At 70.4% G+C, this 56,585-nt stretch carries 52 protein-coding genes and 1 riboswitch (2 of these 53 running past the window's edge); of the genes, 34 read left to right on the top strand and 18 right to left on the bottom strand.

What is annotated here, in order from left to right:
• Nucleotides 1-898: the 5' portion of a WD40/YVTN/BNR-like repeat-containing protein gene (locus tag OHA77_RS01630; RefSeq protein WP_406315575.1), read on the bottom strand. 182 nt of this gene lie to the left of the window's left edge; only the first 898 of its 1,080 coding nucleotides appear in the window; the start codon lies at nt 896-898; its stop codon lies beyond the left edge, outside the window.
• 129 nt (nt 899-1,027) lie between these two features.
• Nucleotides 1,028-2,011 carry an FAD-binding oxidoreductase gene (locus OHA77_RS01625; protein WP_406315573.1) on the bottom strand — a complete coding sequence of 328 codons (984 nt, stop codon included), beginning with the start codon at nt 2,009-2,011 and terminating at the stop codon, nt 1,028-1,030.
• A 631-nt stretch (nt 2,012-2,642) separates the two neighbouring features.
• Here OHA77_RS01625 and OHA77_RS01620 point away from each other — a divergent pair.
• The 3 genes from OHA77_RS01620 to OHA77_RS01610 are packed head-to-tail and all read left to right on the top strand — an operon-like array spanning nt 2,643 to nt 4,386.
• Nucleotides 2,643-3,332 carry a gamma-glutamyl-gamma-aminobutyrate hydrolase family protein gene (locus OHA77_RS01620; RefSeq protein WP_406315571.1) on the top strand — a complete coding sequence of 230 codons (690 nt, stop codon included), beginning with the start codon at nt 2,643-2,645 and terminating at the stop codon, nt 3,330-3,332.
• Nucleotides 3,333-3,361: 29 nt separating this feature from the next.
• Nucleotides 3,362-3,607, top strand: a complete 246-nt coding sequence (locus tag OHA77_RS01615; protein ID WP_406315569.1) for a hypothetical protein — start codon at nt 3,362-3,364, stop codon at nt 3,605-3,607.
• Nucleotides 3,604-4,386, top strand: a complete 783-nt coding sequence (locus OHA77_RS01610; RefSeq protein ID WP_406315567.1) for an enoyl-CoA hydratase/isomerase family protein — start codon at nt 3,604-3,606, stop codon at nt 4,384-4,386. The genes OHA77_RS01615 and OHA77_RS01610 overlap by 4 nt, the downstream gene beginning before the upstream one ends.
• Before the next feature lie 49 nt (nt 4,387-4,435).
• Here OHA77_RS01610 and OHA77_RS01605 read toward each other — a convergent pair whose 3' ends face one another.
• Together OHA77_RS01605 and OHA77_RS01600 are read right to left on the bottom strand one after the other, a co-directional pair.
• On the bottom strand, nt 4,436-4,858 hold the full coding sequence (locus OHA77_RS01605; protein WP_406315565.1) for an SRPBCC family protein: 423 nt from the start codon (nt 4,856-4,858) through the stop codon (nt 4,436-4,438).
• A 93-nt stretch (nt 4,859-4,951) separates the two neighbouring features.
• Nucleotides 4,952-5,542, bottom strand: coding sequence for a class I SAM-dependent methyltransferase (locus tag OHA77_RS01600; RefSeq protein WP_406315563.1), 591 nt, complete (start codon nt 5,540-5,542; stop codon nt 4,952-4,954).
• 551 nt (nt 5,543-6,093) lie between these two features.
• Here OHA77_RS01600 and OHA77_RS01595 point away from each other — a divergent pair.
• The 8 genes from OHA77_RS01595 to OHA77_RS01560 all read left to right on the top strand — a co-directional run bounded on the left by OHA77_RS01595 (nt 6,094) and on the right by OHA77_RS01560 (nt 15,964).
• A complete protein-coding gene (locus OHA77_RS01595) occupies nt 6,094-6,612 on the top strand; it encodes a CDP-alcohol phosphatidyltransferase family protein (protein WP_326822462.1) in 519 nt (172 codons plus the stop codon).
• A 3-nt stretch (nt 6,613-6,615) separates the two neighbouring features.
• The gene (locus OHA77_RS01590; protein ID WP_326822463.1) at nt 6,616-9,117 is read left to right on the top strand and encodes a mannose-1-phosphate guanyltransferase; all 2,502 of its coding nucleotides are present in this window, start codon (nt 6,616-6,618) and stop codon (nt 9,115-9,117) included.
• 302 nt (nt 9,118-9,419) lie between these two features.
• Nucleotides 9,420-9,932, top strand: coding sequence for an FHA domain-containing protein (locus OHA77_RS01585; RefSeq protein ID WP_326822464.1), 513 nt, complete (start codon nt 9,420-9,422; stop codon nt 9,930-9,932).
• 26 nt (nt 9,933-9,958) lie between these two features.
• Nucleotides 9,959-10,609: a MerR family transcriptional regulator gene (locus OHA77_RS01580; protein WP_326822465.1), complete on the top strand. Its 651-nt coding sequence runs from the start codon at nt 9,959-9,961 to the stop codon at nt 10,607-10,609.
• 78 nt (nt 10,610-10,687) lie between these two features.
• Nucleotides 10,688-11,158, top strand: coding sequence for a bifunctional nuclease family protein (locus OHA77_RS01575; RefSeq protein WP_326822466.1), 471 nt, complete (start codon nt 10,688-10,690; stop codon nt 11,156-11,158).
• A gap of 144 nt (nt 11,159-11,302) precedes the next feature.
• Nucleotides 11,303-11,923 carry a MerR family transcriptional regulator gene (locus tag OHA77_RS01570; protein WP_326822467.1) on the top strand — a complete coding sequence of 207 codons (621 nt, stop codon included), beginning with the start codon at nt 11,303-11,305 and terminating at the stop codon, nt 11,921-11,923.
• 15 nt (nt 11,924-11,938) lie between these two features.
• Nucleotides 11,939-12,030, top strand: a riboswitch (glycine riboswitch).
• A 158-nt stretch (nt 12,031-12,188) separates the two neighbouring features.
• The gene (gene gcvP, locus OHA77_RS01565) at nt 12,189-15,044 is read left to right on the top strand and encodes an aminomethyl-transferring glycine dehydrogenase (protein ID WP_406315560.1); all 2,856 of its coding nucleotides are present in this window, start codon (nt 12,189-12,191) and stop codon (nt 15,042-15,044) included.
• Nucleotides 15,045-15,181: 137 nt separating this feature from the next.
• On the top strand, nt 15,182-15,964 hold the full coding sequence (locus OHA77_RS01560) for a hypothetical protein (RefSeq protein ID WP_406315558.1): 783 nt from the start codon (nt 15,182-15,184) through the stop codon (nt 15,962-15,964).
• Nucleotides 15,965-16,061: 97 nt separating this feature from the next.
• On the opposite strand, the gene OHA77_RS01555 is transcribed toward OHA77_RS01560, so the two are convergent.
• A complete protein-coding gene (locus OHA77_RS01555; protein WP_406315556.1) occupies nt 16,062-16,439 on the bottom strand; it encodes a hypothetical protein in 378 nt (125 codons plus the stop codon).
• A gap of 82 nt (nt 16,440-16,521) precedes the next feature.
• Between OHA77_RS01555 and OHA77_RS01550 the strand changes: the two genes are divergently transcribed.
• Nucleotides 16,522-17,127, top strand: coding sequence for an alpha/beta family hydrolase (locus OHA77_RS01550; protein WP_406319971.1), 606 nt, complete (start codon nt 16,522-16,524; stop codon nt 17,125-17,127).
• A 3-nt stretch (nt 17,128-17,130) separates the two neighbouring features.
• On the opposite strand, the gene OHA77_RS01545 is transcribed toward OHA77_RS01550, so the two are convergent.
• Complete coding sequence (locus tag OHA77_RS01545) at nt 17,131-17,322, bottom strand: DUF5999 family protein (protein ID WP_012890661.1); 192 nt, start codon at nt 17,320-17,322, stop codon at nt 17,131-17,133.
• 398 nt (nt 17,323-17,720) lie between these two features.
• A complete protein-coding gene (locus tag OHA77_RS01540) occupies nt 17,721-18,317 on the bottom strand; it encodes a TetR/AcrR family transcriptional regulator C-terminal domain-containing protein (protein ID WP_406315554.1) in 597 nt (198 codons plus the stop codon).
• A gap of 150 nt (nt 18,318-18,467) precedes the next feature.
• Between OHA77_RS01540 and OHA77_RS01535 the strand changes: the two genes are divergently transcribed.
• On the top strand, nt 18,468-18,869 hold the full coding sequence (locus OHA77_RS01535) for a hypothetical protein (protein ID WP_326822472.1): 402 nt from the start codon (nt 18,468-18,470) through the stop codon (nt 18,867-18,869).
• 192 nt (nt 18,870-19,061) lie between these two features.
• On the opposite strand, the gene OHA77_RS01530 is transcribed toward OHA77_RS01535, so the two are convergent.
• From OHA77_RS01530 to OHA77_RS01520, 3 genes are all read right to left on the bottom strand, one after another.
• Nucleotides 19,062-20,411 carry an RNA polymerase sigma factor gene (locus tag OHA77_RS01530; RefSeq protein ID WP_406315552.1) on the bottom strand — a complete coding sequence of 450 codons (1,350 nt, stop codon included), beginning with the start codon at nt 20,409-20,411 and terminating at the stop codon, nt 19,062-19,064.
• A gap of 186 nt (nt 20,412-20,597) precedes the next feature.
• Nucleotides 20,598-20,951 (bottom strand): hypothetical protein, encoded by a 354-nt coding sequence (locus OHA77_RS01525; protein ID WP_406315550.1) that lies wholly within the window; start codon nt 20,949-20,951, stop codon nt 20,598-20,600.
• A gap of 48 nt (nt 20,952-20,999) precedes the next feature.
• Nucleotides 21,000-22,175: an AMP-binding protein gene (locus tag OHA77_RS01520; RefSeq protein WP_406315548.1), complete on the bottom strand. Its 1,176-nt coding sequence runs from the start codon at nt 22,173-22,175 to the stop codon at nt 21,000-21,002.
• Nucleotides 22,176-22,330: 155 nt separating this feature from the next.
• On the opposite strand from OHA77_RS01520, the gene menB reads away from it, so the two are divergent.
• From menB to OHA77_RS01470, 10 genes are all read left to right on the top strand, one after another.
• Complete coding sequence (gene menB / locus OHA77_RS01515; protein WP_406319970.1) at nt 22,331-23,158, top strand: 1,4-dihydroxy-2-naphthoyl-CoA synthase; 828 nt, start codon at nt 22,331-22,333, stop codon at nt 23,156-23,158.
• Nucleotides 23,159-23,272: 114 nt separating this feature from the next.
• Entirely contained in the window at nt 23,273-24,928 is a 1,656-nt protein-coding gene (menD, locus tag OHA77_RS01510) for a 2-succinyl-5-enolpyruvyl-6-hydroxy-3-cyclohexene-1-carboxylic-acid synthase (RefSeq protein WP_406315546.1), read from the top strand.
• A gap of 188 nt (nt 24,929-25,116) precedes the next feature.
• Nucleotides 25,117-25,752, top strand: coding sequence for a DedA family protein (locus tag OHA77_RS01505; protein WP_406315545.1), 636 nt, complete (start codon nt 25,117-25,119; stop codon nt 25,750-25,752).
• A 78-nt stretch (nt 25,753-25,830) separates the two neighbouring features.
• Nucleotides 25,831-26,337, top strand: a complete 507-nt coding sequence (locus OHA77_RS01500) for a general stress protein (RefSeq protein WP_406315543.1) — start codon at nt 25,831-25,833, stop codon at nt 26,335-26,337.
• A 202-nt stretch (nt 26,338-26,539) separates the two neighbouring features.
• Nucleotides 26,540-28,441 (top strand): molecular chaperone DnaK, encoded by a 1,902-nt coding sequence (dnaK, locus tag OHA77_RS01495; RefSeq protein WP_406315541.1) that lies wholly within the window; start codon nt 26,540-26,542, stop codon nt 28,439-28,441.
• Nucleotides 28,434-28,937 (top strand): nucleotide exchange factor GrpE, encoded by a 504-nt coding sequence (locus OHA77_RS01490; RefSeq protein WP_406315539.1) that lies wholly within the window; start codon nt 28,434-28,436, stop codon nt 28,935-28,937. The genes dnaK and OHA77_RS01490 overlap by 8 nt, the downstream gene beginning before the upstream one ends.
• Nucleotides 28,937-29,887 carry a DnaJ C-terminal domain-containing protein gene (locus tag OHA77_RS01485; RefSeq protein WP_406315537.1) on the top strand — a complete coding sequence of 317 codons (951 nt, stop codon included), beginning with the start codon at nt 28,937-28,939 and terminating at the stop codon, nt 29,885-29,887. The genes OHA77_RS01490 and OHA77_RS01485 overlap by 1 nt, the downstream gene beginning before the upstream one ends.
• Before the next feature lie 46 nt (nt 29,888-29,933).
• Nucleotides 29,934-30,245 carry a chaperone modulator CbpM gene (locus OHA77_RS01480; protein ID WP_406315535.1) on the top strand — a complete coding sequence of 104 codons (312 nt, stop codon included), beginning with the start codon at nt 29,934-29,936 and terminating at the stop codon, nt 30,243-30,245.
• On the top strand, nt 30,236-32,842 hold the full coding sequence (gene clpB, locus OHA77_RS01475) for an ATP-dependent chaperone ClpB (RefSeq protein ID WP_406315533.1): 2,607 nt from the start codon (nt 30,236-30,238) through the stop codon (nt 32,840-32,842). Before OHA77_RS01480 ends, clpB begins: the two co-directional genes overlap by 10 nt.
• 100 nt (nt 32,843-32,942) lie before the next feature.
• The gene (locus OHA77_RS01470) at nt 32,943-34,559 is read left to right on the top strand and encodes an FAD-dependent oxidoreductase (protein ID WP_406315532.1); all 1,617 of its coding nucleotides are present in this window, start codon (nt 32,943-32,945) and stop codon (nt 34,557-34,559) included.
• Here OHA77_RS01470 and OHA77_RS01465 read toward each other — a convergent pair.
• Both OHA77_RS01465 and OHA77_RS01460 read right to left on the bottom strand, forming a co-directional pair.
• Entirely contained in the window at nt 34,541-36,826 is a 2,286-nt protein-coding gene (locus OHA77_RS01465) for an AAA family ATPase (RefSeq protein WP_406315530.1), read from the bottom strand. The genes OHA77_RS01470 and OHA77_RS01465 overlap by 19 nt on opposite strands.
• Nucleotides 36,827-37,016: 190 nt before the next feature.
• Entirely contained in the window at nt 37,017-37,757 is a 741-nt protein-coding gene (locus OHA77_RS01460; protein ID WP_326822486.1) for a GntR family transcriptional regulator, read from the bottom strand.
• 231 nt (nt 37,758-37,988) lie between these two features.
• On the opposite strand from OHA77_RS01460, the gene OHA77_RS01455 reads away from it, so the two are divergent.
• Nucleotides 37,989-39,311: a lanthionine synthetase LanC family protein gene (locus OHA77_RS01455; protein ID WP_406315528.1), complete on the top strand. Its 1,323-nt coding sequence runs from the start codon at nt 37,989-37,991 to the stop codon at nt 39,309-39,311.
• A 156-nt stretch (nt 39,312-39,467) separates the two neighbouring features.
• Nucleotides 39,468-40,361 carry a hypothetical protein gene (locus OHA77_RS01450; RefSeq protein ID WP_406315526.1) on the top strand — a complete coding sequence of 298 codons (894 nt, stop codon included), beginning with the start codon at nt 39,468-39,470 and terminating at the stop codon, nt 40,359-40,361.
• A 60-nt stretch (nt 40,362-40,421) separates the two neighbouring features.
• On the opposite strand, the gene OHA77_RS01445 is transcribed toward OHA77_RS01450, so the two are convergent.
• Nucleotides 40,422-41,411, bottom strand: coding sequence for a sulfotransferase family protein (locus tag OHA77_RS01445; RefSeq protein WP_406315524.1), 990 nt, complete (start codon nt 41,409-41,411; stop codon nt 40,422-40,424).
• A 413-nt stretch (nt 41,412-41,824) separates the two neighbouring features.
• Here OHA77_RS01445 and OHA77_RS01440 point away from each other — a divergent pair, with 413 nt between their 5' ends.
• The 5 genes from OHA77_RS01440 (at nt 41,825) to OHA77_RS01420 (ending at nt 46,529) form a co-directional block, all read left to right on the top strand.
• Complete coding sequence (locus OHA77_RS01440) at nt 41,825-42,817, top strand: sugar ABC transporter substrate-binding protein (protein ID WP_406315519.1); 993 nt, start codon at nt 41,825-41,827, stop codon at nt 42,815-42,817.
• On the top strand, nt 42,814-43,842 hold the full coding sequence (locus OHA77_RS01435; RefSeq protein WP_406315517.1) for an ABC transporter permease: 1,029 nt from the start codon (nt 42,814-42,816) through the stop codon (nt 43,840-43,842). Before OHA77_RS01440 ends, OHA77_RS01435 begins: the two co-directional genes overlap by 4 nt.
• The gene (locus OHA77_RS01430) at nt 43,839-44,756 is read left to right on the top strand and encodes an ATP-binding cassette domain-containing protein (protein ID WP_406315515.1); all 918 of its coding nucleotides are present in this window, start codon (nt 43,839-43,841) and stop codon (nt 44,754-44,756) included. The genes OHA77_RS01435 and OHA77_RS01430 overlap by 4 nt, the downstream gene beginning before the upstream one ends.
• Before the next feature lie 162 nt (nt 44,757-44,918).
• Nucleotides 44,919-45,548: a YigZ family protein gene (locus OHA77_RS01425; RefSeq protein ID WP_406315513.1), complete on the top strand. Its 630-nt coding sequence runs from the start codon at nt 44,919-44,921 to the stop codon at nt 45,546-45,548.
• Between the two features lie 342 nt (nt 45,549-45,890).
• Nucleotides 45,891-46,529 carry a DedA family protein gene (locus OHA77_RS01420; RefSeq protein WP_406315512.1) on the top strand — a complete coding sequence of 213 codons (639 nt, stop codon included), beginning with the start codon at nt 45,891-45,893 and terminating at the stop codon, nt 46,527-46,529.
• Nucleotides 46,530-46,646: 117 nt separating this feature from the next.
• On the opposite strand, the gene OHA77_RS01415 is transcribed toward OHA77_RS01420, so the two are convergent.
• Nucleotides 46,647-47,876, bottom strand: coding sequence for an isochorismate synthase MenF (locus OHA77_RS01415; RefSeq protein WP_406315510.1), 1,230 nt, complete (start codon nt 47,874-47,876; stop codon nt 46,647-46,649).
• Between the two features lie 176 nt (nt 47,877-48,052).
• Between OHA77_RS01415 and OHA77_RS01410 the strand changes: the two genes are divergently transcribed.
• A complete protein-coding gene (locus tag OHA77_RS01410) occupies nt 48,053-48,922 on the top strand; it encodes an SGNH/GDSL hydrolase family protein (RefSeq protein ID WP_406315508.1) in 870 nt (289 codons plus the stop codon).
• Between the two features lie 200 nt (nt 48,923-49,122).
• Here OHA77_RS01410 and OHA77_RS01405 read toward each other — a convergent pair whose 3' ends face one another.
• The gene (locus tag OHA77_RS01405) at nt 49,123-49,536 is read right to left on the bottom strand and encodes a peptidase inhibitor family I36 protein (protein ID WP_406315506.1); all 414 of its coding nucleotides are present in this window, start codon (nt 49,534-49,536) and stop codon (nt 49,123-49,125) included.
• Between the two features lie 152 nt (nt 49,537-49,688).
• Nucleotides 49,689-50,435: an alpha/beta fold hydrolase gene (locus OHA77_RS01400; protein WP_406315504.1), complete on the bottom strand. Its 747-nt coding sequence runs from the start codon at nt 50,433-50,435 to the stop codon at nt 49,689-49,691.
• Nucleotides 50,436-50,516: 81 nt separating this feature from the next.
• Between OHA77_RS01400 and OHA77_RS01395 the strand changes: the two genes are divergently transcribed.
• Nucleotides 50,517-51,470 carry a helix-turn-helix transcriptional regulator gene (locus OHA77_RS01395; RefSeq protein ID WP_406315502.1) on the top strand — a complete coding sequence of 318 codons (954 nt, stop codon included), beginning with the start codon at nt 50,517-50,519 and terminating at the stop codon, nt 51,468-51,470.
• On the opposite strand, the gene OHA77_RS01390 is transcribed toward OHA77_RS01395, so the two are convergent.
• A complete protein-coding gene (locus OHA77_RS01390; protein WP_406315500.1) occupies nt 51,421-54,609 on the bottom strand; it encodes a PDZ domain-containing protein in 3,189 nt (1,062 codons plus the stop codon). The two genes, OHA77_RS01395 and OHA77_RS01390, sit on opposite strands and share 50 nt — an antisense overlap.
• A gap of 542 nt (nt 54,610-55,151) precedes the next feature.
• Here OHA77_RS01390 and OHA77_RS01385 point away from each other — a divergent pair.
• Entirely contained in the window at nt 55,152-55,430 is a 279-nt protein-coding gene (locus OHA77_RS01385) for a DUF3040 domain-containing protein (RefSeq protein WP_326822500.1), read from the top strand.
• A gap of 138 nt (nt 55,431-55,568) precedes the next feature.
• Here OHA77_RS01385 and OHA77_RS01380 read toward each other — a convergent pair whose 3' ends face one another.
• On the bottom strand, nt 55,569-56,429 hold the full coding sequence (locus OHA77_RS01380) for a LysR family transcriptional regulator (protein ID WP_406315498.1): 861 nt from the start codon (nt 56,427-56,429) through the stop codon (nt 55,569-55,571).
• Nucleotides 56,430-56,491: 62 nt separating this feature from the next.
• On the opposite strand from OHA77_RS01380, the gene OHA77_RS01375 reads away from it, so the two are divergent.
• Nucleotides 56,492-56,585, top strand: partial view of an aldo/keto reductase gene (locus OHA77_RS01375; protein ID WP_406315496.1) — the beginning only. 887 nt of this gene lie beyond the right edge of the window; the window shows 94 of its 981 coding nt (coding positions 1-94); it begins with the start codon at nt 56,492-56,494; its stop codon lies beyond the right edge, outside the window.

Raw genomic sequence — 56,585 nt, 5'->3', positions numbered from 1 at the left:
CCTTGCTCAGGGCCCGCCACGACGCGCCCGCGTCGTCGCTGCGGAAGACCCGGCAGCGGTGGTCGACGGGTGTGCGGTCGATGTCGGCCTGAAGCGGGAAGACGTACAGCGTGTCGGGCCGGTCGGGGTGCACGGCCAGCGTGAAGCCGAAGTCGGAGGGAAGAGAGTCGCCGACGGAGGTCCAGGAGCCGCCGAAGTCGTCGCTGCGGTAAACGCCGAAGTGGTGCTGGAGGAAGAGGCGCTCCGGCCGGGACGGATGCATGTCGACCTTGTGAACGCACTGCCCGAACTCGGGGTACTGCGATCCCTCGGGGAGGAACGGGGCGCGGATCCCCTTGTTGGCGGCCTCCCAGGAGCCTCCGCCGTCGCTGCTGCGGTAGAAGCCGCCGGAGGAGACCGCGACCGCCATGGTCTTCGGATCGTTCGGATGCGGCAGCACGGTGTGCAGGCAGAGCCCGCCGAAGCCGGGCTGCCACTGGGCTCGGTGCGGATGGTTCCACAGTCCCTCCACCAGGGAGAAGGTGGCACCGCCGTCCTCGGAGCGAAACAGCGCCCCCGGCTCCACCCCGGCCCAGACCACCCCCGGCTCCGAGGGGGAGGGCTGAAGCTGCCAGACGCGGGTGAGCGCCGCCCCGGTGTCCGGCGGGAAAGCGATCGGGGCCTGACCGGCCTCCTGCCAAGTCTCACCGAGATCGTCCGACCACATCACCGAGGGGCCGAAGTGCCCGTACTCGATCCCGGCGAGGATCCGGGGCGTCGGGCCGCGGGTGTCGATCGCGACCGAGTGCACGCCGATGGTGGAGAAGCGGACCGGCTCCACCTCGAACGGACCGCCGCCGGTGGAGCGGGCCAGGAACAGGCCTTTGCGGGTGCCGATTGCGAGAAACGCGTCGCGCATGACAGTTTCCCTTCTGATGCGTTCTCACGTTCGAATGATTCCTCATCTTGGCATGTCGAGGCGCCTCTCGCCGGGAACTCCGTGATTCGTGTTGCGCGATGGGCTCAGGTGGTCCACCACGAACGGCGCTCAGAGCTCGCCATGGGCGACGTCTCTGCGGATGTCGCCCAGCGGCACTCCGCTCCGCTGGAGCCGGTGGGTGGTCTCGTTGACCATGGCGGCCGGACCGCAGACGTAGACGTCGTGGTCGGCCCAGGAACGGAAGCGTTCCATCGCCTCGGGCGCCTGGCCTCGCATGCCGTCGTAGCCGGGCTGGTCGGAGACCACCGGCACCACCCTCAGCCAGGGGAAGCCCGACTCCATCCGGATCAGGTCCGGCAGGTCGTAGAGCTCACGTGAGTGCCGCGCCCCGCACAGCAGGTGGATGTTGGGTCGCCGTCCCGACTCGATCATGTGCTCCACGATGGCCTTGAGCGGTGCCAGTCCGGTGCCTCCCGCCACGCACAGGATGTCGCGGCCGGACTCGGTGGGGGTCATCGTCCCGACGGGCGGGCCGAGCATCAGGGTGTCGCCGATTCTGGTGTGCTCGACCAGCGTGGTGGAGACCCAGCCGCCGGGGACCGCCCGCACGTGCAGGCGGATGGTGTTGTCCTCCCGTGGCGCGTTCGCTATGGAGAAGGCGCGCCAGACCCGCGGCCAGCGGGCGGTCTGCACGTTGACGTACTGGCCCGGAAGGTAGGGCAGATGCTGGCCGGGCCGCAGGGTGATCACTGCGATGTCCGGCGTGCGGAGCTCGTGGTCGATCACCTCGGCCAGCCACCAGGCGGGCGAGACCCCGGCGTCGGACTCGGCTGAGTCGATCATGAGATTGGCCGCGGCGGTGTACGCGGCCACCCAGGCCGCCTCTATCTCGGTGGTCCAGATCTCGGCGGCGAAGCGTCTGACCGTGGCGAGCAGGGCGTTGCCGACCGCGGTGTAGTGCTCGGCGATCACTCCGTACTTGCGATGGTCGCGGCCGAGCTGGCCGAGGAACGACGACAGGCTGTCCGGACTGTCGAGACTCCAGACGATCCTGGTCAGCGCGCTGAACAGACGGTCCCGTTGGATGTCCATGGCCGGCGGGAACATTCCCCGTAAATGCGGACTCTCGGCGAACAGGCGACCGTAGAAGTATGCTGCGGCCTTGTCCGCCACGGGCTCGACAATGGCGAAGCTTTCCTTGACGAGACGCGGATTCAAAGACATGTGACCGAACCCACCCTAATTGATCGGATCAGAGTCCGATCATGCAGACGCACCTCCGTGACAGCTCCGGGTGATGAGCGTTCGGCCGCCCCGGCGCACCTGGTCGCTCGAATTCAAGTCTTCCATCACCAAGTGGACGTCACAACGGTTTCTCCGTAATATGGCGCGAATTCCAACCATCTGTAATGGGGAAGTTATTTTCCGTGACCGTCGCACTTGCTTTCGATAGGGTAAGTGAATAAGAATCACATTCGGTGGGATTTATCAGTTTTGCCGATTGTGTTCGTCGAGGTCATGGTCGCTCTCGCGTTCCGGGGGAGCGCCTCGTCTCCCCGCTCCTGGGCGGCGGCAGGCCTCCGGATTCCGGTGAGACGACCCTGATATCCGAGATACGCGACATAAACGAAATGGTGTGCGGCATGATAGGGCCCTGCCGGATATGGGCTCGGTGCCGTCCGAAACGGGGGCGCCGCCTTCCGCATGGCCCCCTGGAGACCGCATGTCCCGACCTCTGATCGGTATCACCGCCTACCTTGAGGCCGCCCGCTGGGGCACCTGGGTCCGTGAAGCCGTCCTGTCGCCGCCCTCCTACTCCCGCGCGGTCGAGAAGGCGGGCGGCCTGCCGGTCCTGTTGCCGCCGCTGAACCTGGGCGGAATCGGCGACTACGTGCGCGACCTGTCGGGGGTGATCCTCGCCGGTGGCGGCGAGCTCGACCCGGCACTGTACGGCGCCACCCGCGAGGAGCGGGTCGAGGAGCCGCAGCCGCACCGGGACCGTTTCGAGCTGGCGCTGGCCCGCGCCGCGGTCCAGGCCGATCTGCCGCTGCTCGCGGTCGGCAGGGGGATGCACATTCTGAACGTCGCCCAGGGCGGCAGCCTGATCCCCTGGCTCCCCGAGGCGGTCGGTCACGACCGCCACGCCGCTGCCGGCCGTACCCATGCCATCCAGATCAGCGCGTCGAGCAGGCTGGGCAAGGCACTGGGTGACCGCGCCGAGGTGACCGCGCCGCACCACCAGGCGGTCAACCGGCTCGGCGCCGACCTGCTCGCCGTGGCCTGGGCCGACGACCAGATCGTCGAGGCGATCGAGCTGCGGGGCCGGCGTTTCGCCCTCGGCGTCCAGTGGCATCCCGAGCGTGGGGAGGACAACCGGCTCGTCGAGGCACTGGTCGAGGCCGCCACCGGCTGATCGGGACCGCCGCCGGGTAATGTGCGATCATGCCGTTGCACCCCCGGGCCGAGGCCCACGCGCAACCGTCCCCCACCGGCCCCTCCTCGCCCGTTCCCGGGGCGATCGTCCGAGCGCGCTCTCCCGAGCCCTCCGCCGCCCGGTTCGCGGCGGCCCGAGCCCTTCTCGCGCCCGGCCGCCGCGAGGGGGACGCCCGCGGCTCCTTCGGCCCGTCCGGACTCTTCGACCAGGCGCGTGACCGCGCCGCCACGCGACCCCAGGAGGCATACCGGTGAGGGAGTACGAGAAGCTGAAGCTCGACTGGGCCGCCGACGGGGTGCTCCGGGTCGTGATCAGCGAGCCGCGCAGGCGCAACGCCGTGGACACGACCGGGCACCGTGAACTGGCCGAGATCTGGCGGGACGCCGACCGCGACGACGATGTGCGCGCGGTCCTCATCCGCGGCGAGGGCGAGGTGTTCTCCGCGGGCGGCGACCTGTCGATGATCGAAGAGATGACACGCGACCACGCCACCCGCATGCGCGTTCTCACCGAGGCCCGGGACATCGTCTACAACGTGCTCAACTGTTCCAAACCCATCGTCTCGGCCATCCAGGGCCCGGCGGTGGGCGCGGGACTGGCGGTCGCGCTGCTGGCCGACATCTCCGTCGCGGGCCGTACGGCCCGCATCATCGACGGTCACACCCGGCTGGGCGTCGCGGCCGGCGATCACGCCGCCATCGTCTGGCCGCTGCTGTGCGGGCTGGCCAAGGCCAAGTATCACCTGCTGCTGTGCGAGCCGGTCACCGGTGAGCAGGCCGAGGCCATGGGCCTGGTCGGTCTCTGCGTGGACGACGACCAGGTCCACGAGCGGGCCCTGGAGATCGCCGTCCGGCTGGCCGGGGGTTCCGCCGAGGCGATCCGCCTGACCAAATACTCGCTCAACAACTGGCTCCGGCTGGCCGGTCCCTCCTTCGACGCCTCCCTGGCCATGGAGTTTCTCGGTTTCACCGGTCCGGACGTGGTCGAGGGCGTGCGGGCCGTCCGGGAGAAGCGCCCGCCGAGGTTCGGCTAACCGGTCACCCGCCCGAGAGGACGCCGCCGGCGCACGGACAGCTGAGGCGTCAGTCCGGGAAATGCTTGTGCAGGGAGGCCAGGCCGGGCTCGAAGACGCCACGGGTGAAGGTCTTGGTCATCCTCGTCTCGTCGTCGGCCTCGAAGGTGGCCGACCACTCGACGAAGGCCCGGCCGCTGTCGGTGACGGGGGCCACCCGGTAGACGGCGCGGTAGTCGCGGACCGGCAGCGGGCTCTCGAGGATCTCGTAGCTCGCCGAGCGGGAGACGTCGTCGAGGGTGAGCAGCCGTTCGCGGAAGGTGCCGCCCGTGCCCTCCAGCCTGCGCACCGTCCCCGGCCGGGAGCCGTCGCCCTCTTCGAACTCGCAGAGGGTGATCCCGGGCAGCCATTCGGCCAGGTTGCCGAAGTCTCTCAGGTAACCCCACACCTCGTCGGCGGGGGCGTTGAGCACGGTGCTGGCGTACGCGGGCATCGGCCGCTCCTTCGGGCTCGTCCTGGCCTGCCCCTGACCTACCCGTGCGACAGGCTTCACAACCGGCCTGGAAGGGCCGTCGGTGTGGAGGTCCTACACCCGTGGCCGGCGTACGTGGTAGACGAAGGCGGGGGGGAGGTTGCCCCACACCGTCCGGCCCACCACGACCTCCTCGAAGGTGTCGAACAGGCGCCGGCGGAAGCGCCGCGCGGGAGGCGTGCGCTTGGCGAAGCTGTAAGTGAAGGTGGTGAACGCGGTGTTCGGATCCATGATCGCGGTGACCGCGTTCAGCAGGAGGGTCTGTGTCTCCTGGGAGAACGCCGCCCAGGGGAGCCCGCTCACGACGACGTCGGCCCGGTGGAAGCCGCGCTCCCGGAGCAGCTCCGGCAGCCGTGCCGCGTCGTCGACCACGACGTCCACCTTCGGATGCCGGCCGGCCAGGAACTCGGCCAGCCGAGGGTTGATCTCCACGGCCATGTGATGACCACGACCGTCCAGCCGCCGCTGGATCTCCGCCGTGAACGCGCCCGTTCCCGGTCCGAGCTCGACGATCACGGGATCGCCCCCGTGGGGCACCGGTGCGGTCATCGTTTCGGCAAGTCGCCGGGAGCTCGGTGCCACGGCCCCAACGGTCCCCGGGGAGCGCAGCCACTGCCCCAGGAACAGCGTGGTGTCATTGGTCATAGGGGAAAGAGTAGGGCCTCTCCGAAGGCACGCACCTCAACCATTCGGCCTGTTTCCCGCCCTCCGGGAGGAGAAGGATCTCCTTCTGGAGGATGACGGGACACCGGGCGCGGGCACCTATGGCCTCTGCTTTGTGCGATCCCGCGGTCCGGGGCCGGACGTCCGCCGCGGCCGGAGACGGCCGGAGGGGTGGGAGGTCCGGTCCGGGGCCGCCGTGCTGTTCCGGGCCCGATCGCCGCGCCCCGCCGTACGCGTCCGCTGAGCGTCCGAGACGCCGTCGTGCTCCCACAACGGGGGTGAGGGTGCCCCGGTATTCCGTTGATCCGGGTGGGCCCGGACGGCGCCCTGTGGCGCGATGAGCCCCCGCCGGATCACTTTCCGGCCGGTCGCGAGGGCTCGGGCACGGGGGGACGGTCCGCGAATGCCCCACACAGGTAGGGTCGGCATCACGTACGGGGAGGGGAGAGACACGGGTGAACCCGGAAGTATCTGGAGCCGAACATCGAATCTGGACGGTTCCCAACGCGTTGAGCCTGGCCAGGCTCCTTGGCGTGCCGGTCTTCCTCTGGCTGGTCCTGGGGCCCAGGGCGGACGGCTGGGCCGTCGCGTTGCTGATGCTGGCGGGGTTCTCCGACTGGCTCGACGGTAAGATCGCCCGCGCGTGGAACCAGACCAGCAGGCTCGGCCGCCTGCTCGACCCGCTGGCCGACCGTCTCTACATCCTGGCCACCCTGTTCGGCCTGGCCATGCGGGGCATCATCCCCTGGTGGCTGGCGCTGGCGATCCCGTTGCGGGACGTCATGCTGCTGGGCATCCCGCCCATCCTGCGCCGCCTCGGATACGGCCCGGCGCTGCCGGTCCACTTCCTGGGCAAGGCCGCCACCGCCAACCTGCTCTACGCCTTCCCCCTGCTCTTCCTCGCCTACCACGACTCCTGGTACGCGGATGTGGCCGGAATCGTCGGCTGGTCGCTCGCCATCTGGGGCACAGGTCTGTACTGGTGGTCCGGACTGCTGTATTGGGTACAGGTGCGGCAACTCGTCGAAGGAGCCAAACGCCTTAAGAGGTGATCCGTGAAGGCCGTTGTGATGGCGGGTGGGGAAGGGACGCGGCTCCGGCCGATGACCGCGAACCAGCCCAAACCCCTTCTACCTGTTATCAATCGGCCGATCATGGAGCATGTGCTGCGCCTGCTGAAACGCCACGGGCTCACCGAGACCGTGGTGACCGTGCAGTTCCTGGCAGCCCTGATCCGCAACTACTTCGGCGACGGCGACGAGCTCGGCATGAGCCTGTACTACGCCACCGAGGACACCCCGCTCGGCACCGCCGGCAGCGTCAAGAACGCCGCCGACAGACTCCGTGACGACCGTTTCCTGGTCATCTCCGGCGACGCGCTCACCGACATCGACCTGACCGACATGATCCGCTTCCACCGTGAGAACGGCGCGCTGGTCACCATCGGTCTCAAGCGGGTGCCCAACCCTCTGGAGTTCGGCATCGTCATCGTCGACGACCATGGCCGGGTGGAGCGCTTCCTGGAGAAGCCCACCTGGGGGCAGGTGTTCTCCGACACCGTCAACACCGGTATCTACGTGATGGAACCGGAGGTCCTCGACGAGATCGCGACCGGTGAGCCCGTCGACTGGTCGGCCGACGTCTTCCCCCGTCTGCTGGCGCGCGGGGCACCCCTGTACGGCTACGTCGCCGACGGCTACTGGGAAGACGTCGGGACCCACGAGAGCTACCTGCGCGCCCAGGCCGACGTGCTGTCGGGACGGGTCAGAGTGGACGTCGACGCCTTCGAGGTCTCCCCCGGAGTCTGGGTGGCCGAGGGCGCCTCGGTGGACGTCGACGCGGTGCTCAAGGGCCCCCTCTACATCGGCGACTACGCCAAGGTCGAAGCCGGGGCCGAACTGCGCGAGTACACCGTCCTGGGCAGCAACGTCGTCGTCCGCGAGGGCGCCTTCCTGCACCGCGCCGTGATCCATGACAACGTCTACGTCGGTCCCAGCGCCCACCTGCGCGGCTGCGTCATCGGCAAGAACACCGACCTGATGACCGGCGTCAGGATCGAGGAGAGCGCGGTCGTCGGCGACGAGTGCATCATCGAGGCCGAGGCCTACGTCTCCTCCGGAGTCAAGGTCTACCCGTTCAAGACCATCGAGGCGGGGGCGGTGGTCAACACCAGCGTCATCTGGGAGTCACGCGGTCAGCGCAACCTGTTCGGCCCCCGGGGGGTGTCCGGTCTGGTCAACGTGGAGATCACCCCCGAGCTGTGCGTACGGCTGGCCAGCGCCTACGCCACCACGCTCAAGAAGGGCGCATCGGTGATCACTTCCCGTGACTCCTCCCGCGCCGCGCGGGCGTTGAAGCGGGCCGTGATCAGCGCCCTGAACGCCAGCGCGATCAACGTGCTCGACCTGGAGGCCGCTCCGCTGCCGGTCTCCCGCTTCCACACCGCCAGGGAGAACGCCGTCGGCGGCATCGCGTTGCGCACCACCCCGGGAGACCCGCAGAGCGTGGACATCGTCTTCATGGACGAGCGCGGCGCCGACCTGTCCCAGGCGGCCCAGCGCAAGCTGGACCGGGTCTTCTCCCGGCAGGAGTTCCGCCGCGCCTTTCCCGGCGAGATCGCCGAACTCAGCTTCCCCGCCCGGGCGGTCGAGGACTACACCCACGAACTGCTGCGCTGCGTCGACATGACCGGGGTGCGCGACGCGGACATGAAGGTCGTGGTCGACTGCGCGGGCGGCACCTCCTCGCTGGTGCTCCCGAGCCTGCTCGGTCGGGTCGGAGTGGACGTGCTCACCGTCAACAACCGGCTGGACGACGCCTCGCCCACCGAGACCCTCGCCGAACGCCGGCGTGACCTGCAACGCCTGTCGGAGCTCGTCAGCTCCTCCAGGGCGGCCTTCGGGGTGCGGTTCGACCCGGTGGGGGAGCGGGTCGCACTGGTCGACGAGATGGGTCAGCTGATCAGCGAGGAGCGCGCCCTGCTGGTCGTGCTGGACCTGATCGCGGCCGAGCGGTGCGGTGGCCGGGTGGCGCTGCCGGTCACCACCACCCGGGTGGCCGAGCAGGTCTCCCGGTTCCACGGGGTGCAGGTCGAGTGGACGTCCACCGCGATCGACGCGCTCACCGCCGCCGCCCGCGGCCAGGACGTGATCTTCGCGGCGGACGGGCGGGGCGGCTTCATCGTGCCCGAGTTCGGTCCCACGGTGGACGGGCTGGCGGTGTTCCTGCGCCTGCTCGGCCTGGTCGCCAGGACACGGCTGTCGCTCAGCCAGATCGACGCCAGGATCCCCGAGGCCAAGCTGCTGCGCCGTACGGTCCCCACCCCCTGGGCGGCGAAGGGGGTGGTGATGCGCTCGGTGATCGAGGCGGCGGAGCGACACCGCATCGACACCACCGACGGGGTGAGGGTGGTGGCCGAGGACGGGAGCTGGGCGCTGGTGCTGCCCGACCCGGCCGAGGCCGTCACCCATCTGTGGGCCGAGGGGACCGACGTCGACTCCGCGCAGAGCCTGCTCGAACACTGGGCGCGGGTGGTGGAGGAGGCGGCGTCCACATGAGGGCGCTCCGGACGTGCCGGCGGGGGAGAAGGGCCGCTGCCACCCGCCGCGGTTCGGCCGCGGGCACGGCCGGTGCGGCCAGGTGCGACGAACTCCGCGCGGCGACGTGGACCGGAGGCGCCGCCCGGCTGTAACTTTGTCTCCGACCGAACCCGCGGTCGAGCGTCTGCCTTGATCTTTGCTTCTCGACGGTGTATGTTGCGGCATTCGCAGTCTGAGAAAATACTTGAGAAGCGAAGAAGCGAGGCGCGCATCCCTGAGCACCGTTGCCGCGTCTTCGCGGTAGGAGGCCGAGCCGATCGATGCCGAGCGTCTACTGCACGCAGTGCGGTCATGCCAACCCTGAGGATGCCCGTTTCTGCTCCCGATGCGGGTCGCCGCTGACCAAGTCCGACTCACCCGGAGACAGCACGTCCACCATTTCCCTCTCCGGGATCGAGGCCTACGAGGCGGAGACCGGAGAGACGCTTCTCGCCGAGCGGCAAGCCGTCGAGCAGTTGCCCCCGGGCTCCGCTCTGCTGGTGGCCATGCGTGGTCCCAACGCCGGTAGCCGCTTCCTGCTGGACAGCGAGCTCACCACCGTGGGCCGCCACCCCGAGAGCGACATCTTCCTCGACGACATCACCGTGTCGCGCCGTCACGTGGAGTTCTACCGGCGTGGGGGCGGGGTTTTCACCGTCCGCGACGTCGGCAGCCTGAACGGCACCTACGTGAACCGCGAACGGATCGAAGAAGTCCCGCTGTACGGCGGGGACGAGGTCCAGATCGGCAAGTTCCGGCTGGTCTTCCTCACCCGTGGCGCCGCTGGAGGATGATGAGCACGCAGGCCGCTCGTGCGCACATGAGCATCGGGGAGGTGCTCGCTCTCCTGCAGGGCGAGTTCCCCGATGTCAGCATCTCCAAGATCCGTTTCCTGGAGGGCGAGGGGCTGATCGAGCCGGAGCGCAGTCCCTCCGGCTATCGGAAGTTCACCTACGCCGATGTCGAGCGGCTTCGCTACATCCTCAGCGAGCAGCGTGACCGCTATCTGCCGCTGCGTGTCATCAAGGACCGTCTCGAGGCGGCCGACCGCGAGGAGCGCCCGCCGGCGCCCCCGCGCGCCGTGCCCGACGACGCGCCCGCCGAGGTCCGTCTCACCCGTGAGGAGCTGCTCGCCGCCGCCGAGCTGACCGAGGAGACCCTCGCCGAGCTTGAGGACTACGGCCTGCTCGCCGCGGTGGCCCGCTACTACGACGCCGAGGCGCTGGCCGTTGCCCGCAGCGTCGGGGCCCTCAGCGCCTTCGGGCTGCGCGCCCGCCATCTGCGGGCGGTCAAGGCCGCGGCCGAGCGCGAGGCCGGGCTCGTGGAGCAGGCCGTCGCGCCGCTGCTGCGCCGCCGCGGGCCCGGTGCCATCGACCGGGCCGACGAGACGGCCCGGGAGATTTCCGGTCTCCTGCTGGAATTGCACGCCTCGCTGCTGCGTTCCGGCGTGCGCGGGGTCCTGGGCCGGTGACAACCTGACCAGGCACTCGTACCTCGCGAGTGTTACGTTGAACAAACCGGTCGGAATCCAGCGAAGACGGAGCAGCCCGTGTTGCAGATGGAGGTCGTGGGCGTTCGGGTTGAGATGCCCTCCAACCAGCCAATCGTCCTGCTGAAGGAGGCACAAGGGGAGCGTTATCTGCCGATCTGGATTGGTATGACGGAGGCGACGGCGATCGCCATGGCCCAGGCCGAGGAGCCACCGCCGCGGCCGCTCACCCATGACCTGTTCCGGGACGTGCTCGACGGTCTCGGTGTCCGCCTGAACACGGTCAACATCGTCGCGCTCCGTGACGGGATCTTCTTCGCCGACCTGGTCTTCTCCAACGGGGTCGAGGTGAGTGCCCGCCCCTCGGACTCGATCGCCCTGGCACTCCGCACGGGCGCCCGAATCTTCGCCAGCGAGGACGTGGTCCGGGAGGCCGGGGTGCTCATCCCCGACGACCAGGAGGACGAGGTGGAGAAGTTCAGGGAGTTCCTTGACACAATCACGCCTGAGGACTTCGGTCGCGCGGGGTAGGAATTTCGGTGCATTTACGCTTCACGACGCGCCGGGTGGGGTCGTTGACTGATCTTGGCCCCAGTCCTACGGTGCAAGTGAAACCCGTGGTCGTGCGTAAACCCCCAGATCAGGCCGCGGGATGAGAGAAAGCCGGAGGTCCGCGTGGCGGTCAGCAGCGGCGAGGATAGAAACGCCGATCAGGATGACCCGGAACGGCGCCAGTCGGCACGTCAGCGCGCGGGTGAAGAGGGTCTGCTGTTCGACGGGCAGCCGGTGAAACCGCCGGCCGACATCGGATATCGGGGCCCCACCGCCTGCGCGGCGGCCGACATCACCTATCGGCAGTTGGACTACTGGGCGCGCACCGGCCTGGTCGAGCCCACCGTGAGAGCGGCCCACGGCTCGGGTTCCCAGAGGCTCTACGGCTTTCGCGACATCCTGGTGCTCAAGGTCGTCAAACGACTGCTCGACACCGGTGTCTCCCTCCAGCAGATCCGCATCGCCGTACAGCACCTCCGTGACCGCGGCGTCAACGACCTCGCCCAGATCACGCTGATGAGCGACGGGGTGAGCGTCTACGAGTGCACCTCGCCCGACGAGGTCATCGACCTGCTCCAGGGGGGACAGGGCGTGTTCGGCATCGCGCTCGGCCGGGTGTGGCAGGAGGTGGAGGGCTCCCTCGCGGATCTTCCCGGCGAGCGCGCGGAGTCCGACCAGGGCCCTTCAGGCGATCATCACGCCGATGAGCTGGCCCGCCGACGCAGGGCTCGCCGCACGGGGTAAAGTTGGTCTCGCTGCTGACGCTGTGCGGGAGAGACCCCGACAGGATCGGGGCGCCGAAGGAGCAACCTCCCCGGAATCTCTCAGGCACCCGGTACCGCACGGACGAGGCGACTCTGGAAAGCAGGTGCGTCCGCCAGGCGCATCTCACCGACGGTGCAAACCTCCCCGGCGGGGACGGTGAAGCTCTCAGGTCGAGATGACAGAGGGGGAGATCCGGCATACGCCCGCGCCCAGCGCCGGTCTCCACCGCCTCGGAAGGCTTTCCATGACCGACCTGTCACCGCTCAGCGAGCTCATCTCCCCGCCGTTCGCCACCCGGCACATCGGGCCTGCGGACGCCGACCAGACCCGCATGCTGGAGGCGGTCGGATTCGCCTCCACCGCCGACCTCGTCGCGATGACCGTGCCGGAGGCGATCCGGGCCAAGGACCGGCTGCGGCTGCCCCCGGCGGCCAGTGAGACCGAGGCCATCGCCGAGTTGCGCGCCCTGGCCGCCCGTAACACGGTGCTCACCTCGATGATCGGCCTGGGATACCACGACACGGTCACCCCGGCCGTCATCCGCCGCAACCTGCTGGAGAACCCGGGCTGGTACACCGCCTACACGCCCTACCAGCCGGAGATCTCCCAGGGCCGCCTGGAGGCCCTGATCAACTTCCAGACGGTCGTCTCCGACCTGACCGCGCTCGACGTCTCCGGCGCCTCCCTGCTGGACGAGGCCACCGCCGCCGCCGAGGCGATGACCCTGGCCCGGCGCGCCGGCCGCGGCCCGTCCGCCGTGTTCGTGGTGGACGCCGACGCGCTGCCGCAGACCAAGGCCGTGCTGCGCACCAGGGCCGAGCCGCTCGGCATCGAGCTGGTCGAGAGCGACTTCACCTCCGAGCTTCCCGAGTGCTTCGGCGTGCTCGTGCAGTACCCGGGTGCCAGTGGCCGGGTCAGGGACTTCCGCTCCATCGCCGAGGCCGCCCATGCGCGCGGCGCCCAGGTGGTCGCCGCCGCCGACCTGCTCGCCCTCACCCTGCTCGCCGCCCCCGGTGAGCTCGGCGCCGACATCGCGATCGGCTCCTCGCAGCGTTTCGGTGTCCCGCTGGGCTTCGGCGGCCCGCACGCGGCCTACATGGCCGTCCGCGACGGCCTGCAGCGGCAGATGCCCGGCCGGCTGGTGGGCGTCTCCCAGGACGCCGACCAGCGCCCCGCCTACCGGCTCGCGCTGCAGACCCGCGAGCAGCACATCCGCCGTGAGAAGGCGACCAGCAACATCTGCACCGCGCAGGTGCTCCTCGCGGTGATCGCGGGCATGTACGCCGTCTACCACGGCCCCGAGGGACTGCGCCGGATCGGCCGGCGCATCCACCGGCATGCCGTCGTTCTCGCCGCGGGCCTCCGCCACGGGGGTGTCGAGGTCGTGCACGACGACTTCTTCGACACCGTGCTCGCCCGCGTGCCCGGCCGCGCGGCCCAGGTCGTCGCGGCGGCCCGCGACAACGGCGTGAACCTTCGGCTGGTCGACGCCGACCACATCGGGGTGACCTGCGACGAGCGGACCGAGCTCATCCACCTGGAGCAGGTCCTGGCCGCCTTCGAGGTCAGCGGCGCCGTGCTGACCGACCTGGACGCGGCCGCCCACGACGCGCTGCCCGTCTCCCTGGCGCGGGTCAGCGACTACCTGACCCACCCGGTCTTCCACAGCCACCGGTCCGAGACGGCCATGCTGCGATACCTGCGCAAGCTGCAGGACAAGGACATCGCCCTCGACCGATCGATGATCCCGCTGGGCTCCTGCACCATGAAGCTCAACGCGACCACCGAGATGGAGCCGATCACCTGGCCGGAGTTCGCCGGCCTGCACCCCTATGCCCCGGAGGACCAGGCCGGCGGCTACCTTGAGCTGATCGGGGAACTGGAGGGCTGGCTGGCCGAGGTCACCGGCTACGACGCCGTGTCGATCCAGCCCAACGCCGGTTCCCAGGGCGAGTTCGCCGGTCTCCTCGCGATCCGCGCCTACCACAGGGCACGCGGCGAGTCCGGCCGGAACGTCTGCCTGATCCCGTCCTCCGCGCACGGCACCAACGCCGCCAGCGCGGTCATGGCGGGCATGCGCGTCGCCGTGGTCGCCTGTGACGACAACGGGAACGTGGACCTCGACGACCTCGATGCCAAGATCGACAAGCACCGCGACCAGCTCGCCGCGATCATGGTGACCTATCCCTCCACGCACGGCGTCTACGAGGAGACGATCACCCAGATCTGCGAGCGGGTGCACGAGGCCGGCGGCCAGGTCTACGTCGACGGCGCCAACCTCAACGCCCTGGTCGGCCTGGCCAAGCTGGGCGAGTTCGGCGCCGACGTCTCGCACCTGAACCTGCACAAGACCTTCTGCATCCCGCACGGCGGTGGCGGCCCCGGTGTCGGTCCCGTCGCGGTCCGCGCACATCTCGCCGACTACCTGCCGGGCCATCCGCTGCGCGGGGAGTCGCCGGTCGGTCCCGTCTCGGCGGCGCCGTACGGCTCGGCGGGCATCCTGCCCATCTCCTGGGCCTACATCCGGATGATGGGCGGCGAGGGGCTCAAGGCGGCCACCGAGCAGGCCATCCTGTCGGCCAACTACCTGGCCCGCAGGCTCAGCCCGCACTACCCGGTCCTCTACACCGGCCGCGGCGGCCTGGTGGCGCACGAGTGCATCATCGACCTGCGCCAGATCACCAAGGAGACCGGCGTGACCGTCGACGACGTCGCGAAGCGCCTCGTCGACTACGGTTTCCACGCGCCGACGATGTCCTTCCCGGTGGCCGGCACACTGATGATCGAACCGACCGAGAGCGAGGACCTGGCCGAGCTCGACCGGTTCTGCGCCGCGATGATCGCGATCCGGGGCGAGATCGGGAAGGTCGCCTCCGGGGAGTACGACAAGGCGGACAACCCGCTGCGCAACGCTCCGCACACGGCCGGCTGCCTGGTCGCCGACGAGTGGGCTCACCCCTACACCCGCACCGAGGCGGCCTACCCGCTGCCGTCGGTGCGGGAGGACAAATACTGGTCGCCGGTCCGCCGGATCGACCAGGCATACGGCGACCGCAACCTGGTGTGCTCCTGCCCGCCGCTCGAGGCCTACGAGGACTGATCCCCATCTCCGCGGTCCGCGCTTTCCACCGCGCGGGCCGTATTTCACCACATATGTATTTCAGCGTGCATACGGGGACGGGCATGGCCCCGAGTCGTTAGGCTCGGGGTATTCCTTTACCGGGGGAAGGACCCTGCATGCCAGAGGTGGACACGCGTCCATTGGAGACCGCGCGGAAACTGGCCGAGAGCGGTGACCTGGACGGCGCGGCTACGATCTTCGCCGGACTGGCCGCCGACCCGGCGGAGCCTGATCGGGCGCAGGCCGCGGTCGGGCTGGCGGTGGTGCTCCAGGAGCGAGAAGACGTGGCGGGCGCCCGTGCGGCGGCGCGCACCGCGCTGGCGACCGGTCATCCTGAGTTCGCCGCGCAGGCCGCCTGCCTGCTCGCCCGGAGCTTCGAGCAGGAGGGCCTGCTCGACCAGGCCCGAGCCGCCTGGCAGGCCGCTCTCGGCGTCGGAAACCCCTCCTACGTCCCCGTGGCCCACCTGGCCCTCGCCAGGCTCGCATTGGGACGCCGGGAGGCGGAGGAGGCTCTGCGGGCCGCGCTGGCCACCGCCGATCCGGAGATCGCCTCCAGCGCCGCGCAGCGGCTGGCCGAGCTCCTGCTGGAGGAGCAGGAGGCGGGCGAGGCCGCCGGGGTGCTCCTGGAGGCGCTCGCGGTGCCGGATGTGGCCGAGGTGCCGAGGCTGCGGGTGCTGCTCGGCATCGCCCACCTCGAACTGGCGTGCGCGGAGTTCGCCGGGGCGATCGAGGAGGGCGGTGACGTCGAGACCGGCGCGCTGGCCATCGAGCTGCTGGCCCGCACACTGCCGCTGAGAGGCCGCGACGAGGACGCCGAGCAGGTGTGGCGCTACGGTCTGGACAGCGCTGACGAGGGCCTCGCCGAAGACGTCCGCCTCCGGTTGAACCGCGACGCCTGACGGCCGCCCGCGAGCCCCTGTCGCGTTCCCGTGCGGGGACCGCTGCCCGCACTTCGAGGTGGCGGATGCGGGCGGTGGTCCAGGTGCCGGTCGCCGCTCAGTCGCGGCTGCGCCAGCGGCTGAGCGCGTGGGCGAAGTTGATCGCGACGATGCCGCCCCAGGCCAGCAGCAGCCCCGCGGTGCCCGCGGTGTTCGCCGCGATGGCGGTCAGCGGGACGCCGATGCCCAGCGAGCCCAGGGCGATCGGGATGGAGCCGTTGCCGCTCCTGCGCCGCTGGTGCCCCTGCCCGGGGTGGGGCTCCCGGTAGGGCCGGCCTCCGGTGAGCTGCATCTCGGCACGCACGCGAGCGGCGATGGTGGCGTCGAGGCGGTCCACGAAGGAGTCCACCAGCGCGGTCTCGTAGTCGGGGCCGAGCTCCCGCCGGGCCTCGATGGTGGCGCGCATGTCCTGTCGGATATCTTGGTTGTCCTGCACGCTCCGATTATCCGCCCGCACGTGTCTCCCGGCATCAGTCGTTAGGACGAAATCTGTGTCCACCCGGAGCGCCGCGTCTCTCATGGAGATCACGACGCCGCACGGCCCGGCCGTGGCGGAGATCGACGAGGTCGCCGACCCGCGGTTTCTGCTGGTGCTCACCCATGGTTCGGCCGGGGGAGTGGACGTCCCGGATCTGCTGGCCGTACGGGATGCGGCGGCGGGGATCGGCGGGGTGGTCGCGCGGGTGCTCCAGCCGTTCCGGATGCGGGGCGCCCGTGCTCCGGGCTCGGCGGTGAAGCAGGACGAGGCGTGGGCGGCGCTGGTGGGCGAGCTTCAGGGACGCTATCCGGGCCTGCCGCTCGTGCAGGGAGGGCGGAGTAACGGAGCCCGGGTCGCCTGCCGTACGGCCCCGGAGGTCCGGGCCGACGCGGTCGTCGCACTGGCCTTCCCGCTGCACCCGCCGGGCAGGCCGGAGCGGTCTCGCGCCGGGGAGTTGCGCGCGGCAGGCGTGGATGTGCTGGTGGTCAACGGAGACCGCGACCCGTTCGGTGTGCCCGCGGCGGCGGACGTCGCACGCCTGGTGGTGCTGCCGGGGGAGGGCCATGATCTCAAGAAGGACCCCGCCCGCGTGGGCGAGGTCGTCGCCGAGTGGCTCGGGGCGAGGATGCGGCCAGGATCGGCGTGATGGTCAGGCCACGCCGGCCAGCGGCCGGTGCGGCTCGATGACGGCGCCGTCGGGCAGCAGCTCGCCGGTGTCCTCGAACAGCACCACACCGTTGCAGAGCAGGCTCCATCCCTGCTCGGGGTGGGCTGCCATCGTGCGGGCGGCTTCGCGGTCCAGCGCCTCGGCGGACGGACAGGACGGCTGGTGCGGGCACATCGGCGTGCCTCCGGATCTCTTTTGTCGGCTCGCTGGAATCGGCATCGGGCGACCGGCGGGCACCGTCACCGATGGGACTCCGTTCCCACCAGTGCGGGGGGACGAGCAGCTGGGTTGACATATGGCCGTGCGCGCCTCGGGCTGGGTGAGGCCCGCACATCAAGCAAGATCGATCATGCCATCAGATCGCCTTCTTGTGCATGCGGATCTGACCGCACGCACAAGTGTGGGATCTGGTCGCACCCGGCGACATAGCCCGTTAGGACTGTTTACGAACGCGGAAAGGGTGAGTTCTTCGGGCCGTGATGGGGGTGTGACCTACGACACAGCATGCCTCATGGGCTGATATCAGGCCAAGTGCGACACGCCGTCGGGCCGGTAAACGATCGATTGCCTTTTCATGACGTCGGCTGTGAAGTGGCCAGCCCGCTCAGGAGCGCGTCCAGGCCCAGCTCGAAATCATCGTCGGCCGCCGCGCTGCCACCGCCCTTCGACGGGGGAACCCAGGGGTCGTCGTCATCCGCCGGTTCGGCCCAGCCGGACTGCTGCACCTCCACCGCCACCGCGCCGAAGACGTAGGCCCGCAGCGCCCGCACGGCCCGCGCCGCGTCGGCGAGCCCCGCGTCGGTGAGCTGATCGGTCTGCTCCCGTACGGCGATCGCGGTACGGCCCTTGGCCGGCTTGGTGAGCGCCAGCGCCAGCACTCCGGGATGCTCTCTCAACGCGGCCCGGCTCGCCCGGCACCATGCCCTCGCGCTGTCCTGCCATGTCTCGCCGGGCTCGACGTGGATGGAGGTGACGTGTTCGGCGAGGGCGTCCATGAGGGCGTCCTTGCCGCGCGGCAGATGGTGGTAGATCGCCATCGCCTCGACCTGGAGCGCGTCACCCAGGCGCCGCATCGTCAGGCGCCGTAGCCCCTGGCTGTCGGCGATGTGCAGTGCCGCCTCGATGATGCGCTCGCGGGAGAGCGGAACGGGCGGTCGCTTCGCTGGCATGAGGTCATCCTGCCATCAGTGGCCTTACTGCGTAAAGGAGGGCGCGCCGGGCAGGGCGCCGCCTGAGTGTGTAAGCGGAGAGTGGGCGGCGTAAGCTACGGGCTGTGATCTGCCGGGGAATGCCCGGCGTTGGGTGAGAGAGGGCAGACGATGGCGTTTTTCCGACCGAGCGTGAGCCGGGAGGCGGAGGTTCGCTACCACGCTGACCAGGAGGTCGGGAAGAGCTTCCCCGAGTTCCTGGAGAAGGCGCGCGCGGCGGAGGTCGCGTTGCGGCGGGTGCAGGAGACCTCTGCCTCCGCCGAGGAGCGCCGGGCCGCGGGCCTGGCGCTGGACCGGGCGCTGACCGACGCGTTGCGCGCGGCCGAGGCCAGCCAGCGGGCGACGTTCGGCGTGAAGTCCTACGACGACCGGATCCGCCGCCGCAAGGGCAGGGCCACCCCGAAGGGCGCCGAATGGACCGACGAGGTCAACCGGCTGCGCACCCTGCGCGAGCAGAACCGCCTGACCGGCATCGCCCGCGTCCCGCGGCCGGTGACCGCGTCCGCCCGCTGACCACGGCCCGTTCCCGGAGCGATCGCCTCCCGGCACCCACCGCGTAGCTTCGCGGTGGGTGTTCTTTTTCCGGCGGGCCCGGGGCGGGTGAGATCCCGGGAAAGACACGGTGAGGTCCCGGGACAGGACAAGACAGGGCGCCGCCGCGAACGGGTCGCGGCGGCGCCTCGCAGGGCCGGTCGGCTTGCCCGGTCAGCTGGCCCAGTCGAGCAGCGGACGGGTGTTGCTGGGATGGCGCAGCTTGGAGAGGGACTCCTTCTCCAGCTGACGGATGCGCTCGCGGGTCAGACCGAGGTGCTTGCCGATCTCGTCAAGAGTGTGGGGCTTGCCGTCGACGAGGCCGAAGCGCAGGGCCATGATCTTGGCCTCCCTGGGGGAGAGGTTGCCGAGCACGCCCCGCAGCTGCTCGCCGAGGAGCTGGCGGTCCACCACCTCCGAGGCCTCGGGCGAGTCGACGTCCTCGATGAGGTCGCCGATGGTGGTCTCGCCGTCCTCGCCGATCGTGGCGTTGAGACTGATCGGCTGGCGGCTGGTGCGGAGCAGCTCCTCGATCTGGTCGGGAGTCTTGTCCAGCTCGACCGCGAGCTCCTCGGGCGTGGGCTCACGCCCGAGACGCTGGTGCATGTCGCGCTCGATGCGGGACAGCTTGGAGAGCATCTCCAGCACATGGACGGGGAGGCGGATGGTGCGGGCGGAGTCGGCGAAGCCGCGCTGGATGGCCTGGCGGATCCACCACATGGCGTAGGTGGAGAACTTGTAGCCCTTGGTGTAGTCGAACTTCTCCACCGCGCGGATCAGGCCGAGATTGCCCTCCTGGACCACGTCGAGCAGGGCCATGCCACGGTCGGTGTACTTCTTCGCCACCGAGACCACCAGCCGGAGGTTGGCCTCCAGCATGTGATCCTTGGCGCGGCGGCCGTCGTCGGCCACCCACTCCAGGTCGTCGCGCACAGCGGCGGACAGCCCCGGCTCGGCCTCCAGCTTGGCCTCGGCGTACAGGCCGGCCTCGATCCTCTTGGCGAGCTCGACCTCCTGCGCGGCGGTCAGCAGGGTGCGGCGGCCGATCGACTTGAGGTAGGTGTGCACCGAGTCGCCCATGACCGAGGACTGGTCGTCCAGGTCCATGGTCGGCTCGGCCTCCAGCTCGGCCTCGTCGGGACCCGTCCACTCCTCGTCGTCGGCCTCCGGCTTGACGCCCTGGGCCGGGGTCTCGGTGCGGGCGGTGGCCGACTTCTCCTCGGCGGCGCTCTTCTTCGCCGAAGCGGCCTTCGTCTTGCGGGCGGTCGTCTTGCGGGTGGCGGTCTTGGCCGCCGGCTTCTTGGCCGAGGCGGCGAGCGTGGGCTCGTTCTCGGCTGCCAGGCTGACGCCCGCCTCGGTGAGCTCCCGCAGAATCGACCTGCCCTCGGTCGGGCTGATCCCTGCCTCCGCGAAGGCACGGCGCAGCTCCGCGAGGGAAAGGTGGCCCTGGTCTCGCCCTCGGTCAATGAGCTGATCAAGGGTCGTCGGGGCCTCAGGTGAGGCCGCAGCGGCGGTTTGGGGCATGAGGACACCTCCTCCAACACGGAGTCGTCTGTTTGCAGATTGTGGGGGGTGAGGCGGCGAGGGGGCCGCTCTGCGCACCCGTATCAATAACCCCAATCAAGAACTTTCTGTTCCCGACTTGACGGGGAAAATATGATGGGTGGATCGCGGCGGCCGCGATCCACCCTTCCCGGGTGCCTGGCGGGGCTATCGAGTGACGTTCACATTGCCTTCGATCGCCGGCATGGGCAGCGGGTCGGCGTTCTCGAGGCGCTGTTCGGTCCAGTAGCGCCCGGCCTGCCGCGGGTCGGGGTTGACGTCCTTGGAGACCACATAGTCCTCAGCGGGCGCAGTCGTCTCCGGTGAGGGCGGGGCCTCGGACGGCCGCTGCGCGGCCGGTGCGTCCGTGGGGACGGGCTGGTTGCCTTCCACCGCGGGGGCGACGGGGTCCTCGCCCCGGCCGGTCCCGCCCGCCGAGGCCGCCGCCGCGACGGATATGCCGCCGGCGAGGATCACGCTGACGATGCCTGCGGAGATCCATGTCCTGCGGGTGACGTTCATCGGGCCCTCCTTCCTGCTTCGGCTGTCTGTTGGACGTGCGAAAGCACCTTATGGTTCCCGTTGAAGACCATAACGGAGGCCCGCAAGGTCCGGTTTGCCATTGGGCAGAAGCGGTATCTCGGGGAGGACGACCAGCTCGGCGGGGGCGGCGTAGGCGGGCAGCCGCTCCTTGGCGAAGGCGCGGAGCTCGGCCAGGGACGGGGGTGCGGGGGAGACCACGACGGCGACCACCCGCTCGCCCCATTCGGGGTCGGGACGGCCGACCACGACGGCGTCGGTGATCGCGGGATGTTCGGCCACGACGGCGGCCACGGCCGCGGCGACGACCTTCTCGCCACCGGTGTTGACGACGTCGTCGGCCCGGCCCAGCACGCGCAGCCGCCCGTCGGCCAGGGTGCCGAGGTCGGAGGTGAGGAACCAGTCGCCGTCGCGGACGGCGTCGGTGAGGTCGGGGCGGAGCCGGTAGCCGGAGAACAGCATGGGACCGGCGAGGCGGATCCGGCCGTCGTCGCCGATCTTTAGATCTACGTTGTAAAGGGGCTCGCCGTCGTAGACGCACCCGCCGGAGGTCTCGCTCATGCCGTACGTGGTGACCACCCGCGCACCGGCGGTACGGGCGGCCGCGAGCAGGTCCGCGGGAGCCGCGGCGCCGCCCAGCAGGATCGTCCGGAAAACCGACAGATCCGCGGAGAGCAGCCGGCGGAGCTGGGTCGGCACCAGCGAGACGTGCTCGGCGCCGCTGGTGAGCACCGCCTCGGGAGAGAAGCCGTCGTGCACGATCGGCTCCGTCTCGCTCAGCAGCGACCTGACCAGCACCTGCAGTCCCGAGACGTGGGAGGGCGGCAGGCAGCAGAGCCAGCGTTCGCCGGGGCGGGCGTCCAGGCGGCGCAGCGATGCCGCGGCCGAGGCGCGCAGGGCGGCGGCCGAGAGCTGGACCCCTTTGGGGGTGCCGGTCGAGCCGCTGGTGGCGATGACCACGGCCACCTCGGGGGGCACCCCCACACCTCCCTCCTGCGGTATCCCGTTGACGTGGGTGGGGCGTAACGCGTCGAGCGTGGCGCGCAGTGCCCGCGCGGGCAGGTCGGGAGAGATCGGCAGCACGGCCGGGCCCTCGCCGTCGAGCGCCGCCGCGACGGCGGAGAACAGCTCGGGTCCGGGCGGCAGCACGGCGGCGTGCAACTCCCTCGACGGGGAAGGTCGCTCCGGGTGCACGGAACCTGTCATCACAGTCGTAAGGTTAGTGCCGACAAGCCAGAGGACGGCCGGGCGGACCCGGCGCAGCTGAGAGGGGCGAAACGATCGTGAGCACGGAGCGGGTCGAGCCGGGCACGAGCGAGCGGGTGGCGGGTGAGGCGAGGCCCGTGCCGGCGAGCGTCCAGGTGCGCGCCGCCGACTGGAAGCGGTCGGGCGACTACGAGGACATCGTCTACGAGACGGCCGACGGCATCGCGAAGATCACGATCAACCGGCCGGAGCGGCACAACGCGTTCCGTCCGACGACGCTCTTCGAGCTCAAGAACGCCTTCAACGTCGCCCAGGAGGACTCCGAGGTCGGAGTGATCATCTTCACCGGTGCGGGGGACAGGGCCTTCTGCTCCGGCGGCGACCAGAAGATCCGCGGCAACGACGGTTACGTCGACAAGTCCACCCCGCACGTGGGCCGGCTCAACGTGCTCGACCTGCAGGTGCAGATCCGCCGCTGCCCCAAGCCGGTCATCGCGATGATCGCGGGATACGCCATCGGCGGTGGCCACGTGCTGCACGTCTGCTGCGACCTGTCCATCGCCGCCGAGAACGCGGTCTTCGGCCAGACCGGCCCCAAGGTCGGCTCGTTCGACGGCGGTTACGGCTCCTGGCTGCTGGCCGAGACCGTCGGACTGAAGCGGGCCCGCGAGATCTGGTACCTGTGCCGCCAGTACGATGCGCAGACCGCCCTGAACTGGGGCCTGGTCAACGCGGTCGTCCCCCTCGAACGGCTTGAGGAGGAGACGGTCTCCTGGGCCCGGGAGATGCTGGAGAAGTCGCCGCTGGCGCTGCGCATGCTCAAGGGCGCCCTGAATGCGGTGACCGACGGGGCCGCGGGCATGCAGCAGTTCGCCGGCGACGCCACTCTGCTCTACTACATGAGCGAGGAGGCGCAGGAGGGCCGCGACGCCTTCAAGGAGAAGCGCGCCCCCGAGTTCGGCAAGTTCCCGCGCCGCCCATAACGACGCAGAAGGGGCTGGATCCGCTGGGTGCCGTCGCAGGACGGACCTGGCGGCCGCAGCCCCCGTGAGATGGAAGCACCCGCCCGGGTGCGATGGCTAGAGGAGGCAGTGCGGTTGAACCCCGCCACCGCGCTCGCGACGGTGCTGGTCGACGAACTGGTGCGCTGCGGCCTGACGGACGTGGTGCTCGCGCCCGGTTCGCGCTCGACGCCGCTGGCCCTGGCCGTGCACGCCGACAGCCGGATCCGGCTGCACGTGCGCATCGACGAGCGCTCAGCCTCCTTCCTCGCCCTGGGCCTGGCCCGGCGGAGTGAGCGGCCGGTCGCCCTGATCTGCACCTCCGGCACCGCGACGGCGAACTTCCACCCTGCGGTCATCGAGGCCCACGAGTCGGGGGTGCCGCTGCTGCTGCTGACCGCCGACCGCCCTCCCGAGTTGCGGGACACCGGAGCCAGCCAGACCGTCGACCAGATCAAGCTGTACGGCACGGCGGTCCGCTGGTTCAGCGAGGTCGGGGTGCCCGAGGACCGGCCCGGCCAGGTCGCCTACTGGCGGTCGCTGGCCTGCCGCGCCTACCAGCGGTCGCTGGGACCGTTCGACCCCGGCCCGGTCCACCTGAATGTGGCCTTCCGTGAACCGCTGGTCCCGGACGGCGACGCCTCCTGGTGCGAGTCCCTGGAGGGCGACGCCGGCGGCCCCTGGGTCCGGGCGCGGGTGGCGCCCCCGGCGGTGGCGCTGCACCTGCCGCCGACCAGGCGGGGCGTGCTGGTCGTCGGGGACGGCGCGTCCAACGTGCGCAGGTACGTCGCGGCGGCGGGCATGGCCGGATGGCCGGTGCTGTCGGAGCCGAACGGCAACGCTCGCTACGGCGACCACGCCATGTCGGCCTACCACTTCCTGCTCGGCACCCCCGAGTTCGCCGACCGGCACCGGCCCGAGCTGGTGGTGACCCTGGGGCGCCCCGGCCTGTCGCGGCCCCTGCTGAACTGGCTGAGGCACGCCGACGAGCACATCGTGGTCGCCCCCGACCTGACCCGCTGGCCCGATCCGACCCGCTCGGCCACCCAGGTGGCCCAGGCGGTGGAGATCACGGTCGCGGCCGGAGACGACGCCTGGCTGCACTCCTGGCGTCGCGCCGACGGCGCGGCCAGGGCCGCGGTCGACGAGGTGCTGGACGGCGCCGGGTTCAGCGAGCCCCGGCTGGCCCGTGACCTGGCGGACCTGCTACCCAACGGATCGCTGCTGTTCTCCGGCTCCTCCATGCCGATCCGCGACCTCGACCAGGCGATGCGCCCCCGCCGGGGGCTGCGGATCCTGGCCAACCGGGGCAGCGCCGGGATCGACGGCGTGGTGTCCACCGCGATGGGCGCGGCCCTGGCGCACAACGGTCCCGCTTACGCCCTGATGGGCGACCTGACCTTCCTGCACGACCAGAACGGCCTGATCCTCGGTCCCCGCGAGCCCCGTCCCGACCTGTGCGTGGTCGTCGTGAACAACGACGGCGGCGGGATCTTCTCGCTGCTGCCCCAGGCGGCGCTGCGCGACCCGTTCGAGAGGCTCTTCGGCACCGGTCACGGGGTGGACCTGGCCCACGTGGCCGCCTCCACCGGCACTCCGTACACCTTCGTCGACGGTCCCGACCAGCTGTCCAAGGCACTGCGCGGGGAGGGGCCGCGCGTGGTGGAGGTCCGCACCGAGCGGGAGTCCAACGCGGTGCTGCACTCCATGATGCGTGACGCGGCCTCCACCGCGATCCACGGGGCCGGGTGACCTCGCGGCGCAGGCCGCTCAGGCGGGCGGCGAGCACGGCCGCCCCGACGTAGGCGGCGAGGAGCAGGCCGGTTGGTCCCGTTCGCCGAGGCCGGTCTGCGGGATCGTGCCCGGCGGTGACCTGCGCCTTCCGCCACGGCCCGGCATCGGGGCAGGAGGAGCCGGGCCGACGGAATAAGGTGGCGGTCATGCATGTCGACGAATGGCTTCAGGCGATTCCTCCCGTGTGGGTCTGTGCCCTGGTCGGACTGGTGATCGGGGTGGAGAGCCTGGGCATCCCGCTGCCCGGGGAGATCGTTCTGGTCAGCTCGGCGCTGCTGGCGGCGCAGGGAGTGGTCGATCCGCTCTGGGTCGGGATCTCCGCCAGCGCCGGGGCCGTCATCGGCGACTCCATCGGCTACGCCATCGGCCGCAAGGGCGGCCAGCCCCTGTTCGACAGGCTGGGGCGCAGGTTCCCCAAGCACTTCGGGCCGGCCCACATCGCCAAGGCGGGGCACTACTTCCACCGGTACGGCATGTGGACGGTGTTCTTCGGCCGGTTCATCGCGCTGTTGCGGATCCTGGCCGGTCCGCTCGCCGGAGCCCTCCGCATGCCGTACTGGAGATTCCTCACCGCCAACGTGCTCGGCGGGATCGCCTGGGCGGGCGGGACCACCGCCGTCATCTACTACCTGGGCAGGGTCGCCGAGAAGTGGCTCAAGGGCTTCTCCTGGGTCGGGCTGGGGCTCGCCGTGCTGCTCGGCGTCACGACCACGCTGATCGTCAAGCGCCGGGCCGCCAGGCTGGTCGGCCAGGAGAGCGGGGAGTCCACGGCGGCGGGGTGACTACCAGGTCTGGGGATGTGCGATCCGCAGTGATGCGGTCACGGTGAGGGAGTATCACTCATCGTGAAGGGAAGCGTCATGCGACCTGAGCCCACTCTGACCGCCCGTGAAACGGTGGCGACCTACGGCACCTACGAAGAGGCCCAGCGGGCCGTGGACAGCCTGTCGGACCAGCGGTTCCCGGTCGAGCACACCAGTATCGTCGGAGTCGATCTCCGGCTCGTCGAAAACGTGCTCGGGCGACTGACCTATTTGCGCGCGGCCGGGATGGGGGCCGCGACGGGCGCGTGGATCGGCCTGCTGATCGGCCTGTTCCTCGCCATCTTCACTCCCGGGCGGTTCCCCTTCCTCCTGGTGCTGTGGGCACTCATCTGGGGCGCCATCGCGGGGGCGATCTTCGGATTGATCGGTCACGCGATGACCGGCGGCAAGCGGGACTTCCTGTCGTCCAGCGCGATAGTCGCCAACCGTTACGAGATCATCGTCGCGGCCGACCACGCGGCGGAGGCACGCAGGCTCCTCAATGTCGGCACTTCCCAGACCGGTGTTCCGCAGACTCCCACGCCCCAGGCCCCGCAGTTCTAGCGGCGCGGCCCCGTGACCGGGGAGGACCTCCGGGGGCGGAGGTTCAGGTCGGCCTGACCGATCTCCCGCCGGGCACCGCCGAGGCCGCCTCCACCCACCACCGGGCACCCGGCTCATGGAGGAACAGAACTACCAGGTCTGAGGATGTGGCAGGCACGCCGGACGACGAGTCTCGGCAGTAGAGCCCACATGGGAGGTCAGCATGGCTAGAGCTGTCGGGATCGACCTCGGTACCACCAACTCGGTGATCGCCACGATGGAGGGCAACCAGCCCACGGTCATCCCCAACGCCGAGGGATCCCGGACGACGCCGTCGGTCGTGGCCTTCACCGAGCAGGGCGAGCGCCTGGTCGGGCAGCTGGCCAGGCGCCAGGCCATCCTCAACCCCAAGGGGACGATCTATTCGGCCAAGCGGTTCATCGGACGCCGTTACGACGAGGTCACCAGCGAGATGAACGCCGTGTCGTTCGACGTGGTGGCCGGGCCGGACGGGGCGGTGCGCTTCAAGGTTCACGGCAAGGAGTACGCGCCGGAGGAGATCGCCGCGCAGGTGCTGCGCAAACTCGTCGACGACGCCTCGAAGTTCCTCGGGGAGAAGGTGACCGAGGCCGTCATCACGGTGCCCGCCTACTTCAACGATTCCCAGCGCCAGGCGACCAAGGACGCCGGGAAGATCGCGGGCCTGGAAGTGCTGCGGATCGTCAACGAGCCGACCGCGGCCGCCCTCGCCTACGGACTGGACCGCAAGGAGAACGAGACCGTGCTGGTCTTCGACCTGGGCGGCGGGACGTTCGACGTCAGCATCCTCACCATCGGCGACGGCGTCGTCGAGGTACGGTCGACCTCGGGTGACACCCACCTGGGCGGTGACGACTTCGATCGGCGCATCGTCGACTATCTCGCCGACGAGTTCCAGCGGGACACCGGCATCGACCTGCGCGGCGACCCCCAGGCGCTGCAACGGCTGTTCGAGGCGGCGGAGAAGGCCAAGGTCGAGTTGTCCTCGGTCGCCCAGACGCAGATCAGCCTGCCCTTCATCACGGCGGACGCCTCGGGGCCCAAGCACCTGAACACCACGCTGCGGCGGGCGACCTTCGAGGAGATCACCGCCGATCTCCTGGAACGCTGCAAGGGACCGGTCGAGCAGGCGATGGCCGACGCCAAACTCACCTCCAACGACATCGACGAGGTGATCCTGGTGGGCGGTTCGACCAGGATGCCCGCCGTGCAGAACCTTGTCCGCCGGATGACCGGCGGCAAGGAGCCGAACATGACGGTCAATCCCGACGAGGTCGTGGCGCTGGGCGCCGCGGTGCAGGCGGCCGTCATCAAGGGCGAACTTCAGGACGTCGTCCTGCTGGACGTGACGCCGCTCTCGCTCGGCATCGAGACACTCGGCGGGATCATGACCAAGGTCATCGAGCGCAACACGACGATCCCCGCCCGCCGTACCGAGGTGTTCAGCACCGCCGAGGACAACCAGGGCGCCGTCGACGTCGTGGTGCTTCAGGGGGAGCGCGAGCGCGCCGCCGACAACCGGGTGCTGGGCCGGTTCCGGCTGGAGAACATCAGGCCCGCGCCGCGTGGCGAACCCCAGGTGGAGGTGACCTTCGACGTCGACGCGAACGGCATCGTGAACGTCTCGGCCAAGGACAAGGACACGGGCGCCGAACAGCGCATCACCATCAGCGAGAGCTCCACCCTCGACCAGAGCGAGGTCGAGCGCATGGTCTCCGACGCCGAGCAGCACCGTGACGAGGACATGCGGCTGCGGCAGACGGTCGACGCGCGAAACGAGCTAGACAGCGCCGCCTACCAGGTGGAGCGGCGGCTGAACGAGCTGGGGGACGCGGTGCCCGTCCATGAGAAGGCGCGGGCGGAGATGCTGGTGAACGACGCCCGTGAGGCGGTCAAGCAGCAGGACGCACCGCTCGACCGGCTCCGGTCCCTGACCTCCGAGCTGCAGCAGATCTACCAGAGTCTCGCCGCCGTCTCCGCCGGTCAGCCGGCCGGGAGCGCCCAGGGAGCCCAGGGGAGCCAGGGCGCTCAGGGCGGGAGCGGGGACGACGACGTCATCGACGCGGAGTTCACGACCGATGAGTGACGCATCCGAGCGGGAGGAGGCCGTCCCGGGGACCGCCGAGGACGCGCCCCCGGACGTGGCCGAGCTCCAGGCCCGGAGCACCGATCTGGAGGACCGGTGGCGGCGTGCCCTGGCCGACCTGGACAACCTGCGCAAGCGCGTCAGTCGCGACGCGGACCGGGTACGGGCCGAGGAGCGGGCGCGGGCGGCCGCCGAATGGCTGCCCGTGCTGGACAACCTGGAACGCGCGCTGGAGCACGTCGAAGGCGATCCGTCCGCCATCGTCGAGGGGTTGCGGGCGATCAGGGACCAGGCGGTGGACGTGCTCGCCCGGCTGGGGTTCCCGCGCCGTGATGACGCCGGTACGGAGTTCGACCCGGCCAGGCACGAGGCGGTGGCCACGCTCGCGCAGGAGGGCGTGCCCGAGGGGACGGTCCTCCACGTGGTGCGGCCCGCCTACGGAGACGGTGAACAGCAGCTGCGGCCCGCGCTGGTCGTGGTGGCCAAGGAGGAATGATGGCCACCACGACCCGAGACTTCTACGAGAGCCTCGGGGTGCCGAAAGGCGCGAGCCAGGAGGAGATCCAGCGCGCCTACCGCAAGCTCGCGCGGACCTACCACCCCGACGTCAACAAGGACCCGGGTGCCGAGGACCGCTTCAAGGAGATCTCCGAGGCGTACAGCGTCCTGTCCGATCCCGAGACGCGCCGCCGCTACGACGCGTTCGGCGCTGATTTCCGCCAGGTGCCCGAGGACGTGGACCCGGAGACCTGGGCGCATGCCAGAGCCGGGCGGGGCAGACGGGCCGGAGCCGGAGCGGGAGCGGGCCCGGGCGGGCCGGCGGGCTTCGGGGAGGGGGTCGACTTCGAGGATCTCCTGGAAGGGCTGTTCTCCGGCCGGGCGGGGCGGGCGGGCCGGGCGGGGCGGGGCTGGGGGCCGATCCCCGGCGCCGACCAGGAGGCCGAGATCACGTTGACCGTGGAGGAGGCCTACCGGGGCGGTCGCCGCTCGATCACCGTGGGGGGCCGCCGGATCGATGTCAACATTCCGGCGGGAGTGACCGACGGGCAGCGCATCCGGCTGGCCGGGCAGGGTGGCCGGGGCAGCGAGGGTGCCGCCGCGGGAGACCTGTACCTGATCGTCAGGATCACGCCGCACTCCCGTTACCGGGTCGAGGGGCGTGACATCCACGTCCAGCTCCCGATCAGCCCGTGGGAGGCGGCGCTCGGCGCGTCCGTCGCCGTCGACACCCCGGGCGGCGACGCCAAGGTGAAGGTGCCGCCCGGGACCTCCAGCGGCAGGAGACTGCGGCTGCGCGGCCGGGGGATGCCGAACCCGCGCGGCACGCCGGGAGACCTGTTCGCCGAGGTGAAGATCGTGGTTCCGCACACTCTGTCGGACGAGGAACGGCGATTGTTCGAGCAGTTGGCCGCGATCTCGGCCTTCGATCCGAGGAGGCGGCGATGACCCGACCGCCCATGGGAAACGGGTGGTCCGTTCCGAGGAGGCGGCGATGATCTATGCCCTCACCCGGCCGCAGCGGCTGGACCTGGAGTCGTTCGCCCGGGTCACCGGGACGCACCCGGATCTGGTGCGGCGCCTTGTCGCCCTGGGCGTGCTCGACGCGCAGTCCGACGCGGCCGGAGCCCTGTGGTTCCCGGTGCCCCAGGTGCACGCCATGGCGCGGATTCAGCGTCTGCGCGCGGGGTTCGCGCTCAACTACGCCGCACTCGGCCTGGTGGTCGACCTGCTCGACCGCATCGCGGAGCTGGAGACGGCCCAGCGCAATCGTTCCCGCATCACAGGAGGCCCGCAGTGGACGTGAACCAGCTGACCCAGAAGTCGCAGGAGGCGCTGCACGACGCGCAGACCAAGGCTCTTCGTTTCGGTCATACCGAGGTCGACGGTGAGCACCTGCTGCTGGCGCTGCTCGACCAGCCGGAGGGTCTGATCCCTCGCCTGCTCGTCCAGGCCGACATCGATCTGGAGCGGCTCATCGCCGATCTGGAGGCCGAGTTGAGCCGCCGGCCCCGGGTCAGCGGACCCGGGGTCGACCCCGGTCAGGTCCGCGTGACCCAGCGCCTGTCGCGTCTGCTCGAAACCGCCAAGAGGGAGGCCGACCGTCTCAAGGACGAGTACGTCTCGGTGGAGCACCTGCTCGTCGCCCTGCTGGAGGAGGGTGGTGAGACCGCCGCCGGGCGGCTGCTCCACCAGCAGCAGCTGACCAGGGACGCCTTCCTCAGGGAGCTCACCGCGGTCCGTGGCAACCAGCGGGTCACCTCGGCGATGCCCGAGGTCGCCTACGAGGCATTGGCGAAGTACGGGCGGGACCTGGTCGCCGACGCCGCCGCGGGCAAGCTCGATCCCGTCATCGGGCGCGACAGCGAGATCCGCCGTACCATCCAGATCCTGTCCCGCAAGTCCAAGAACAATCCGGTCCTGGTCGGCGACCCCGGAGTCGGCAAGACCGCCATCGTCGAGGGTCTCGCCCAGCGGATCAGCAACGGGGACGTGCCCGAGGGGCTCAGGGACAAGACGGTCTTCAGCCTCGACATGGGCGCTTTGGTGGCCGGCGCCAAGTACCGGGGCGAGTTCGAGGAACGTCTCAAGGCGGTGCTCACCGAGGTGGTGGCCGCCGAGGGGCGGATCCTGCTCTTCGTCGACGAGGTGCACACGGTCGTGGGCGCGGGCGCGGCCGAGGGCTCCATGGACGCGGGCAACATGCTCAAGCCCATGCTGGCCCGGGGCGAGCTGCACATGATCGGGGCGACGACCCTGCAGGAGTATCGCAAGTACATCGAGAAGGACGCCGCTCTGGAGCGGCGGTTCCAACCGGTGATGGTCGACGAGCCCTCGGTCGAGGACGCCGTCTCCATCCTGCGCGGCCTGCGCGAGCGGCTTGAGGTCTTCCACGGCGTGACGATCCAGGACGCCGCGCTGGTGGCCGCCGTCGTGCTGAGCCACCGTTACATCTCCGACCGGTTCCTCCCCGACAAGGCCATCGATCTGGTGGACGAGGCGTGCGCGATGCTCCGTACGGAGATCGACTCGATGCCCGCCGAGCTCGACGAGCTCACCCGCAGGGTGATGCGGCTGGAGATCGAGGAGGCCGCGCTGGCCAAGGAGGAGGACCAGCCGAGCAGGTCCCGGCTGGAGGAACTGCGCAGGGAACTCGCCGATCTGCGGGCCGAGGCCGACGCCATGCGGGCGCAGTGGGAGGCTGAGCGGCAGGTGCTGCGCGCGGTCCAGACCCTGCGCGAGGAGATAGAGCACGTACGCACCGAGGCCGAGCGCGCCGAACGCGACTACGACCTCAACCGCGCCGCCGAGCTGCGGCACGGCCGGCTGCCCGAGCTCGAACGGCGCCTGCAGGCCGAGGAGGAGCGCCTGCGGGCCAAGCAGGGCGCCGGGCGGCTGCTCCGTGAGGTCGTGACCGAGGACGAGATCGCGATGATCGTCTCCAGGTGGACCGGCATCCCGGTGAACCGCCTGCAGGAAGGGGAGCGGGAGAAGCTGCTCCGGCTGGACGAGATCCTGCACGAGCGGGTGATCGGCCAGGACGAGGCGGTGCGGCTGGTGGCCGACGCCGTCATCAGGGCCCGCTCCGGCATCAAGGACCCGCGCCGCCCGATCGGGTCGTTCATCTTCCTGGGGCCGACGGGGGTGGGCAAGACCGAGCTGGCCAAGGCGCTCGCGGCGGCGTTGTTCGACACCGAGGACAACATGGTCCGCATCGACATGAGCGAGTACCAGGAGCGTCACACGGTCAGCCGGCTCGTCGGCGCTCCCCCCGGTTATGTCGGATACGACGAGGGCGGCCAGCTCACCGAGGCCGTACGGCGCAAGCCGTACTCGGTGGTGCTCTTCGACGAGGTGGAGAAGGCCCATCCGGACGTTTTCAACACGTTGTTGCAGGTCCTGGATGACGGGCGGCTCACCGACGCGCAGGGCAGGACCGTCGACTTCCGCAACACCGTCCTCATCATGACCTCCAACCTCGGCTCCATGTATCTCCTGGAAGGCGTCACGCCGAGCGGGGAGATCAAGCACGACGCCCAGGAGCAGGTCATGGCGGAGCTGCGTTCGCACTTCCGCCCGGAGTTCCTCAACCGGATCGACGACATCGTGATCTTCAAGCCGCTCACCCTGCAGGAGATCGAGCGCATCGTCGAGCTGATGTTCGGTGAGTTGCGGACGCGGCTCGACGAGCGGGGGGTGGGGCTGGAGGTGTCCGCCGAGGCGCGTGCGTACATCGCCGAGCGGGGATACGACCCGGTGTACGGCGCGCGCCCGCTGCGCCGGTTCATCGCCAGGGAGGTCGAGACCCGTATCGGGCGCGCACTGCTCACCGGTGCCGTGGACGAGGGCGGCGTGGTCCGGGTCGATCTGGCCCAGGGCGAGCTCGTCGTCACCTACGGATGAGGAGAAGCGGGCATGCCGGCGAACATCGTGCAGTGCAGGAACCGCGGGCAGAAGAACAGGACGCCCGCGGTCGCGTCGGCGGAACGGGGGAGCGGTTGACATGGACGCGTTCGCCGAGACACCCGATCACCACGGGGCCTTTCCCCGGCTGGGCGACGAGCAGATCGCCAGGTTCGCACCCTACGGAGTCCGGAAGCCCACCCGGACGGGTGACGTCCTGCTCCGTGAGGGCGAGAGCGGCTCCGACTTCTTCGTCATCCTGTCGGGGAAGGTGGCGGTCATCCAGGACGAGCGGGTCGCGCGGGTACACGGGCCGGGCCGTTTCCTCGGCGAGCTCGGGATGCTCACCGGCCAGAAGGAGTTCACGACGGTGGTCGTCTGCGAGGCGGGCGAGGTCCTGGCGGTCCCCACCTGGCGCCTGCGGCAGATCGTCACCCACGATCCGGAACTGGGGGATCTGATCCTGCGGGCCTTCATGATCCGCCGCTCGATGCTCATCAGCAGCGGGGCGGGGCTGAGGATCATCGGCTCCCGCTACTCGCCGGACACCCGGCGGCTGCGGCAGTTCGTCGCCCGCAACAGATTCCCGTACCGGTGGATCGATCTGGAGGAGGACAAGGCGGCCGAGGCGCTGGTGCACAACCTCGGCATACCGGCGGCCGAGACGCCGGTCGTGATCCTGGGCGGGACCCAGGTCCTGCGCAATCCCAGCAACGCCGCACTGGCCCACGCCGTCGGCCTGCCGGCGCCGTCCGTGCCGGAGGACGTCTTCGACCTCGTCATCGTGGGGGCCGGGCCGGCGGGTCTGGCCGCCGGGGTGTACGGGGCGTCGGAGGGATTGCGCACCGTGGTGCTCGACGCGGTCGCGATCGGCGGGCAGGCGGGCACCTCGTCGTGCATCGAGAACTACCTCGGCTTCCCCGCCGGGATCCCCGGTGGGGAGCTCGCCGAGCGGGCCGTCATCCAGGCCAGGAAGTTCGGCGCGCATCTCGGTGTGCCCGCCGAGGCCACCTCACTCAAGCGGCAGGACGGGCACTACGTCGTCGGGCTGCGCGACGCGCCCTCGATCGAGGGCCGCACGGTCGTGCTCGCCACCGGGGCGCGCTACCGCAAGCTCGACGTGCCACGGCTGGCGGACTTCGAGGGCTACGGGATCTACTACGCCGCGACCCTGACCGAGGCCGGGTTCTGCCGGGGCGAGCCGGTGGTGGTCGTGGGCGGCGGGAACTCGGCGGGACAGGCGACGATCTTCCTGTCCGAGCACGCCGCGTCGGTGCGCCTGCTCGTCCGCGGTGACGACCTCGCGAAGAGCATGTCGCGCTATCTCATCGACCGGATCGAGAACAACTCCAAGGTGGAGGTGATGCTCCATACCGAGGTGCGCGAGTTCCTCGGCACCCGTGCGCTGGAAGCCGTCGTGGCCGAGGACACGCACGCCGGGCAGCGGCTGCGCCTGGACACGCGGGCCGTGTTCGTCTTCATCGGCGCCGATCCCTGCACCGCCTGGCTCGCCTCCGAGATCGCCCTCGACGACAAGGGATTCGTCCTCACCGGCTTCCCCGACGGCCTGCCTCTGGAGACCAGCCTGCCGGGGATCTTCGCGGTGGGCGACGTCAGAAGCCAGTCGGTCAAGCGGGTCGCCTCCGCGGTGGGGGAGGGCTCCATGGCGATCCGGTTGATCCACGAGCACTTCACGCGTCAGGGGGAAGTGCGCTGATCCTGATGGATGCTCTCCTGAACGGAGAGCCGGGCCAGTTCGACACGTGAGTGGATGCACAGTTTGCGGAAGACCTGACGCAGGTGGAAGGCGACGGTGTGCTCGCTGATGAACATCTGCCCGGCGGCCTGCCGGTTGGTCAGTCCCTGGGCGACGAGATCGCAGACGGCACGCTCGGTACCGGTGAGGCTGGCCCATCCCGACACGGGGTGATCGGTCCGGGTCCAGTGACGGCGCCGCTCGCCCAGCACCCGCAGCCGGCCCCGTACCCGCGCCACGTCGCGGACCGCGCCGACCGAGGCGTAGCAGGAGAGCGCGCTGTCGAGACTGTCGACGGCGAGGTCCCGGTTGCCGGCGTCCACGCCGAGCAGCACGCCGAGATCCTCCGCCGCGGAGGCCCTGGCCCACGGGCCGGTGTGCTCGGCCACGGCCAGGCCCAGCGCCTCCGGGTCGCGGTCGCGGAGGCCGCGGGCGTGGACGGCGGCCACCGAGAGGCCGGGCAGCCGGGGATTGCGCCAGGCGATGTCCTCGGCCGCGTCCACCACGGCGTCGGCCCGGTGCCCGTCCCGCACGGCCATCGCCATCCGCACCAGCCAGGCCGCGGCCGTGGGCTCGCTGCTCAGTGCTCCGGTACGCCGGGGCAGCGCGTCGTAGACCCCGCTGAGCGAGCTCATCCCGCTCGCCGCCCCGCCGTGAGCCTCCCTGATCCGCCCGGCCGTCAGCTCCGACCGCAGCCGCGTGTACGGCGGCGCGCCCTGCGGGCCCCTGGCCTGGTCGTCCTCCAGATATCTGATCGCCCGGGGAAGGTCACCCACCCGCAGCGAGGCGGTGCCCAGGACCGACAGAGCCGAGGACGCGAGAAGCGGGGCACCCATGGTGTCGGCGGTGGTCAGCCCGGCCTCCGCCTGTTCGATCGCGCTGCCGAACCTGCCGGCGGCCAGGTCAAGGCGGGCACGCAGGACGGGGATCTCGGCGCTCCACATCGGCTGTCCCACGGCCTCCGCCTCGGTGCTCGCCAGCATCGACTCCGCCTCGTCGAGCAGCCACAGGTCGGTCAGCATCGTGGTCAGGACGGCCCTCGGCTGCGGATGGCCCTCGCCGCTCGGCAGCTCGGCGGCCTCCCGGGCCAGGTCCAGTGCGCGCGAGAGCCTGCCCTCATCCCACGCGATCATGGACAAGACCACGAGCGTGTCGGCGGCGGCGCCGGCCGGGTGCTGCCGTCGAGGAACCGGGCGGCCGGGGAAGCTCCTTCCGAGCTGATGGTGCAACGCCTGCTGTACCGGCGCGGGCACCGTCTCGACGATCGACCGCCATACCAGCTCATGCCGGAACGCCAGCTCGTCGGGCATGGCGACGAGCACTCCGGCCGCCAGCGCCTCCTCCAGGGCAGGAAGCAACGAGGCCGGGGTCTCGCCGAGCATCTCGGCCGCGTACGCCGGTGAGAACGAGCGTCCCAGCACCGCGGTCGCCTCCAGCAGGTACCGGGTCCTGGGGCTCACCTCGTCGAGGCGTCGCCGGACGGCGGCGTGGACGCGCCGGGGGAGCGACGTCCCGGTCAGCCGGGCCAGATCCGAGCTCACCCGTACGGCGTCCTCCTCCCGTAGCCCGGTCAGGAGTTCGAGCAGCAGGAACGGGTTGCCGCCGGCCTGAGCCGCCAGGGCCGCCAGCTCCTCTCCGGGAGCCGCGTTCAGGGCGTCGCCGACGACCTCGGCCACGGCGCCGTCGTCGAGGGGGGACAGCGGGATCCGGACGGCCCCCTCCTCCTCCAGGAGGTCGAACAGCCGGTCGCAGTCACCGTGGCCGCACGTGGTGCGCCGGGCCAGGAGCCACGCCAGCGGGCGGGAGGCCAGCCGGGACGGCAGCGTCCGCAGGGCCATGAGAGTGGCGGGATCGGCCCACTGGAGATCGTCCATGGTCACCAGCAGCGGCCCTTCGTCCGTCCGCCGCTCCAGCGCGGTCCGCACCTGCTCGGCCAGCCACATCAGCAGGCCCGGTCCGTCGGGGAAGTCGTTCCTGATGACGACCGCGGCCGGCGACTCCTCCAGTGCCCAGAGCAGCGGCCCCAGTGGCATCAGCCGTCCCAGCTCGTCGGCCCGGCCGGTCGCGACCGCCGTCCCCCGTGACGCCGCGATGGCCGCCGCCTCCGCGAGCAGCAGGCTCTTCCCTATCCCCGGTTCGCCCTCCACGAGCACCACGTTGCCGGTCGGGTCGGCGACGGCCCCCAGCAGACGGAGGACCGTCGCCCACTCAGGCCCCCGGCCGCGCATCGTCTTCTCCCAGATCTGGGATCATGGGCTCAGCTTTCTGTCCGATGATTTCTGACACCACGTCCCGGGGGGCGGAACACTCCATCGGAAGAACTACCCAGCTCAATGCCCTTTTTACGAATTTAATCCTCAAAGGGTTGATTAAGACGGTTGGCCGGTCACCGGGACCGCAGGGCCGGTGACGGGGTGCTCAACGCTCGATGAGCGTGACCTCAAGGGAGTAGTGGGAGGCGCGGTAGACGTGGGAGCCGTGCTCCACCGCCCTTCCCTGGTCGTCGTAGGTGGTGCGGAGCATGGTGAGCAAAGGCGCGCCGCGGCGTTCGTCGAGCAGCCTGGCCTCGGTGGCGGTGGCCGCGCGTGCTCCCATGCGCTGGTTGGCCACCCGCATCCGCACCCCGGCCGAGCGGAGCAGCTCATACAGCCCACGCTCCTGGAGGCTCCCGGTGGTCAGCGGGGCCAGGCCGGCGGGCAGCCAGTTGTGCAGCAGGGCGAGCGGCTCCCCGGCGGCGTACCGGATCCGTTCCACGTGCAGCACCTCGGTGCCGGGGTCGACGCCGAGGATGGCGGCCATCCTTTCGTCCGCGGGCCCGGATTCCAGGACCACCACCCGGGTGGCCGGTTCCTGGCCCGCCCTGCGCAGGTCGTCGTAGAGGCTGGTGAGCTCGACCGAGCGCTTCACCTGGCCGTGCACCACCTGGGTGCCGACACCGCGCTTACGGACCAGCAGGCCCTTGTCGACGAGATACTGGATCGCCTGGCGGACGGTCGGACGGGAGAGCCCGAGCCGGTCGGCGAGCAGGATCTCGTTGTCCAGCCGGGACCCCGGGGCGAGGTCACCGCGCTGGATGGCCTCGGAGATCTGCTCGGCCACCTGGAAGTACAGTGGCACCGGGCTGGACCGGTCCAGATCGATGGCGAGGTTCGCGGTCATCAACTACCTCCCATGGACACGCCCCGTGAGCAGGTTAGCGGACATCAGAATGTCCTGACAAACCTCGATCCACCGCTCCGATGCCGCCATTGATCCAGCTGGAGGGCGACCGGCGTAGTACCCTGCCCGTGTGCTCGGGGATCACTGTCGGCATCGTCCCCCCGGGTATTACCTATTGATCATGTAGGAAATGGGGGTATGGTGGTGGTCTGGTCGTACGAAGGAGCCGCCATGAGCCCGGAGCCGGGGGCCGAGAGCCCGTTGCGCACCGCCGTCGACGCCGCGCGCTGGATCCGCTCCGCGGCCGTGGACGACGCTCAGGGAAGGCACTGGCAGGCGAATCCCGACCCGCGGGGCCGGGGTGCCGTGCCCGGCCAGCCCCTGTCGCTGTACTCCGGGGCGGCCGGCGTCGTCCTGTTCTTCCTCGAACTCGCCGCCGCCACCGGAGACGACGGATACCTCGACGACGCCGTGGCCGGGGCCCGCTATCTGGCCGCCACCTGGCGGGAGCAGGCCGACCTCTCCCTCCACCACGGTCTGGCGGGGGTGATGTTCGTGCTCGCCGAGACGGGGTGGGTCACCGGCGACGGCGCCTTCGAGGTCGAGGCCGGTGCCATCGCCGACCACATCGTGCGCAGCGCCCGCTCCGTCGACGGCGGTCTCGGCTGGACCGGTGATCCGGCGCAGCGCGGCGACGGCGGGATCATCCTGGGACTTCTGCACGCCGCCGGGATCCTGGGCGTCCCCGCCTACCAGGAGATCGCCGTCGAGGCGGGCACACGCATCGCCTCGCTCGCCGTACCCGGCCACCGGTTCGGTCACGGCGCCTACGCCGACCTGCCACTGGACGCGGTCACGCCCGGCTTCCTGTCCGGTACGGCGGGCACGGCCTTCCTGCTCGCCCGCCTGTACGGGCTGACCGGACAGGCCGGCTTCCTGAAGGCGGCCCGGCGAGGGGCCGACTTCGTCCGGGCGGTCAGCACCGTGACCCAGCGGTGCGCGATGGTCCCGCACCACCTCCCGCAGGGCCGCGACCTGCACTACCTGGGATTCTGCTCCGGCTCCGCCGGGGTGGCGCGGATGTTCTACGAGCTGTACCGGGTGGCGGGCGACGCCGGGGACCTCGACTGGATGGAACGGCTGGCCACCGGGATCGTCCGCAGCGGCGCTCCCGGCCGTCAGACGGCGGGCCACTGGAACGTGGCGTGCCAGTGCTGCGGCGCGGCGGGTCTGGTGGAGCTGTTCGTGGGGCTCTGGTCGGCGACCGGCCGCGAGACGCATCTGGAGTTCGCCCACGAACTGGGGGCGGACCTGATCGGCCGGGCCACCCGGCACGACGGGCGGGGCTCCCGGTGGTACCAGGCTTATCGCCGGCTACGCCCCGGGGAGGTCACCGCCGACACGGGTTACATGGTCGGCGCGGCGGGGATCGGGGCGGCTCTGCTCCACCTGGACGCCGCCACCCGCCCGCATGAGGTCCGGCGGCTTGTGCTGCCCCCCGACAACCCCTTTCCGGCCATTCCCTTACCCGCCACACCGCTCCGCCGCATGTGAGCGAACGCCCCCCGTCCGGATCCGGCGGCACGCGCCACGGCGGGTGAGACGCCGAAAGCGATCCGGTCCAATCGGCCGTCAAAAGGCGATCAAACTCGTGACCAGGATTGGTGATTTCCTATGAGTAAGACGCAAGCATTGCCTACGGTCAGTACCGTGCTGACCATTGAGGACCTCATTCCCACCCCTGACCGTTCCGTGGTGGCGATCGAGCCGGCCGAGCCGGCCCCGGGCCACTGGGTGGGCGCCCCGAGCGCGGTGGCGGCCGACGGGACGATCTACCTGGCTTACCGGTTGCGCCGCCCGATCGGCGAAGGGCGTGGTTACGCCGTCGCCGTCGCCCGGTCGGCGGACGGTGAGCGGTTCGAGACCCTGCTCACGATCGGCAGGGAGGAGATGGACACCGAATCGCTGGAACGTCCCACCCTGGTGCGCACCCCCGAGGGCCGCTGGCGGCTCTATCTGAGCTGCGCCACCCACGGCACCAAGCACTGGCGGGTGGAGGTGCTGGAGGCCGACGATCCGGCGGGGTTCGATCCGCGGCACCGCCGGACCGTGCTGCCCGGCGACCCCAAGACCGGCGTCAAGGACCCGGTGATCGTACGGCGGGGCGACGTGTGGCACCTGTGGGCCTCCTGCCACCCGCTGGCCGAGGCCGAGGAGGCCGACCAGATGGTCAGCGACTACGCCACCAGCGCCGACGGTCTGGAATGGGTCTGGCAGGGTACGGCGCTCAGCGGCAGGCCCGGCACCTGGGACGCCCGGGGGACGCGGATCGCGGCGGTCCGTTTCCTGGCCGAGGGGGTCGTCGCCTTCTACGACGGCCGGGCCACCGCGGCGGAGAACTACGAGGAGAAGACCGGCGTGGCCATCGGTGCCGACCCCGCCGAGCTGACCCCGGTCGGCACCGGACCCGCCGCCGTCTCGCCGAACGCCGGTGGCGGCCTGCGCTACCTGGACATCGTGGACCTGCCGGAGGGCGGGCGGCGGCTCTACTACGAGTACACCCGCCCGGACGGGGCCCACGAACTCCGCACCGAACTGCGCTGACACCTCCAGTGGGAGCGGGGGCCGGCGCCGGGGCGTTCTCCTGCCCGCCGCCACCGGCCGCTATGCCTGCGCGCGCCCGTTGCGGGCCTGGCGCTGGCCGTCGGGGCGGACGCCGACCAGGCCGCCGGACCGTTCCCGGGGGCGCAGCCAGTCGCTGAAGTCCTCGCCGGTCACCTGCTGCAGCAGCGTCACATCCTCGGTGAAATAGCCGATCAGACGTTCCCGCTGTTCCCAGGTGAGCGGCCGGCGGGGGCGGGCGCGCTGCTGCAGCCGGCGTTCCAGCGGGTCGGTCAGCGCCCCGCTCAACCGCGACGGCAGGAACCTGCCCACCGCCGCTCCGGTCCGCAGCGCCCGTGACAGCAACAGGTGGCCGCCGGTCGGCTCGGGGTGGGTGGTCACGTTCTCCCGGGGAATCTCGGTGATGACGCCGGTTTCGACGTCGAGGAAGCGGCAGATCCGGTCAAGGGTGTCGACCGGCCGGTCGACCAGGTCGCGGTAGCGGAAGATCAGCACCTGTTCCCGCGGGAACAGGGTGAACAGGTGTGCGAGCTGCTCGCCGTACCGGCCGAGCCTGCGGTAGTGCCAGAACGGCGCCCAGCCCGCGGTGATCCGTCGCTCCTCCTCCTCGCACGCCCGCAGCATGTCGCCGATCGGCTCCAGCCCGGCGGACCACAGGTGCGTCCAGTTGGAGTGGGCCCGCTCCACCGGGTCGCGCAGCACCACGATCAGCCTGGCTCCGGGGATCGCCGCGCGGATGCGCCGCTGCGCGGCCAGGTCGTACAGGTAGAACGGGGTGGACTCGCCGGTCAGCGTGCCCGGTCGCGCCGCGCTGAACAGGGCCCCGTAGTCCTCGCGACGCCAGATGTGCTCACGGTAGGTCTGGGCGTCGCCGGGACCACCCCGGGTCGGCGGCGGGCCGTCGGTGAGGAAGAACTTCGGTTCCTTCACCCGTGACAGGTGGAGTCCCGGGTGCCGGGCCAGCGCCGCGTGCAGCGCGGTCGTCCCGGCCTTCGGGGCGCCGATTGTCAGGAAATCCGGCAGGGATGTCATTGCTACCCCTAATTCCTACTCCGATTAGGGCAAATATAGCTCTTAGTGGGGTAAAAACAAGGGCTTGAAGGCGAGTGGTCGCCGGGCTGGGCGGGGTGGGCCGGGAGCCGTGATGGCGCCGGCCGGCCCGTGGAGGTCGAACGGCCTCATCGGTCTGGCGGGCATGCGGTCGGGCTTCTCCGTCCGTGGTGGCGAGCGCGTCGGCCCTGCTACGGACTACCAGGGTGTTTTCCAGGTTTCCCGTCTGGTGCGCGGCAAACATCGTCCGTCCGTACCACCGGGAACGGTGCCCTCGACGGCGGTGGTCGCTTTTCATTAAGTCTTAATGTCACGACAAATTGTTGACAGCCAGGTAATGCGGTGGTTACAAACCAGAGACGGGGATCCGGCGGGGCGACGCACGGAGGTTAGCGATGAAATCGACGACAAGGCTGGTCCTCGCGGCTGTGCTGGGTCTTTCCACCCTGACCGGCTGCTCGGCCGGTCAGGGTGGCCAGGGCGACGGACAGGGGGGTGGGGAGCCGGCGGCCGTCTCGGCGCCGGCGGCGGTCGGCACCTTCGCCGTCATCACCCACGCCGGTTCGGGAGACGCGTTCTGGGACGTGGTCAAGAACGGCGCCGAGGCCGCGGGCAAGCGTTACGGCGTCACGGTGAGCTACCAGGGCGACGGCGACCCGGCACGCCAGTCCCAGCTCGTCGACCAGGCGGTGAGCCAGAAGGTCGACGGCATCGTGGTCTCCATGGCCAACCCGGACGCGCTGAAGGAGGCCATCGGCAAGGCCGTGACGGCGAAGATCCCGGTGGTCACGATCAATTCCGGTGGGGACAGGTCCCGGGAGTTCGGCGCGATCACCCATGTCGGCCAGTCCGAGGACGTGGCCGGGCGGGGCGCGGGAGAGAAACTGAAGGCCGAGGGCGTCACCAAGCTGCTCTGCGTCATCCACGAAGCCGGGAACGTGGGCCTCGACCAGCGCTGCAAGGGCGCGACCGAAGGCATGGGCGGCCCGGTCGAACGACTCCAGGTGGACGTGGGCAACCTCGTCGACGCCACCTCCAAGATCAAGGCCAGGCTCCAGTCGGACACCTCCCTGAACGGCGTGCTCACCCTGAATCCCGCGGTGGCCGTCGCCGCCCGTGACGCGATCGCCGACAGCGGTTCCAAGGCCAGGCTCGGCACCTTCGACCTGTCGGCCGACGTGGTCACCGCCATCAAGGACGGCGAGGTCCTGTTCGCCGTCGACCAGCAGCAGTATCTCCAGGGCTGGCTGCCGATCACCTTCCTGGTCCTCTACCGTGACAACCTCAACACCGTCGGCGGTGGCCTGCCGGTCAACACCGGCCCGGGGTTCGTCACCAAGGACAACGCCGAGCAGGTGGCCAAGCTCGCCGAGAGCGGCACCCGATGACGGTGGCGGACGAGCGGCTCGCGCGCACCGGCCTGGCCCGGCGGCTGTTGATCCGGCCGGAGCTGGGCGCGGTGGTCGGCGCGGTCGCGGTCTTCGCGTTCTTCGCGAGCCAGTCGTCCACGTTCCGCTCGATCGAGGGCGTGGCCAACTGGCTGGACCCGGCCTCCACCCTCGGCATCATGGCGGTGGCGATCGCGCTGCTGATGATCGGTGGCGAGTTCGACCTGTCGGCGGGGGTGCTCACCGGCACCACCGGTCTGATCACGGTCGTCCTCGCCACCCGGTACGGCTTCGCGATCTGGACGGCGATGCTCGTCGCCCTCGCGGCGGCCCTGGTGATCGGCTTTCTGAACGGGCTGCTCGTGGTCCGCACCAGACTGCCGAGCTTCATCGTCACGCTCGGCACCTTCCTGATGCTGCAGGGCGTCAACCTGGGCGTCACCAAGGCGCTGACCGGGACCGTCCAGGTCAGCGGGCTGCGCAGGGCCGAGGGATACGAGGGCGCGCGGGCCGTGCTGGCCGGGACCGTCCAGGTCGGCGGCACCGGCTTCCGGGTGGCCATCCTGTGGTGGCTGGGCGTCACCGCGCTGGCCACCTGGGTCCTCATGCGGACCAGGGCCGGAAACTGGATCTTCGCGGTGGGGGGTGACGACCAGGCCGCACGTGCCGTCGGAGTCCCCGCCGAACGGACGAAGATCGCGCTGTTCATGACGACCGCGGGGGCCGCCTGGCTGGTCGGCTCGATCATGGCGCTGCGCTTCACCTCGGTGCAGGCCAACTCGGGTATCGGCCAGGAGTTCGTCTACATCATCGCGGCGGTGATCGGCGGCTGCCTGCTGACCGGCGGATACGGCTCCGCGATCGGTGCCGCGATCGGTGCCGTGATCTTCGGCATGGCCGACAAGGGCATCGTGTTCGCCGGCTGGGACGCAGACTGGTTCACGTTCTTTCTGGGCGCGATGCTGCTGCTGGCGACCCTCGCCAACCGGCTCGTCCGTCGTTACGCGGAGGAGGCGAAACCTTGACCGGAACCGACGGAAGCTCCCCGGACGCCGTGCCCGAGCGGCCTGAGCCGATCGAAGGCACGGCCGGCGGACCCGCGCAGGCGGCCCCCGGCACGGACACGCCGGGAGGGGCGGGCGCAGACGGGGCCGCCCCCTGCCTCCTGGAGGTCCGAGCCGCGGGGAAGACGTTCGGCGGCGTGATCGCGCTGCGGGACGTCTCCATGCGGGTGTGCCCGGGGGAGGTGACCTGCGTCCTGGGTGACAACGGGGCGGGCAAGTCCACGCTGATCAAGATCTTGTCGGGCGTGCACCCGCCGGACTCGGGGGAGTATCTGGTGGACGGGGTGCCCGCCGCCTTCACCAGCCCCCGCGACGCCCTCGACCGGGGCATCGCGACGGTCTACCAGGACCTGGCGATGGTCCCGCTGATGTCGGTCTGGCGGAACTTCTTCCTCGGCTCGGAGCCGGTGCTCGGCCGTGGCCCGCTACGCCGTTTCGACGTGGCCGGGGCCAGGCGGGTGGTCCGCGAGAAACTGCACTCCATGGGCATCGACATCCGCGACGTCGACCAGCCGATGGGCACCCTGTCCGGCGGCGAACGGCAGTCCGTGGCCATCGCCCGTGCCGTCCACTTCGGCGCCCGCGTGCTCATCCTGGACGAGCCGACCTCCGCCCTGGGGGTCAAACAGGCCGGGGTCGTGCTCCGCTACATCGCCCAGGCCCGCGACCGGGGACTGGGGGTCGTCTTCATCACCCACAACCCCCATCACGCCTACCCGATCGGCGATCGGTTCCTGCTGCTCAACCGGGGCGCGAGCCTCGGTGAGTACGGCAAGGAGGACATCACCCGCGAGGAGTTGACCTCCCTGATGGCGGGCGGAGCCGAACTCGCCCAGCTCGCCCACGAACTGAGCCGGGGCGAGCCGTCCGGATGAGCGTCCCCGGCGTGGCACGGGGTGGTGTGACCTTGCGCCGGGACTCGGCGGACCTCATGCCGGCCACCGGCGCGGCACGGCTCGACAGGGCCCGGTTCGACAGGGCCCGGGACGCCCGGACCGTCCATCCGGGCGATCCGCGTTCGTCGATAGCCTGTCCGGGTGGCTGCGCCGTACCTCACGTTGGAAGACGTCATCGAGCACGAGACCGAGATCAAGCGATCACGGTTCATCTGCGCGATCGCCCCGGTGGCCTCGGAGGAGGCCGCCAGGGAGTTCCTCGCCGAACGCAGGCGGCTGTACGGCGACGCCACGCACAACTGCTCCGCCTACGTGATCGGCGGGGACCGGCCGGCCCAGAAGGCCGACGACGACGGGGAGCCCGGTGGCACGGCCGGGGTCCCGATGCTGGAGACGCTGCTGCGCCGCGGGCTCGGTGACGTGGTGGCGGTGGTCACGCGCTACTACGGCGGGGTCAAGCTCGGTGCGGGCGGCCTGGTCCGGGCGTACGGCTCGGCGGTCGGCAAGACCCTGGACCTCGCGGAGCTGGTCGCGATGGTGCCCGCCAGGATCGTGTCGGTGACCGTGGACCACCTCCGGGCGGGGCGGCTGGAGAACGACCTGCGGGTCTCGCCGTACGAGATCAGGGAGGTCGTCTACGGCGCCGAGGTCGGTTTCCGGGTCGCGGTGCGGGAGACGGACCTTGCCGGCTTCCTCGACTGGGTCGCCACGCTGACGGCAGGCCGGGCGATCCTCGAGACCGGGGAGACGGTCTATCTCGGGGAGACCTGACCGGGGCCTGTCCGAGACCGCGTCCGGACGTCACCTGCCCTACCGGGGTGAATATGGGATGGATCACACGCTGTCGGGGAACTTTACCGCCCCCGGGTCCACCGGCCCTGTCCACCCCGCGTCGCGATCTGGTCTCCCGTGCCCGGTCACCGCCCTCCTCTGCTCTCCGAAGAGTCGGCTGACCTGGGCGGATCCGTAAATTCGTCGGCCTTGCGGCTCGGCGCCTCCGGCTGCGTGGCCGAGGCTGGGGTTTTCCCCAGCCCGCACCCTGGGGTGTGTGCAGGGTGCACTGGATGGTGATCCTCATTTTCGACACATCAAGGTTTCTTTAGCCTTGTCGCCATGAGTGCAACCGATGTCGGCGGTATCGCCGGGTGGGCGATCGACCTTATGGAGATCCTGGGAGCGCCCGGGGCCGGTGTGGCGATCGCCCTGGAGAACCTGTTCCCGCCGCTGCCGAGCGAGGTGATCCTCCCGCTGGCCGGGTTCACCGCCAACAAGGGGAACATGACCCTGTTCGACGCCATTCTGTGGACCACCCTGGGGTCCGTGGTCGGCGCGTTGGCACTTTACGGGATCGGGGCGCTGCTGGGTCGCGAGCGGGTGGTGGCCATCGCCGGGAAGCTCCCCCTGATCAGTGTCTCCGACATCGAGAAGACCGAGGCCTGGTTCGCCAGGCACGGCAGGAAGACCGTCTTCTTCGGCCGGATGATCCCCATCTTCCGCAGCCTCATCTCTATCCCGGCCGGGGTCGAGCGCATGCCGGTGGGGGTCTTCACCCTCCTCACCGCGTTGGGCAGCCTCATCTGGAACACGATCTTCGTGATGGCCGGATACCTGCTGGGCGAGAACTGGTCGCTGGTCGAGGACTACGCCGGGATCCTGTCCAAGGCCGTGCTGGGCGTCGTGGTGCTCGCTGTGGTGACCTTCGTCGTGGTCCGGTTGAAGGACAGGCGCAAGGGCCGGCACCACGCGCGATGATCACGGTGACGGGAGCAGGCCGGTACTGACTACTGACGGGACTCGCGCTCGGGGTCTTCTCGATGCCGGTCGAGGTGCTCTTCCTCCTGATGGCGGCGTCGGCTCCGCGAAGGTGTCTCAGCCCTCCAGGGCGTACTGCATCACGCGGAACTTGGCCTGGGCCTCGGCGAGCTCCGAGGCCGGCACGGAGTCGCCCATGATGCCGCAGCCGGCGAACAGGCGCGCCCGGGGACCCTCGACCTGGGCGCAGCGCAGCGCGATGCCCCACTCGCCGTCGCCCCGGGCGTCGATCCAGCCGACCGGACCGGCGTAACCGGCGCGATCCATCCCCTCCAACTCGCGGATGACGCCGAGCGCCGTCCCCGTGGGGGTGCCGCCGACGGCGGCGGTCGGGTGCATGGCCGCCACCACGTCGAGGACCGAGGCGCCGTCCGCCAGCCGACCCGTCACCGGACTGGCCAGGTGCTGGACATTGGACAGGAGGAGGAGCTCGGGCTCCTCGGGCACTTTCAGCTCCGAGCAGAGCGGGCTCAGTGACTCCCGGACCGACTCCACCGCGCAGGTGTGCTCGTAGCGGTCCTTCTCCGAGGCGAACAGGGCGGCACCGCGCGCCTCGTCGTCCGCCTGATCGGTGCCCCTGGAGGCCGTTCCGGCCAGCACCAGTGACTCGATCGTCTCGCCGGTGTGCCGGACCAGCAGTTCGGGGGTGGCACCGACCAGACCGGCGCAGGAGAAGGTGTAGCACTCCGGGTAGCGCCGGGCCAGACGTGCCAGCAGCAGGCGGACGTCGATCTCCCGCTCGGCCGTGGCGGTCAGGTCACGGGCGAGCACCGCCTTCTCCAGGCGGCCCGACCTGATCTGCCGTACGGCGCGTGCCACGGCGTGCTCCCACTCGGGAGCGGTCAGGCTGCCGTCGCCGTAGCGGATCCTGCCGGGGTCGCGCAGCGGGGTGATCAGGTCGAGCCGCTCCTCGCCGAGCGTGGTCAGCCAGGCGCGGCCGTCGCGGCGGGCCAGGACGACCTGCGGCACGACGAGGACCGAACCCTGGGCGTCCGGGTCGAAGGTGAACGAGCCGAAGGCCACCGGACCCGAGCCGGGGGCGCCCACCTCGTCGTCGACGTAGGCCTCGCCGAAGATGGCCGACAGCCAGGCGCGGGCCCACTCGAAACGCCTGGGACCAGGTGGCACGGTCACCCGTGCGGCCTCCCCCCAGGCCACCAGACCCTCGCCATGCCTGATCCAGGCGTAGGGGGCGGCCTCGGGAAGTCGCGCGAGCAGGTCACCGGAGTCGGCGACGAGTGTGGTTTTCACCACGAGGGGACGGGTCAATCCGAGCGCGACACTCACCGGAATACTCTATGCCGGAAACTGAACGTGTTCGACGGCTATTGCCCACTCCGCCCGGCGGACCGCACGGCCGCCACGCTCTGTCAAGAAAACCAAGGCACCCGGTCAACGGAGAGCACCTCGCTGTCCTGCGGTGATACATCCGAAGCGGACATGATCTCTCAGCCGGAGGTGCCATGGCTCGCAGGACTGTGACCGCATTCACAGGGGTCGTGGTGCTCACGGCCGCCTGGGTGACCCCATCGGCGGCCGTGAGCGCTGCCGGTCTGTGGCGGCCCGTGGTGATGGCCGCCACCGGCGACTCGATCAGCGCCGGCTTCAATGCCTGCGGCTGGTATGTCACCTGCGCCTCGCGCTCCTGGACCTCGGGCGACGGCCAGACCGTACTGAGCCACTACCTCAGGTTCCGGAGCCTGGACGAGGCCATCACCGGGCACAACGTGAACCTCGCCGTCCCCGGCGCGACCAGCGCCAACCTCGCCGGGCAGATAGCCGGGGCCGTCGCGCGGCGCGCCGACTACGTGACGGTCCTGATCGGGGCCCAGGACGCCTGCGTGTCCGAGGAGCGGCTGATGACCCCGGTAGCGGTCTACCAGAGCCGGGTGGCCGAGGCGTTGCAGCTGTTTCGGACCGGACGCCCCGGTGGCAGGGTGTTCGTGGCGAGCATCCCCGACCTCAAGCGGCTCTGGCGGGTCGGCAGGGACAACGTGGTGGCACGCGGATTCTGGTCGATCGGCCGGATCTGCCCCACCATGCTGGCCCGGCCCACCTCGAACGCCCCGGCGGACCGGGCCCGCCGCGACCGGGTGCGCGACCGGGTCGTCGCCTACAACGCCGCCCTGGCCAGGGTCTGCGCCGCGTACGGCCCGGCCTGCAGGTTCGACGGCGATGCCCTGTTCACCACCCGGTTCACGCTGGACCACCTCAGCAGATGGGACTTCTTCCACCCCAATGCCGCAGGCCAGCAACTGATCGCCCAACGGACTTTCGAGGCGGTCCGGGACTGGGCCGGTGCGCCCGTGTGGGATCCCGGGATCCGGCCCTGACCCGGTGCCCGCCCGGCTCGAAGGCCTCCTCCCGGCGGAGCGGCGGGGAGAGGCCGGGTCTGCCCCGGCGAGAGCCGGGGCGCGGTCCGGCGACGTGCCTCGCCGCCGGACCGCGCCCTGCGGTCGTTGCGGGACGGCTCAGGCGAGGGGGCCGCCTGTCCCGGCCCACGCGGGAGAAGAACGTGCGGCCGGAGTGGCCGTCAGCAGGCGCCGCTGCGGTCCACGGCGTCGATCCTCCTGCCGAAGTTGGTGTCGTAGGCCTTGGCGTAGTCACCGATGTTCACCCTGCGCCGCTCGGCCGGATCCCAGTCGATGAAGCAGGCCGGCGCGTTCGCGTAGAAGGAGTAGACGTGGTCGTGCAGGTTGGAGGGCATGTCGCGGTAGCCGCTCGAAGGCGTCCACCGCCAGGGTGTGCCGTTGTAGTTGCGGTCGTGCCAGAAGCAGACCTCGCCGCTTCCGCACTGCTCGGCGGCCCGCTGGAGTGCCGCGGCCTGCCCGGCCTGCCCGGTGGGGGAGCCCGATTCCGCCTGCGCGGGGGTGGTGAAGCCCGTGCACAGCAGGCCGGCGGCGGTGACTGCGGCAGCGAGGCGTGCTTTCCGGATGGCTGATCTCACGATGAGTCCTCTGGTCGGGGGCTTGCTGTCATCCGGACGATGGTCCCCCGATCGTGCCTGTCACTGCAAGTGACTTTATCGTTACTCAAAGTGGTGATGATGGTCGCAGCGACCCGTTGGGAGGGGTGGGCGAGCCGTCTCCCGGGCCGAGCTCAGTCCGCCAGTGCGGCGAGCGCGGCCGCCGTCTCCGCGGGCTTGGAGAACATCGGCCAGTGGCCGGTGGGCACCGCGTCGAAGCTCCACTCCGGCCCGGCGAGCGCCGCGAAGAACGGGTGGCCTGCCGCGATCATCGCGTGGACCTGCTCAAGGGGGAATGAGCACGTGATGAGCGTCTTGGGCAGTCTGTCCGCTCCGCCCTTGAGCGCCAGCGGCTGGGTCATGGCGCCGTACGGCTGGGCGCTCGCCCGGGAGGCGAACCACTCGCGCTCGGTCTCGCCCAGCCCTTCCAGGCTCGCCCCGGCCTGCTCGTGTTCCTGCCAGGACGGCAGCGGGTAGCTCATTCCGCCGCCCTGCTCGGCGACCCGCCGTTCGATGAGCGCGTTCCGTTCGGGCTCGTTGACGTCCAGGTGCGCCAGGCCGTCGGCCAGCGGGCCGCTGTCGAGGTAGACGACGCGGGCGATGCGCTCGGGGACCCGGTCGGCGGCGCCGGTGACCGGGCCGCTCGCGCCGCTGTGGCCGACCAGGATCACGTCGCGCAGGTCCGCGAAGACGATGACGTGGACGATGTCCTGGATGTGCGTCTCGAGGTCGACCCCGGGGCCGGCGAGGTGCTCCCGGTCGCCGAGGCCGGTGAGGGTGACCGGGTGGACGTCGTGGCCGGCCTCGCGCAGCGGTGGGACGACCTTCTCCCAGGCCCATGCGCCGAGCCAGAAACCGGGGACCAGAACATAGGTGCTCATATCGTTTCTCCTCCGTGGTTGTCGGCCTTCACCCTAGAATCGAATCCGGACATAATCGGTCCTGATTTTGGGGGAATCCTCATGACGGTCATCCGGGTGCTCACGCTGCTGGAGTTGTTGCAGGCCAGCCCCGGCCTGACCGGCCCCGAACTCGCCGACCGGCTGGAGGTGGACGAGCGCACGGTGCGCCGCTACGCGGGGAAACTGTCCGAGCTCGGAGTGCCGGTGGAGGCCGAACGGGGCCGTCACGGCGGCTACCGGCTCCTGCCCGGCTACAAGCTGCCGCCGCTGATGCTCACCGACGACGAGGCCACGGCGGTGGTGCTGGGGTTGCTCGCCGGGCGCCGGACCGGACTGGCGGTGGGGGAGACGGCCACGGAGAGCGCACTGGCCAAGATCCAGCGGGTGCTCCCACAGGCGCTGCGCGAGCGGGTCGCCGCGGTCTCGGCCACGCTGGGGCACACCAGGGCACCGATACCGGCGAGCGCCCCGAAGGCGGGGCCGCTGCTCGCGCTCGCCGGTGCCGCCCGGCGTCGGCACACGACGCGGCTGGCCTACCGGTCCTGGCGGGGTGAGTCCTCCGAGCGTGACCTGGACCCCTACGGAATCGTCTTCCACTCCGGCCGCTGGTATCTCACCGGGTTCGATCACGGCAGCGGGGAGATACGGACCTTCCGGGTGGACCGGGTGACGAGCGCGGTGGAGACCGGGCGGGTCTTCGACGACCCGGGTGAGTTCGACCCGGTGGCCCGCGTGCTGGAGTCGCTGGCGGCGGTGCCGTACCGGCACGAGGTGAAGGTGCTCCTGGCCACCACCATGGAGGAGGCGGCCAGGCGGATCCCGGCCTCCACGGCGACGCTCACCGAGACCACCGGCGGGATCCTGCTGGAGATGAGGGCCGAGCACCTGGCCGGAATGGCGCAGATGCTGGCCGGGCTCGGCTGGCCGTTCACCGTGATCACGCCGGACGAGCTGCGCGGGGAGATCACGGCGCTGGCCGGACGGCTCGTCGAGGCGGCAGCTGCGGGACCATGAGCCGTGGCCGGTCAGCCGGGTTGGGGGTGTGCGGCGGGTGGGTGGCCAGGCGGTCCAGGGCCACCTCGATCGCCTTGTCGAGCTGGGTGTCCACTCCCCGGGCGTAGTCCTGGGGGGTGATGTCCACCTCGATGTCGGGGTCGGTGCCGTAGTTCTCCACCCGCCAGCCCACGTCGTCGAAGGCGAAGGAGAACTCCGGCTGGGTGGTGACCGTGCCGTCGGCGAGCTGGTGGCGGGGCCAGATGCCGATCACCCCGCCCCAGGTGCGCTTGCCGATCAGCGGCCCCAGGCCCAGAAGCTTGAAGGTGTGGCTGAAGATGTCGCCGTCGGACCCGGCCCACTCGTTGGCGATGGCGACCATCGGGCCCCGCGGGGACTCCTCGGGGTAGGGCTCGGGCACACCCCACCGGGGAAAGTTGTAGCCGAGACGGCGGCGGGAGAGCTTCTCCAGCAGCAGGGCCGACACGTGTCCGCCGCCGTTGAAGCGGACGTCGACGATCAGACCCTCGCGGTCGTACTCGGTGAGGAAGCCGCGGTGGAACTCGGAGTAGCCGTCCGGGCCCATGTCGGGGATGTGCAGGTAGCCGATCCGGCCGCCGCTGCGCTCGTGGCAGTGGGCCCGATTGGCCTCCACCCAGTCGCGATAGCGGCCCGGCTGCTCGTCGCCGATGGCCTTCACCTCGAAGGTCCGTCGCTCCTGCCCGCGCTCCACGGTGAGCTGGACCTCCTGGTCCGCCTGGTTGACCAGGAGTTCGTCCGGGCCGGTCTGCGGCCCGACGGGCTGGCCGTTGACGGCCAGCACGGTGTCGCCGGGCCGTACGTCCACCCCGAGGCGGTTGAGCGGTGAGGTGGCGTCGGGATTCCAGCGGTCACCGCCGACGATCCGGGCGACCCGGTAGCGACCGTCCTCGAAGGACCAGTCGACGCCGAGCTTGCCCTGCCGGTAGTGCGGTCGGGACCGGTAGGCGCCCCCGCTCTCGTAGGCGTGGGAGGTGCCGAGCTCGCCGAGCAGTTCCCACAGCAGATCGGAGAACTCTCCCCGGGTGGTGACCCGGTCCACCAGCGGAAGGTAACGCCGGTAGACGCCCTCCCAGTCGATCCCGGCCATGTCCTGGGCCCAGAAGTTCTCCCGCTGCAGCCGCCAGGCCTCGCGGAACATCTGCCGCCACTCGGCCTCCGGGCGGATGGACACCTTGACCCGCGACAGGTCCACCCACCCGCCGGTCCGGCCGGGGCTGTCGTCCTCCTCGGGCTCCTCGCCCGCCTTGATCACCCGTAGCCGTCTCCCCGACTGGTAGAGCAGGGTGGCGCCGTCGTGGCCGAGCCGGAACTCCGAAACGTCCCCGACCAGGGTCTCCTGCTTCTGTTCGGCGAAGTCGTAGACGTGCAGCGTGCCGTCGGAGGAGTCCGCGTAGTCGTCGCCGAGACTGCCCTCGACGGGAAAGGTGAGGTAGACGGCCTTGCCCTTGATCCCGGCGATACGGTCGTAGCGTCCCTCGGGGACGGGAAAGGTGACGACGCGGTCGCAGATGCCCTCCAGCTCGATGACCACCTCGGTCTCCTCCCCGTCCTCGTCCTCGTCGTCCTTGTCGTCGTCCTTGAGGGGACGTGGTTCGGGGACGAAGGGTGAGCGGACGTCGGCGCGGAGCCCGATCGCGTAAGGGCGGGAACCGAGGGGGAATCCCAGGTCGAACTGGAGCTCGTCGTAGACCGGGTTGAAGACGCGCTGGCCGATGAAGTAGAGGTAGTCCCCGCCGGGGTCGAAGGCGGGACAGCTGTCCGACAGCACCGGGCGGGTGGCGAAGAACGTCTCCCCGGTCTCGGCCCGGCACAGTTTGATGGCCGTGGTCTGGGCGGTGTCGCAGCAGGCGTAGGCGAGCCAGCGGCCGTCGGGGGACCAGGCGAGGTCCTCGATGGCGCCGAATCCGCTGGAGTCGGCCACCACGCTCCTGGATTCGCCCGGCGCCTCTCCGGTGAGGTCGACCATGAGCAGTTCGTTGCGGTGGTTGGCGAGCGCGACCCTGTCGCCCTTCGGGGCGACCTCCAGCGCGGTGACACGGCCGGTGTCGAGGTGGTCGAGCCGGACCGGTCCGGTGCTGCCGTCGGCGGTGAGCACGACCAGCACCTCGCGGTCGCCGTCGTCGCTGGCCGCCGCGATGAGCCGCTCGCCGTCGTTCAGCCAGCTCAGCAGGCGGTAGCGGACGCCGTACAGTGCGCCGTGCTGGCGGACCGGACCCTCCCAGGCGGCGAAGGAGAACGCCTTGCCCCGGGTGGTGATGGCCAGCCCGGTGCCGTCGGGGTTGAGCGTGGCGCTGTCCAGGAAGTCCTCGGCGGGGGCGAAGCGCCTGTTGCGCTGGGTCCGGGAACTGCGCAGGGAGACCTCGATGGGGCGTGACTCCCCGTCCTCGACCAGGTAGAGCTCCGCTCCGGCGTGGTAGACCAGCCGGCTGCCGTCGCCGGACAGGTTGCGGGCGTAGTAGTCGGTGTGGTCGGAGTGCCTGCGCAGGTCGCCGCCGTCCGCGGTGCAGGAGTAGACGTTGCCGACCCCCTCGTGGTCGGAGATGAAGTAGACCCGGTCCCCGGCCCAGCAGGGGGAGGCCAGGTTGCCCGGGAGCGCGATGAGCCGCCGGAACTCCTCGTCGCCGACCCACAGGTCGCCCACTGTGCCGCCCCGGTAACGCTTCCAGCGGGCCGGATCGGCGGTGTTGCGGCCGAGCACGATCTGCGGACCGTAGGAGATGGAGTTGGCCGGACCGTACGGCAGGCGCTCCGCGACCCCGTCCGGCCGGATCCTGTGCAGCCACTTCTGGCCGTCGAAGGGCTGGGACTCGTCGCTGGCGTACAGGATGGCCCCCTCGGGATCCCAGCCGGTGACGGTGGAACGAGCGCCGTGATAAGTGATCCGCCGGGCCGATCCGCCGTCGGCGGGCATCACGTAGACCTCTTCAGGCCCCTCCTCGCGCCCGGCGAAGGCGAGCTGGTCGCCACAGGGGGAGAACCGGGGGTATCCCGCCTCGGCCACCCCGGCGGTCAGCCGGAAGGCACGCCCGCCACCGGCGGACACCGTCCACAGGTCGTCCTCGGCGGCGAAGACGACCGCGTCGCCGAAGATGGTCGGGAATCGCAGGTAGGCGGACATCGTGGCACTCCATGATCGAGTGACCGGGTGGGGGTCCGATCCGGTCGCCCGATCATGATTTCACGATCGTTGCGCCCCGATGCGTTCCCTCTGTACCAAGCGTAGCAATACCCCCATAGTGTATATTAAAGCGATTTATACCCCTTATGGCGCTTAATATCCGTTATTAACGGTGATGTTCGGTAGGTCGTCGCGCAGCCTTCTCCGAAGGTCACGCCTGAGGCGGCGAAAAGGCCTACGGTCTGCCGTCTCCGTCGTGAGACCCCGTCCCCGACCGCCGTCAAAGTGGCGGTGACGGCCCCGGTGATGAGTGTCCAGCGCGTCCTGAACCCGGACGGTCCGGATGGTTTCGGGCCGCGCTCGCCCCGCGTCTCTCCCGGTCCCAATGGAGGACGGTGGGATCACCGGAGGATACGCCCGGCGGCGGAGACATGGGCGGCAGGTGCGGAAAGAAGCGGTAAATCGCAGGCCTCAGAATGGATAATGATCTTTACGATTGGGCAGAAAATCCGCACACGCCTTGCGCTCCCGGGAGGTACGCCATGGCCTGGTCGCAAGATGAGGAGCGACTACTGCTGCAGATCGAGCGTCACCTCACCGACGAGGACCCGAGACTGGCGGCACGACTGGAGTCGTTCAACGAGCGTGTCCAGCGCAAGGAGCACGGCCGCCGGAAGAACGACGCGAAGAAGAAACGGGCGCCGCGTCGGCCCCGTCGCTCGACGATCATCATCATGGTCAGCTGGGTGTTGATCGCCACCCTGATCGCCACGCTGCTCGTCCTGACCTTCCGGCACGAGGCCGCCGCGTTCCCCTTCTGACGGTCTCGGAGTGGCTCCGGTTTCGGCAACGCGGACCGTATCGGTTCGTTGGAATGGCAGGGATGGGCGGGAACCAGGCGATCTCCGACGCCACCCGGTGAAACGAGAGGTCACGGCGCGGCCCAGGGGGAGGACCCGTCAGCGCAGCGCGTCGACGAAGGCCGCGACCTGCGGGCGACGGTCCCCCTTCCGCCAGGCGATGGCCAGTTCGCCCGGCGGCAGGCCCGTCACCGGCCGGTAGACCATGCCCGGCCGGTTGTAGAGCGTCGCGTTCCCCTCGGCCACGAGCACCACGCCCAGCCCGCTGGTCACCGCCTCGAAGACCTCCTCCGGGGTATTCGCCGTGACGCCCACCACGGGCTCGTCGTCGCGGGCGTCACGGCCGAGCCAGTAGTCACGCAGCGGGCCCGCCGCGGTGGGCAGCGCGATGAAGGGCTCGTCCCGCAATGCGGAGAACGGAATCTCCGCTCGCGACGCCAGCGGATGGTCCGCCGGCATCGCAACCCCCCGGTGCTCGGTGACCAGCACATGGATGTTCAGTCCCTCCGGGACCGGCAACCAGACGAACGCCACGTCGGACCCGCCGTCGGCCACACCACCGCTCGGGTCGTCCCAGCCGACCAGTCGCAGGGAGACCTCCCACCCCGGCATCCGAGCGCGGAATCTTCGAAAGGCCTCCTGCTGCAGCCCTCTGCCGACGGCGGTCTGCATACCGATGACGAGCGTGCCCGTCGGCGCGGCGGCACGCGCCTCCTCCACACCCGTGTTCCACCTGCCCAGCAGTTCGCGGGCCACCGGCAGGAGCGCGGCCCCCTGCCGGGTGAGCGCGACGCCCCCGGTGACCCGGTCGAACAGGGCGAAGCCGAGCTGCCGCTCCAGCACCCTGACCTGCTTCGACAGCGCAGGCTGGGAGACGAACAGCCGGTCTGCGGCCCGGGTGACGTTCAGCTCCTCGGCCACCGCGACGAAGTAGCGCAGCTCTCGCAGATGCACGTCCATAACCAATGGTTATCGCAACGGGTCTTGGACGGCAAAGCGGCGGTGACCGCAGAGTTGTGGTCATGAAGACACGCGAACTCGGAAGTCTGAAGGTCCCGGCGATCGGTTTCGGGGCGATGGTGCTGTCACCCGGCGTCTACGGCGACATCGACGACG

It is taken from the genome of Streptosporangium sp. NBC_01639 (assembly GCF_045209755.1).
In the GTDB taxonomy this organism is placed as follows: Bacteria; Actinomycetota; Actinomycetes; order Streptosporangiales; family Streptosporangiaceae; genus Streptosporangium.
Note: the sequence above shows the minus strand (reverse complement) of the source record. Positions and strands in the feature narration are given on the sequence as shown.

Bases quoted from the DNA above. Each gene is read 5' to 3' on its own strand.
- OHA77_RS01385 (WP_326822500.1), top strand. From the start codon at position 55,152: ATGGCCTGGTCGCAAGATGAGGAGCGACTACTGCTGCAGATCGAGCGT.
- OHA77_RS01525 (WP_406315550.1), bottom strand. From the start codon at position 20,951: ATGAACGTCACCCGCAGGACATGGATCTCCGCAGGCATCGTCAGCGTG.
- OHA77_RS01485 (WP_406315537.1), top strand. From the start codon at position 28,937: ATGGCCACCACGACCCGAGACTTCTACGAGAGCCTCGGGGTGCCGAAA.
- gcvP (WP_406315560.1), top strand. From the start codon at position 12,189: ATGACCGACCTGTCACCGCTCAGCGAGCTCATCTCCCCGCCGTTCGCC.
- OHA77_RS01535 (WP_326822472.1), top strand. From the start codon at position 18,468: ATGGCGTTTTTCCGACCGAGCGTGAGCCGGGAGGCGGAGGTTCGCTAC.
- OHA77_RS01560 (WP_406315558.1), top strand. From the start codon at position 15,182: ATGCCAGAGGTGGACACGCGTCCATTGGAGACCGCGCGGAAACTGGCC.
- dnaK (WP_406315541.1), top strand. From the start codon at position 26,540: ATGGCTAGAGCTGTCGGGATCGACCTCGGTACCACCAACTCGGTGATC.
- OHA77_RS01500 (WP_406315543.1), top strand. From the start codon at position 25,831: ATGCGACCTGAGCCCACTCTGACCGCCCGTGAAACGGTGGCGACCTAC.
- OHA77_RS01615 (WP_406315569.1), top strand. From the start codon at position 3,362: ATGCCGTTGCACCCCCGGGCCGAGGCCCACGCGCAACCGTCCCCCACC.
- OHA77_RS01580 (WP_326822465.1), top strand. From the start codon at position 9,959: ATGAGCATCGGGGAGGTGCTCGCTCTCCTGCAGGGCGAGTTCCCCGAT.
- OHA77_RS01480 (WP_406315535.1), top strand. From the start codon at position 29,934: ATGATCTATGCCCTCACCCGGCCGCAGCGGCTGGACCTGGAGTCGTTC.
- OHA77_RS01620 (WP_406315571.1), top strand. From the start codon at position 2,643: ATGTCCCGACCTCTGATCGGTATCACCGCCTACCTTGAGGCCGCCCGC.
- OHA77_RS01540 (WP_406315554.1), bottom strand. From the start codon at position 18,317: ATGCCAGCGAAGCGACCGCCCGTTCCGCTCTCCCGCGAGCGCATCATC.
- OHA77_RS01380 (WP_406315498.1), bottom strand. From the start codon at position 56,429: ATGGACGTGCATCTGCGAGAGCTGCGCTACTTCGTCGCGGTGGCCGAG.
- OHA77_RS01520 (WP_406315548.1), bottom strand. From the start codon at position 22,175: ATGACAGGTTCCGTGCACCCGGAGCGACCTTCCCCGTCGAGGGAGTTG.
- OHA77_RS01445 (WP_406315524.1), bottom strand. From the start codon at position 41,411: ATGACATCCCTGCCGGATTTCCTGACAATCGGCGCCCCGAAGGCCGGG.
- OHA77_RS01605 (WP_406315565.1), bottom strand. From the start codon at position 4,858: ATGCCCGCGTACGCCAGCACCGTGCTCAACGCCCCCGCCGACGAGGTG.
- OHA77_RS01455 (WP_406315528.1), top strand. From the start codon at position 37,989: ATGAGCCCGGAGCCGGGGGCCGAGAGCCCGTTGCGCACCGCCGTCGAC.
- OHA77_RS01400 (WP_406315504.1), bottom strand. From the start codon at position 50,435: ATGAGCACCTATGTTCTGGTCCCCGGTTTCTGGCTCGGCGCATGGGCC.
- OHA77_RS01420 (WP_406315512.1), top strand. From the start codon at position 45,891: ATGAGTGCAACCGATGTCGGCGGTATCGCCGGGTGGGCGATCGACCTT.
- OHA77_RS01410 (WP_406315508.1), top strand. From the start codon at position 48,053: ATGGCTCGCAGGACTGTGACCGCATTCACAGGGGTCGTGGTGCTCACG.
- OHA77_RS01625 (WP_406315573.1), bottom strand. From the start codon at position 2,011: ATGGACATCCAACGGGACCGTCTGTTCAGCGCGCTGACCAGGATCGTC.
- OHA77_RS01465 (WP_406315530.1), bottom strand. From the start codon at position 36,826: ATGCGCGGCCGGGGGCCTGAGTGGGCGACGGTCCTCCGTCTGCTGGGG.
- OHA77_RS01550 (WP_406319971.1), top strand. From the start codon at position 16,522: ATGGAGATCACGACGCCGCACGGCCCGGCCGTGGCGGAGATCGACGAG.
- OHA77_RS01530 (WP_406315552.1), bottom strand. From the start codon at position 20,411: ATGCCCCAAACCGCCGCTGCGGCCTCACCTGAGGCCCCGACGACCCTT.
- OHA77_RS01505 (WP_406315545.1), top strand. From the start codon at position 25,117: ATGCATGTCGACGAATGGCTTCAGGCGATTCCTCCCGTGTGGGTCTGT.
- OHA77_RS01585 (WP_326822464.1), top strand. From the start codon at position 9,420: ATGCCGAGCGTCTACTGCACGCAGTGCGGTCATGCCAACCCTGAGGAT.
- OHA77_RS01435 (WP_406315517.1), top strand. From the start codon at position 42,814: ATGACGGTGGCGGACGAGCGGCTCGCGCGCACCGGCCTGGCCCGGCGG.
- OHA77_RS01440 (WP_406315519.1), top strand. From the start codon at position 41,825: ATGAAATCGACGACAAGGCTGGTCCTCGCGGCTGTGCTGGGTCTTTCC.
- OHA77_RS01470 (WP_406315532.1), top strand. From the start codon at position 32,943: ATGGACGCGTTCGCCGAGACACCCGATCACCACGGGGCCTTTCCCCGG.
- OHA77_RS01600 (WP_406315563.1), bottom strand. From the start codon at position 5,542: ATGACCAATGACACCACGCTGTTCCTGGGGCAGTGGCTGCGCTCCCCG.
- OHA77_RS01395 (WP_406315502.1), top strand. From the start codon at position 50,517: ATGACGGTCATCCGGGTGCTCACGCTGCTGGAGTTGTTGCAGGCCAGC.
- OHA77_RS01490 (WP_406315539.1), top strand. From the start codon at position 28,434: ATGAGTGACGCATCCGAGCGGGAGGAGGCCGTCCCGGGGACCGCCGAG.
- OHA77_RS01545 (WP_012890661.1), bottom strand. From the start codon at position 17,322: ATGTGCCCGCACCAGCCGTCCTGTCCGTCCGCCGAGGCGCTGGACCGC.
- OHA77_RS01390 (WP_406315500.1), bottom strand. From the start codon at position 54,609: ATGTCCGCCTACCTGCGATTCCCGACCATCTTCGGCGACGCGGTCGTC.
- OHA77_RS01460 (WP_326822486.1), bottom strand. From the start codon at position 37,757: ATGACCGCGAACCTCGCCATCGATCTGGACCGGTCCAGCCCGGTGCCA.